This window comes from Microbacterium paludicola (assembly GCF_015235415.1).
Lineage (GTDB): Bacteria > Actinomycetota > Actinomycetes > Actinomycetales > Microbacteriaceae > Microbacterium > Microbacterium paludicola.
Genome location: NZ_JADGLL010000023.1, coordinates 1 through 46366, shown reverse-complemented (window position 1 = coordinate 46366; position 46366 = coordinate 1). Strand labels below are relative to the sequence as shown.

At 70.8% G+C, this 46366-nt stretch carries 45 protein-coding genes and 1 pseudogene; 40 read left to right on the top strand and 6 right to left on the bottom strand.

Translation table 11 applies throughout. The features are described 5' to 3' along the window. Positions 1-302 precede the first annotated feature (302 nt). The 13 genes and pseudogenes from IR155_RS10265 to IR155_RS16345 all read left to right on the top strand — a co-directional run bounded on the left by IR155_RS10265 (position 303) and on the right by IR155_RS16345 (position 12834). A complete protein-coding gene (locus IR155_RS10265) occupies positions 303-3044 on the top strand; it encodes an FtsK/SpoIIIE family DNA translocase (protein ID WP_135114737.1) in 2742 nt (913 codons plus the stop codon). A gap of 4 nt (positions 3045-3048) precedes the next feature. Beyond that, entirely contained in the window at positions 3049-3624 is a 576-nt protein-coding gene (pgsA, locus tag IR155_RS10260; RefSeq protein ID WP_135114736.1) for a CDP-diacylglycerol--glycerol-3-phosphate 3-phosphatidyltransferase, read from the top strand. Further along, positions 3621-4112, top strand: coding sequence for a CinA family protein (locus IR155_RS10255; protein ID WP_194210324.1), 492 nt, complete (start codon positions 3621-3623; stop codon positions 4110-4112). Before pgsA ends, IR155_RS10255 begins: the two co-directional genes overlap by 4 nt. 147 nt (positions 4113-4259) lie before the next feature. Further along, on the top strand, positions 4260-4568 hold the full coding sequence (locus tag IR155_RS10250; protein WP_135114734.1) for a helix-turn-helix domain-containing protein: 309 nt from the start codon (positions 4260-4262) through the stop codon (positions 4566-4568). After that, a complete protein-coding gene (locus IR155_RS10245; protein ID WP_135114733.1) occupies positions 4565-4783 on the top strand; it encodes a DUF3046 domain-containing protein in 219 nt (72 codons plus the stop codon). The genes IR155_RS10250 and IR155_RS10245 overlap by 4 nt, the downstream gene beginning before the upstream one ends. Before the next feature lie 252 nt (positions 4784-5035). Further along, positions 5036-6091: a recombinase RecA gene (gene recA, locus IR155_RS10240; RefSeq protein ID WP_135114732.1), complete on the top strand. Its 1056-nt coding sequence runs from the start codon at positions 5036-5038 to the stop codon at positions 6089-6091. Between the two features lie 33 nt (positions 6092-6124). Continuing rightward, positions 6125-6886, top strand: coding sequence for a regulatory protein RecX (locus tag IR155_RS10235; RefSeq protein WP_135114731.1), 762 nt, complete (start codon positions 6125-6127; stop codon positions 6884-6886). A gap of 60 nt (positions 6887-6946) precedes the next feature. After that, on the top strand, positions 6947-8491 hold the full coding sequence (gene miaB / locus IR155_RS10230) for a tRNA (N6-isopentenyl adenosine(37)-C2)-methylthiotransferase MiaB (protein WP_135114730.1): 1545 nt from the start codon (positions 6947-6949) through the stop codon (positions 8489-8491). Positions 8492-8513: 22 nt separating this feature from the next. Then, complete coding sequence (miaA, locus tag IR155_RS10225) at positions 8514-9443, top strand: tRNA (adenosine(37)-N6)-dimethylallyltransferase MiaA (protein ID WP_233441175.1); 930 nt, start codon at positions 8514-8516, stop codon at positions 9441-9443. Positions 9444-9491: 48 nt separating this feature from the next. Next, positions 9492-9914, top strand: coding sequence for a GNAT family acetyltransferase (locus IR155_RS10220; protein WP_135114728.1), 423 nt, complete (start codon positions 9492-9494; stop codon positions 9912-9914). 29 nt (positions 9915-9943) lie between these two features. Then, positions 9944-10822: a diaminopimelate epimerase gene (gene dapF / locus IR155_RS10215; RefSeq protein ID WP_135114727.1), complete on the top strand. Its 879-nt coding sequence runs from the start codon at positions 9944-9946 to the stop codon at positions 10820-10822. Between the two features lie 3 nt (positions 10823-10825). Next, a complete protein-coding gene (gene mobA / locus IR155_RS10210) occupies positions 10826-11401 on the top strand; it encodes a molybdenum cofactor guanylyltransferase (RefSeq protein ID WP_135114726.1) in 576 nt (191 codons plus the stop codon). 67 nt (positions 11402-11468) lie between these two features. After that, positions 11469-12834, top strand: a pseudogene (locus IR155_RS16345) (APC family permease). 19 nt (positions 12835-12853) lie between these two features. Here IR155_RS16345 and IR155_RS10200 read toward each other — a convergent pair. Beyond that, positions 12854-13498, bottom strand: a complete 645-nt coding sequence (locus tag IR155_RS10200; RefSeq protein ID WP_135114725.1) for a class I SAM-dependent methyltransferase — start codon at positions 13496-13498, stop codon at positions 12854-12856. Positions 13499-13657: 159 nt separating this feature from the next. Here IR155_RS10200 and hflX point away from each other — a divergent pair, with 159 nt between their 5' ends. After that, positions 13658-15214 (top strand): GTPase HflX, encoded by a 1557-nt coding sequence (hflX, locus tag IR155_RS10195; protein WP_135114724.1) that lies wholly within the window; start codon positions 13658-13660, stop codon positions 15212-15214. Next, entirely contained in the window at positions 15211-15810 is a 600-nt protein-coding gene (locus tag IR155_RS10190) for a GNAT family N-acetyltransferase (RefSeq protein WP_135114723.1), read from the top strand. Before hflX ends, IR155_RS10190 begins: the two co-directional genes overlap by 4 nt. Before the next feature lie 162 nt (positions 15811-15972). Here the strand turns inward: IR155_RS10190 and IR155_RS10185 are convergent, their stop codons facing one another. Together IR155_RS10185 and lexA are read right to left on the bottom strand one after the other, a co-directional pair. Beyond that, on the bottom strand, positions 15973-17934 hold the full coding sequence (locus tag IR155_RS10185) for an alpha/beta hydrolase family protein (protein WP_135114722.1): 1962 nt from the start codon (positions 17932-17934) through the stop codon (positions 15973-15975). Positions 17935-17987: 53 nt separating this feature from the next. Beyond that, on the bottom strand, positions 17988-18695 hold the full coding sequence (gene lexA, locus IR155_RS10180; RefSeq protein WP_135114721.1) for a transcriptional repressor LexA: 708 nt from the start codon (positions 18693-18695) through the stop codon (positions 17988-17990). Positions 18696-18950: 255 nt separating this feature from the next. On the opposite strand from lexA, the gene IR155_RS10175 reads away from it, so the two are divergent. The 6 genes from IR155_RS10175 to IR155_RS10150 all read left to right on the top strand — a co-directional run bounded on the left by IR155_RS10175 (position 18951) and on the right by IR155_RS10150 (position 23389). Then, entirely contained in the window at positions 18951-19352 is a 402-nt protein-coding gene (locus tag IR155_RS10175) for a LysM peptidoglycan-binding domain-containing protein (protein ID WP_135114720.1), read from the top strand. Positions 19353-19388: 36 nt separating this feature from the next. Beyond that, positions 19389-20480: a histidinol-phosphate transaminase gene (locus IR155_RS10170; RefSeq protein WP_194210323.1), complete on the top strand. Its 1092-nt coding sequence runs from the start codon at positions 19389-19391 to the stop codon at positions 20478-20480. Positions 20481-20532: 52 nt separating this feature from the next. Then, positions 20533-21138, top strand: a complete 606-nt coding sequence (hisB, locus tag IR155_RS10165; RefSeq protein ID WP_135114718.1) for an imidazoleglycerol-phosphate dehydratase HisB — start codon at positions 20533-20535, stop codon at positions 21136-21138. Continuing rightward, positions 21135-21821, top strand: coding sequence for an imidazole glycerol phosphate synthase subunit HisH (hisH, locus tag IR155_RS10160; RefSeq protein WP_135114717.1), 687 nt, complete (start codon positions 21135-21137; stop codon positions 21819-21821). Before hisB ends, hisH begins: the two co-directional genes overlap by 4 nt. A 73-nt stretch (positions 21822-21894) precedes the next feature. Continuing rightward, positions 21895-22641: a bifunctional 1-(5-phosphoribosyl)-5-((5-phosphoribosylamino)methylideneamino)imidazole-4-carboxamide isomerase/phosphoribosylanthranilate isomerase PriA gene (priA, locus tag IR155_RS10155; RefSeq protein WP_135114716.1), complete on the top strand. Its 747-nt coding sequence runs from the start codon at positions 21895-21897 to the stop codon at positions 22639-22641. Next, on the top strand, positions 22625-23389 hold the full coding sequence (locus IR155_RS10150; protein WP_135114715.1) for an SseB family protein: 765 nt from the start codon (positions 22625-22627) through the stop codon (positions 23387-23389). Before priA ends, IR155_RS10150 begins: the two co-directional genes overlap by 17 nt. Before the next feature lie 166 nt (positions 23390-23555). Here the strand turns inward: IR155_RS10150 and IR155_RS10145 are convergent, their stop codons facing one another. Then, positions 23556-23990 carry a DUF1844 domain-containing protein gene (locus IR155_RS10145; RefSeq protein WP_135114714.1) on the bottom strand — a complete coding sequence of 145 codons (435 nt, stop codon included), beginning with the start codon at positions 23988-23990 and terminating at the stop codon, positions 23556-23558. Positions 23991-24299: 309 nt separating this feature from the next. Here IR155_RS10145 and infC point away from each other — a divergent pair, with 309 nt between their 5' ends. From infC to pheT, 10 genes are all read left to right on the top strand, one after another. After that, positions 24300-24881, top strand: a complete 582-nt coding sequence (infC, locus tag IR155_RS10140; protein ID WP_233441174.1) for a translation initiation factor IF-3 — start codon at positions 24300-24302, stop codon at positions 24879-24881. Between the two features lie 72 nt (positions 24882-24953). After that, positions 24954-25148: a 50S ribosomal protein L35 gene (gene rpmI, locus IR155_RS10135; protein WP_135114713.1), complete on the top strand. Its 195-nt coding sequence runs from the start codon at positions 24954-24956 to the stop codon at positions 25146-25148. Between the two features lie 27 nt (positions 25149-25175). Then, positions 25176-25562 carry a 50S ribosomal protein L20 gene (rplT, locus tag IR155_RS10130; RefSeq protein WP_135114712.1) on the top strand — a complete coding sequence of 129 codons (387 nt, stop codon included), beginning with the start codon at positions 25176-25178 and terminating at the stop codon, positions 25560-25562. A 134-nt stretch (positions 25563-25696) separates the two neighbouring features. Continuing rightward, complete coding sequence (locus tag IR155_RS10125; protein ID WP_135114711.1) at positions 25697-26497, top strand: TrmH family RNA methyltransferase; 801 nt, start codon at positions 25697-25699, stop codon at positions 26495-26497. Positions 26498-26635: 138 nt separating this feature from the next. Next, on the top strand, positions 26636-27376 hold the full coding sequence (locus tag IR155_RS10120; RefSeq protein WP_135114710.1) for an amino acid ABC transporter ATP-binding protein: 741 nt from the start codon (positions 26636-26638) through the stop codon (positions 27374-27376). 85 nt (positions 27377-27461) lie between these two features. After that, complete coding sequence (locus IR155_RS10115; protein WP_194210322.1) at positions 27462-28367, top strand: glutamate ABC transporter substrate-binding protein; 906 nt, start codon at positions 27462-27464, stop codon at positions 28365-28367. A gap of 77 nt (positions 28368-28444) precedes the next feature. Beyond that, positions 28445-29101 (top strand): amino acid ABC transporter permease, encoded by a 657-nt coding sequence (locus tag IR155_RS10110; protein WP_135114709.1) that lies wholly within the window; start codon positions 28445-28447, stop codon positions 29099-29101. Next, the gene (locus tag IR155_RS10105; RefSeq protein WP_135114708.1) at positions 29098-30114 is read left to right on the top strand and encodes an amino acid ABC transporter permease; all 1017 of its coding nucleotides are present in this window, start codon (positions 29098-29100) and stop codon (positions 30112-30114) included. The genes IR155_RS10110 and IR155_RS10105 overlap by 4 nt, the downstream gene beginning before the upstream one ends. Positions 30115-30156: 42 nt before the next feature. Beyond that, entirely contained in the window at positions 30157-31197 is a 1041-nt protein-coding gene (gene pheS / locus IR155_RS10100) for a phenylalanine--tRNA ligase subunit alpha (RefSeq protein WP_135114707.1), read from the top strand. After that, entirely contained in the window at positions 31197-33689 is a 2493-nt protein-coding gene (gene pheT / locus IR155_RS10095) for a phenylalanine--tRNA ligase subunit beta (RefSeq protein ID WP_135114706.1), read from the top strand. The genes pheS and pheT overlap by 1 nt, the downstream gene beginning before the upstream one ends. A 118-nt stretch (positions 33690-33807) precedes the next feature. Here pheT and IR155_RS10090 read toward each other — a convergent pair whose 3' ends face one another. Further along, positions 33808-34782: a hypothetical protein gene (locus tag IR155_RS10090; RefSeq protein WP_135114705.1), complete on the bottom strand. Its 975-nt coding sequence runs from the start codon at positions 34780-34782 to the stop codon at positions 33808-33810. Between the two features lie 230 nt (positions 34783-35012). Next, positions 35013-35666 carry a protein-L-isoaspartate(D-aspartate) O-methyltransferase gene (locus tag IR155_RS10085; protein WP_135114704.1) on the bottom strand — a complete coding sequence of 218 codons (654 nt, stop codon included), beginning with the start codon at positions 35664-35666 and terminating at the stop codon, positions 35013-35015. A gap of 232 nt (positions 35667-35898) precedes the next feature. On the opposite strand from IR155_RS10085, the gene argC reads away from it, so the two are divergent. The 9 genes from argC (at position 35899) to tyrS (ending at position 45983) form a co-directional block, all read left to right on the top strand. Then, positions 35899-36945 (top strand): N-acetyl-gamma-glutamyl-phosphate reductase, encoded by a 1047-nt coding sequence (gene argC / locus IR155_RS10080; RefSeq protein ID WP_135114703.1) that lies wholly within the window; start codon positions 35899-35901, stop codon positions 36943-36945. After that, positions 36942-38099, top strand: coding sequence for a bifunctional glutamate N-acetyltransferase/amino-acid acetyltransferase ArgJ (gene argJ, locus IR155_RS10075; protein ID WP_135114702.1), 1158 nt, complete (start codon positions 36942-36944; stop codon positions 38097-38099). The genes argC and argJ overlap by 4 nt, the downstream gene beginning before the upstream one ends. Further along, entirely contained in the window at positions 38096-39019 is a 924-nt protein-coding gene (argB, locus tag IR155_RS10070) for an acetylglutamate kinase (RefSeq protein ID WP_135114701.1), read from the top strand. The genes argJ and argB overlap by 4 nt, the downstream gene beginning before the upstream one ends. A gap of 37 nt (positions 39020-39056) precedes the next feature. After that, complete coding sequence (locus IR155_RS10065; RefSeq protein ID WP_267899515.1) at positions 39057-40301, top strand: acetylornithine transaminase; 1245 nt, start codon at positions 39057-39059, stop codon at positions 40299-40301. Beyond that, positions 40298-41221: an ornithine carbamoyltransferase gene (argF, locus tag IR155_RS10060; protein WP_135114700.1), complete on the top strand. Its 924-nt coding sequence runs from the start codon at positions 40298-40300 to the stop codon at positions 41219-41221. The genes IR155_RS10065 and argF overlap by 4 nt, the downstream gene beginning before the upstream one ends. Then, the gene (locus tag IR155_RS10055) at positions 41200-42345 is read left to right on the top strand and encodes a heparan-alpha-glucosaminide N-acetyltransferase domain-containing protein (RefSeq protein ID WP_233441173.1); all 1146 of its coding nucleotides are present in this window, start codon (positions 41200-41202) and stop codon (positions 42343-42345) included. Before argF ends, IR155_RS10055 begins: the two co-directional genes overlap by 22 nt. A 10-nt stretch (positions 42346-42355) precedes the next feature. Further along, the gene (gene argH / locus IR155_RS10050) at positions 42356-43798 is read left to right on the top strand and encodes an argininosuccinate lyase (protein WP_135114699.1); all 1443 of its coding nucleotides are present in this window, start codon (positions 42356-42358) and stop codon (positions 43796-43798) included. 86 nt (positions 43799-43884) lie between these two features. Further along, complete coding sequence (locus IR155_RS10045; RefSeq protein ID WP_135114698.1) at positions 43885-44652, top strand: hypothetical protein; 768 nt, start codon at positions 43885-43887, stop codon at positions 44650-44652. A gap of 35 nt (positions 44653-44687) precedes the next feature. Then, on the top strand, positions 44688-45983 hold the full coding sequence (tyrS, locus tag IR155_RS10040) for a tyrosine--tRNA ligase (protein ID WP_135114697.1): 1296 nt from the start codon (positions 44688-44690) through the stop codon (positions 45981-45983). Positions 45984-46366: the final 383 nt, after the last annotated feature.

Here is a 46366-nt window from a genome sequence, read left to right as displayed (position 1 = left end):
GGTCATGTCCGCCTGGCCGGCCACATGGAGGACACCCCGCCCGGGCCGACGGATCAGCCGGTAGACATCGCGTCAGTCGCTGGCAGGGTCAGACCCGAGCGGGGCGTTATCAGTATCAACGTCGCTGACGCTCCATCCGGGGCGCGCTGGTGGGCCGCTCCGCGACACGCTCGCTTTGCTCGCAGGTGGGCAGTGCCGGCCCCGGCCTGACGGATGTGGCGCGCCGGCCTTCAGGGCCCCGATCCGCGGCAGTTCCGGCGTCGCTCCCGCGGGATGTCGGTGGTCCGACGTACCGTGGAGGCATGCCACGCACGCCCGCCGCGTCCAAGAACCAGGCCGCGAGCAAGAGTCGGGCGGCCTCGAAGCCCGAGGCCGCCAGCGGCTCGCGCGCGCGCAAGAAGCCGGAGCCGGCCGCCAAGCCGTACTTCGAGGCGACTGACCGGCCGCCGCTCGCCGTGCGCGCGTGGAACGGTCTCGGCCACGCGGTCGGCGGCATCTTCCGGGCCTTCGGTCCCGAGGCGCTCGAGAAGGACGACCGGCGCGACGGCTTCCCGCTGCTGCTGGTGATGCTCGCGATCGCCGGCGCGGTCACCGAGTGGTTCTTCATCGGCAACGAGGTCGCCACCAACATCAGCGCCTACACGTTCGGCTTCCTCATCGGCCGGACGGCGTTCGTCTTCCCGGTGGCGCTCCTGCTGCTCGCCGGCTGGCTGTTCCGCCATCCCTCGTCGGTGCACGACAACGGCCGCATCGGCATCGGGTTCGGCCTCCTGGCGATCACGGTCGCCGGCTTCTGCCATATCGCGGGCGGGCGCCCCCAGCCGTCCGTCGGCCCGCAGGCCCTCAGCGAGGCGGGCGGTCTGTTCGGCTGGATGGTGGGCGAGCCCACCGCGATGCTGCTGAGCGAGATCGGCGCGTACGTGCTGCTCTCGCTCGTCGCGGCGCTCAGCGTCCTGATCATCACCAAGACGCCGCCCAACCGCATCGGGCGTCGCCTCGGCGAGCTGTACGCCTGGATGTTCGGGGCCGAGCGTCCCGACGAGGCGGCGAAGAACGAGACCGCGCCGACGGAGGTGCTCGACCCGTCCGCCGACGACGAGCACGTGCCGTGGTGGCGGCGCAACAAGTCGGGCCGCGAAGAGGACCCGGATGTCGTCGACTCGCCCCAGGACCTGACCGAGCTGCTGTCGGAGCAGTCGGACGGCGGCTACGACAAGGCGATCGTCGTCGCAGAGCCGGATGAGGATCCGCGCGACTCGGCAACACAGGTGCTGAGCTCCATCAGCGGCGTCACGGGCGCGCTCGCCGAGCGCGGCTCCACGGGCCTCGTCGGCGACGGCGACGACTCGGACACCGGCGAGCTCCCCGGCATGCTGGGCTTCGGTACCGACGGTCCCGGTGCCCGGGGTCCGCAGCCTCCGGTGGCCCCGTACGTGCTTCCCTCGCCTGCCTCGCTCTCCGCGGGCCCTCCCTCGGTGGCGCGCAGCGAGGCGAACGACCGCGTGGTCGCGCAGCTCACGCGCGTGCTCGAGGAGTTCAAGGTCGACGCGAAGGTCACCGGCTTCTCGCGCGGTCCGACGGTCACGCAGTACGAGATCGAGCTCGCCCCGGGCGTGCGCGTCGAGCGCATCACGCAGCTGCAGAGCAACATCTCCTACGCCGTGGCGTCCAACGACGTCCGGATCCTCGCGCCCATCCCGGGCAAGAGCGCGATCGGCATCGAGATCCCGAACACCGATCGCGAGACGGTTGCGCTCGGCGACGTGCTGCGTTCGACGGCGGCACAGAAGTCGGCGCATCCGCTGACGGTCGGCGTCGGCAAGGACGTCGGCGGCGGCTTCGTCGTGGCGAACCTCGCGAAGATGCCCCACCTTCTGGTCGCGGGCTCCACCGGATCGGGTAAGTCGAGCTTCATCAACTCGATGATCACGAGCATCCTGATGCGCGCGAAGCCGAGCGAGGTCCGGATGGTGCTCGTCGACCCGAAGCGCGTGGAGCTCACGAACTACGCGGGCGTCCCGCACCTGATCACGCCCATCATCACGAACCCCAAGAAGGCGGCCGAGGCGCTGCAGTGGGTCGTGAAGGAGATGGACATGCGGTACGACGACCTCGCGTCGTTCGGCTTCCGTCACGTCGACGACTTCAACGCCGCCCTGGCGAAGGGCGAGGTCGAGCTTCCCGCCGGCAGCGAGCGCGTGCTCAAGCCGTACCCGTACCTGCTCGTTGTGGTCGACGAGCTCGCCGACCTCATGATGGTGGCGCCGCGCGACGTCGAGGACTCGATCGTCCGGATCACCCAGCTCGCGCGAGCGGCGGGCATCCATCTCGTGCTCGCGACGCAGCGCCCGTCGGTCAACGTCGTCACCGGCCTGATCAAGGCGAACGTCCCGTCGCGTCTCGCCTTCGCGGTGACGAGTGTCACCGACAGCCGCGTCATCCTCGACGAGGGCGGCGCCGACAAGCTGATCGGCCAGGGCGACGCGCTCTTCTCGCCCATGGGCTCGTCCAAGGCGCTGCGCGTCCAGGGCGCGTGGGTCACCGAGGAGGAGATCGACCGGGTCGTCAAGCACGTCACCGGCCAGGCTCGGCCCGAGTACCGCTCGGATGTCGCCGAGGCGATCGAGGCCAAGAAGAAGGAGATCGACGAGGACATCGGCGACGACCTCGAGGTGCTCCTCGCGGCCGCCGAGCTCGTCGTGACCAGTCAGTTCGGCTCCACGTCTATGCTGCAGCGCAAGCTGCGCGTCGGCTTCGCCAAGGCCGGCCGGCTCATGGACCTCCTCGAATCGCGCGAGATCGTCGGCCCCTCCGAGGGATCCAAGGCGCGCGACGTGCTCGTCACGCCCGAGCAGCTGCCCGAGGTCCTCGCCCGCATCAAGGGGGAGGAGCCGCCGGCACGCGCGACCGCAGCCCCGGCCGAGGCCGCTGGCGGGGATGACGATCGCTACGGCGACGACCCGATCGAGGCGCAGTTCCGTGGGCGCCCGGTCGAGGACGACGAGGGCGACGAAGACGCCTGGCAGCTGACCGGGCGGGACTGACACCATGGCGATTCCCCGGCAGCTGCCGAACGCGATCACGATCGCCCGCATCCCGCTCGCGATCGTGTTCTTCATCCTGCTGCTGCTCGGCGGCATGCTCGGGTCGGCGGATCTCGCCCTGCGCTGGGCCGCCGCGATCATCTTCGTCGTGGGCATCTCCACCGACTGGGTGGACGGCTACCTCGCGCGCCGCTACGACATCGTCAGCGACTTCGGCAAGCTGTGGGATCCGATCGCCGACAAGCTGCTCACGGGAGCGGGGTTCGTCGGTCTCGCGATCCTCGGCGAGGCGCAGTGGTGGATGGTCGTGATCATCCTGATCCGCGAGTGGGGGATCACGATCCACCGCCTGATGATCGCGAACGAGCACGTCGTCGCCGCGGCCTGGATGGGCAAGGTCAAGACCGTCGTGCAGGGCGTCACCCTGTCGTGGGCGCTTCTGCCGTTCTGGCTGCTGATCGGCGAGCAGGCGTTCACGCTCGTGACGCTCGTGCTGATGTGGGCAGTCGTGCTGCTGACTGTCGCGAGCGGCATCGACTACGTCGCGGCACAGCTGCGCGGCGCTCGTCGGGCGCGGTGACCGAGCCGTCGACCGCCGCCGGGCTTCTGGCGCGGCTGCGTCTGCGCGGGTGGTCCGTGGCGGTGGCCGAGTCGCTCACCGGCGGTCTCGTGGTGTCGTCGCTCGTGGGCGTCCCGGGGGCATCCGCGAGCCTGCGCGGGGGAGTTGTCGCCTACGACACCGCGATCAAACAGTCGGTGCTCGGCGTGGACGCCGCGCTGCTCGGACAGCACGGCCCGGTGCATCCCGAGGTGGCGCGGCAGATGGCCGAGGGGGTGCGCCGCGCGCTGTCGGTGGCCGGCCGATCCGCCGACGTGGGCATCGCGACAACCGGCATCGCCGGGCCCGAGTCTCCGGACGGCCAGCCCGTCGGAACCGTGCACGTCGGCATCGCGACCCCGGACCGGTCGAGCGTGGCGTCGTTCCTGTTCGATGGCGACCGCGCCCGGATCCGGGAAGCAGCGTGCGAGGCCGCGCTCAGGGCCGCGCTGGACGCGATTTCTGAGTGATCCGGGAGTGATCCGGGACGAGAAGTGTTTCGATGCGAGGAAACATGGCCGATTCTCACCCTGCGCATATCCGAGCGGGATTAAATTGACTCCATCGGTGTTGTACTCTGGTGCACCCGTTGGGAACGCAGTGAGGAGGGGGCCGCAATGATCCTGGTTCGTCAAGAGATCGGCGATGTTCTGCGCGACATGCGTCAGCAGAAGGGCCAGACCCTCCGTCAAGTCGCCAGCAGGGCGAGCGTCGCGCTCGGTTACCTCAGCGAGGTGGAGCGCGGCCAGAAGGAGGCGTCGAGCGAGATCCTGGCATCGGTGGCGGAAGCCCTCGATGTGCCGATCTCGTCGATCATGCGAGAGGTGGGCGACCGCATCGCCGTCCTGGAGGGCGTCCAGCCCTTCCCCGACGTCGTGCCCGACGACCTCGTCGCCGAGGTCGGCCCCGAGCTGTCGCTGCGTTGAGACGGAGCGAGTTCCTTCGCGCGGTCGACGACGAGTTCGGCGCGCGCGCGGTGACGCTGATGAGCGATCTCGTGCTGCCCGGCATCGGGCTGACTCCGCAGGATGCGCTCGACACCGGTGTGCCGCCGCGCGAGATCTGGCTCGAGCTGTGCGCCGAGACCGACGTGCCCCCTGGCCGGCGCTACGGCGTCGGACGCCTCGAGCCACGTCGCTGAATCGCTTCGAATCCCGCTCGCGCCGCACCGGCGTGTCATCGAAGATGCGTTCGATCTCGGCGTAGTGTCGTCCACAGGTGGCGAATGCCGCTCATCTGCTCCCGTCAGGGGAGTCGCCGCATCCGATGTCGGTGGCCCTCCCTAGCGTGACAGGTGGCACATCAGCCACGCGCCTTGTCGCAGACCCCGGCACTTCCGCCATGGCCGCGACAGCCTACAGGCGACGGATACACGAGTGAGAAGGAGCAGGTCATGGCATCAGCAGCCGATCGCGAGAAGGCCCTCGACGCGGCCCTCGCCCAGATCGACAAGCAGTTCGGCAAGGGCTCGGTCATGCGACTGGGCAGCGACGAGCGCGCGCCCGTCGAGGTCATCCCCACCGGTTCGATCGCGCTGGACGTCGCCCTCGGCGTCGGCGGCCTGCCCCGCGGGCGCATCATCGAGATCTACGGCCCCGAGTCGTCGGGTAAGACGACTCTGACGCTCCACGCGATCGCCAACGTGCAGCGTGCCGGCGGCATCGCGGCATTCGTCGATGCCGAGCACGCTCTCGACCCCGAGTACGCGAAGAAGCTCGGCGTCGACATCGACCAGCTTCTCGTGTCGCAGCCCGACACCGGTGAGCAGGCCCTCGAGATCGCCGACATGCTGATCCGCTCGGGCGCGATCGACCTCGTCGTCATCGACTCCGTGGCGGCGCTCGTTCCCCGCGCCGAGATCGAGGGCGAGATGGGTGACTCGCACGTCGGTCTCCAGGCCCGCCTCATGTCGCAGGCGCTGCGAAAGATCACCGGTGGTCTGAACCAGACCAAGACCAGCGCGATCTTCATCAACCAGCTGCGCGAGAAGATCGGTGTGTTCTTCGGCTCTCCTGAGACCACCGCCGGTGGCAAGGCGCTGAAGTTCTACGCGTCGGTCCGCCTCGACATCCGTCGCATCGAGACGCTGAAGGACGGCGCCGAGGCGGTCGGCAACCGCACCCGCGTCAAGGTCGTCAAGAACAAGATGGCCCCGCCCTTCAAGCAGGCCGAGTTCGACATCCTGTACGGCACGGGCATCTCGCGCGAGGGCAGCCTGATCGACTTCGGTGTCGACCACGGCATCGTGAAGAAGTCCGGCTCCTGGTACACGTACGACGGCGACCAGCTCGGTCAGGGCAAGGAGAACGCCCGCAACTTCCTCATCACCAACGCCGACATCGCTCTCGACATCGAGAACAAGATCAAGGAGAAGCTCGGCATCGGCCAGCGTCCGACGCCCGCGGCGGAGGCCCCGGCCGAGGCCGTCACGGCGCGCCGCACCGCGTGATGGCGCGCCAGAGCTCGATGACCGGGGTGAGCGATGTCGACTGACGGGGGCGAGGACGAGCGCCTCGCCCCCGTCATCCCGCTCTTCGGCGGCGCGGCGACGCAGGGCGCCTCAGAGCGCTCCGACGCCGCGCCGGCCGAGGACGACGCCGAGGTGCAGGACTGGCACACCACCTGGCGCGATCTCGGATCGCGACCGGATGATCGTCGCCCCACCGCGGTGAAGCCTCTGCAGGTGACGCCGTCGCCGGACGGTCCGCGCTTCGTCGAGCTTCCCGAGGACGACGGCGACGAGACCGATGCCGACGAACTGCGGGAGCAGGCCGAGGCCCGTCTGGTCAAGGCGCTGCGCCGACGCTCGCTGTCCGTGTCCGAGGCGCGCGCCCAGCTCCGGGAGAGCGAGCTCGACGCTGCGGTGATCGACGAGATGGTCGATCGCCTCGTGCGCCTCGGCGCCCTCGACGACGACGCGCTCGCGGATCAGCTCGTCTACGCGGGCGTGGAGCGCAAGAATCAGGGCCGTCGCGCGATCGCCCAGGCGCTGTCGGCGCGCGGCATCGATCGGGAGGCGATCGAGCGCGCCCTCGCCGAGCTTCCGGACGACGACTTCGAGCGCGCGCTCGAGTACGCGCGCGGCAAGGCGACATCCCTGCTGCGCTACGACGACCAGACGGCCCTGCGCCGCCTCAGCGGCCAGCTCGCCCGGCGCGGGTACGGCGGCGGGCTCGCGATGTCGGCCGCACGTGCGGCTCTCGACGAGGCCCGTCGACCGCGCTCGGGCGTCCGGTTCGACTGATTCGGCGGCGATCCGCCGCTCGGGGCCCCCACGGGAACCGAAACGTAGAATGAGCACGCCATGACTACGCCATCCAGCGCCCCCACCCTCATCGAGCCGTCGCCCGCCGCGTTCACCGCCGACGGCCGCCCGCGCTCGTACGAGGTGCGCACCTTCGGCTGCCAGATGAACGTCCACGACTCCGAGCGTCTGTCGGGCTCGCTCGAGAGCGCGGGCTACGTCCGCGCCGAGGCGGGCACCGACGCCGACGTCGTCATCATCAACACGTGCGCGGTGCGCGACAACGCCGCCGGCAAGCTCTACGGCACGCTCGGTCACCTCAAGTCCCGCAAGGACAAGCACGAGGACATGCAGATCGCCGTCGGCGGCTGCCTCGCCCAGATGGACAAGGAGGCCGTGCAGACGAAGGCCCCGTGGGTCGATGTCGTCTTCGGCACGCACAACATGGGTTCGCTCCCGAGCCTCCTCGAGCGCGCCCGCCACAACGGCGAGGCCGAACTCGAGATCCTCGAGTCGCTCGAGACGTTCCCGTCGACGCTTCCGACAAAGCGCGACTCCGTCTACAGCGGCTGGGTGTCGATCTCCGTCGGCTGCAACAACACCTGCACGTTCTGCATCGTCCCGAGCCTGCGCGGCAAGGAGAAGGACCGCCGGCCCGGTGACATCCTGAACGAGCTGCGCCTGCTCGTCGACGACGGCGCGATCGAGGTCACGCTGCTCGGACAGAACGTCAACTCGTACGGCGTCGAGTTCGGCGACCGTCAGGCGTTCGGCAAGCTGCTGCGCGCCGCAGGCGAGATCGACGGCCTCGAGCGCATCCGCTTCACCAGCCCGCACCCCGCCGCCTTCACCGACGACGTCATCGACGCGATGGCCGAGACGCCCGCCGTCATGCCTCAGCTGCACATGCCGCTGCAGTCGGGCAGCGACCGGATCCTGCGCGAGATGCGCCGCTCGTACCGCAGCGCGAAGTTCCTCGGCATCCTCGATCGGGTGCGCGAGCGCATCCCGCACGCCGCGATCTCCACCGACATCATCGTCGGCTTCCCCGGCGAGACCGACGAGGACTTCGAGGACACGCTGCGCGTGGTGGAGCAGGCCCGCTTCGCGAGCGCCTTCACGTTCCAGTACTCGATCCGCGAGGGAACGCCCGCCGCGACGATGCCGAACCAGGTGCCGAAGGAGGTCGTCCAGGAGCGCTACGAGCGGCTGGTCGCCCTGCAGCAGCGCATCACCCTCGAGGAGAACCAGAAGCAGCTCGGTCGCTCGCTCGAGGTCCTGGTGTCCACCGGCGAGGGCAAGAAGGACGCCGCGACCCACCGCCTGACCGGTCGCGCCGAGGACAACCGTCTCGTCCACTTCGAGGTGCCGGAAGGATCGCCGATCCCGCGCCCCGGCGACGTGGTCACCGTCACGGTCACTCACGCCGCGCCGTCGCACCTGCTCGCCGACTCGGCCGATGGCGCGCCCCTGCGCATCCGCCGCACCCGGGCCGGCGACGCGTGGGATCGCTCCCAGGCCGAGTCCTGCGCCGTGCCCACCCCCGGTGCCGCGGCCGGTGGTGCGGTGAAGCTCGGCCTGCCGACGCTCCGCGTGAGCGTGTGATGTGTCGCCCTCGGCGACCACGGTGAGCGAACGAGACGAGACGACGCCCGCGCTGTTCGCGATCGTCGGCGCCACCGGCACGGGCAAGAGCGACCTCTCGCTCGATCTCGCCGACGCGCTCGCGTCCCGCGGAACCGCCGCCGAGGTCGTGAACGCCGACGCCATGCAGCTGTACTGCGGCATGGACATCGGCACGGCGAAAGTCCCCGTCGGTGAGCGGCGAGGCATCTCTCACCACCTCTTCGACGTGCTCGATGTGACCGAGGACGCGGCCGTCGCCCGCTATCAGCAGGACGCACGGGCGGCGATCGAGGACATCCACGCCCGCGGACGGCACGCGATCCTCGTCGGCGGATCCGGGCTGTACGTGTCGAGCGTGCTGTTCGACTTCCGCTTCCCGCCCCGCGACGAAGCGCTGCGCGCCGAGCTGGAAGCCGAGCTCGCGGACCACGGCGCCGCCGCGCTGTACGCCCGGCTCGAGCGGGAGGACCCGGCCACCGCGGCCCGCGTCGATCCGCAGAACGGCCGGCGGATCGTCCGTGCCCTCGAGATCCTCGCCCTGGGCCAGGCGACCCACGGCGCCGCGCTGCCCGACGAGCCGGTGTGGTGGCGCCCCGCGACCGTGATCGGCCTGCGGATGGAGCGTCCCGCGCTCATCGAGCGCCTTGACCGCCGCGTCGAGCGCATGTGGCACGAGGGGATGCTCGACGAGACGGCCCGCCTTCGCGAACAGGGGCTGGAGCGGGGAAAGACGGCCTCCCGGGCCATCGGGTACGCGCAGGCACTGGCGCAGCTGAAGGGCGAGCTGACCCAAGCCGAGGCGATCGCCGAGACGCAGGCCCTCACCCGCCGCTACGCACGGCGCCAGGTGTCCTGGTTCAAGCGCTACGCGGACGTCTCCTGGTTCGAAGCCGGCACGGCGGATCCCGCGGCTCTCGCGGCGCGCGCCTGAGCAGGCCGGGATGTCGGCGGTAGCCGAAGCGGCTGGCAGACTCGATCAGTGACCGTCTCCATCCGAACGTACGAGCCCGCCGACGAGACGCAGGTCATCGCACTGTGGCAGGACGCGGGCCTGACCCGACCGTGGAACGACCCGCACAAAGACATCGCGCGGGCGCGCGCCGTCTGGCCCGACCTCCTGCTCGTCGCCGAGGAGCACCAAGAGGTCGTCGGCTCCGTCATGGCCGGCTACGACGGCCACCGCGGCTGGCTCTACTACCTCGCGACCGCCGGACACCGGCGCGGCGAGGGGATCGGACGCGCGCTCGTGGCGGAGGCGGAGGCCCTCCTCGAGGCTCTGGGCTGTCCGAAGGTGATGCTCATGGTGCGCGCCGACAACGACGCGGTGCTCGAGTACTACGACGCCCTCGGATATCAGCGGGAGACGACGCGGGTGACCGGGCGCCGGTTGATCCCCGACTGACGGGCGTCTTCCCCGAATAGACTGGCGGGATGACCGAGATCGCCTTCACCAAGGGACAGGGCACGGGGAACGACTTCGTGATCGTCGCCGATCCCGAGGGCGAGCTCGACCTCACCGACGAGCAGATCGCGGCACTGTGCGACCGCCGGTTCGGAATCGGCGCCGACGGGCTCCTGCGGGTCGTGCGATCCGCGCGCCTGCCGGAGGGCGCGGCATCCCTCGGTGAGGAGCCCGACGCCGAGTGGTTCATGGACTACCGCAACGCCGACGGCTCCAAGGCTGAGATGTGCGGCAACGGCATCCGCGTCTTCGTCCACTACCTGCTCGAGTCGGGCCTCGCAGAGCTCCCGGCAGGGTCCACCCTGCCGATCGGCACGCGCGCGGGCGTCCGCGACGTCATGCGCAGCGAGACCGGCTACCAGGTCGACCTCGGCCGCTGGCGCGCCGAGCCCGGCGACCCGCTCGTGACGGCCCGCGGCCTCAGCGTCCCCCGGCCCGGTCTCGGCATCGACGTCGGCAATCCGCACGTCGTCGTCGCCCTCGCCTCCGAGGACGAGCTGGACGGCCTCGAGTTGTCCGCGAAGCCCCACGTCGATCCCGTTCCGCCGCACGGGGCGAACGTCGAGTTCGTGGTGCCGCACGAGCCGCTCGTGAAGGACGGGGTGGGGCGCGTGCGCATGCGCGTGTTCGAGCGCGGCGTGGGAGAGACCCTGAGCTGCGGCACCGGGGTGGCCGCGACGGCGCTCGCGGTGCGCGACTGGGCGGGGCGGGGCGCCCCGGACCACTGGCGCGTCGAGGTGCCCGGCGGTGTCCTGGGGGTGCGGATGTTCCCCGCCGAGGATGGCGAGCACGTCGCGCTGTCCGGACCGGCCGTGCTCGTGTACTCCGGCACCGTCTCGCTGGCCTGAGTCGTGAGCGGCCCGCTGCGCGCCATCGTGCTCGCGGGAGGGCGCTCGTCGCGCATGGCGGGACGGCACAAGCCCGCCATCCCGGTCGGCGGCGTGCCCATCGTGGCGCGGGGGATCGCTGCGCTCCGGCTCATCGGCGCGGAGCCGCTCGTCGTGGGCGAGGCCGACGGCGTGCCGGCGGGGACCCCTGTGATCCGCGAGGATCCGCCGTTCTCGGGCCCGCTCGCGGCCGTCGCCGCGGGACTGCGGGCGCTGGAGGCGCGCGCGGGCGGCGTCATCCTGCTCCTCGGCGGGGACATGCCCTTCGTCTCGCCAGCGACCCTGCGCAGGCTCGCCGAGAGCGCGAGCGCTGCGCGTCCGGCGCTTGCGGTCGACCCCGACGGACGCGCCCAGCCCCTCTGCGCGGCATGGGACGAAGCCGCGCTCCGTGAGCGCCTCGCGACGATCGGCGACCCCGTGAACCGCCCGCTGCGTCTCCTGCTGGGCGAGTCGCTCGCGCCGGTGCACATCCCCGTACTCGCGCCCGAACTGCTCGACGTCGACACTCCGGATGATCTGCGCGAGGCCGAGGACCTCTGACTACAGCGTCGGTCCGCGGCGGCGCAAGCGCCTTGCAATCCGCGGGCGGACCGACTGAAGCGAAGCGATGAGCAACGCCACCGCCATCCGGCCGGTCGACGATCACTCGAGCCTGCGGCGCGCCATCGGCACGCCCCTGCTGTTCGCGTTCATCGTGGGGGACACCCTCGGGGCCGGCATCTACACGCTCGTCGGCACGATGGCGACGGACGTCGGCGGCGTCATCTGGCTGCCGTTGCTCATCGCCCTGGTCGTGGCGCTGCTGACCGCGGGCACCTACGCCGAGCTCATCACGAAGTACCCGCACGCGGGTGGCGCCGCGCGATACGCGGACAAGGCGTTCGGCAAGCCGTTCCTGTCGTTCATCGTCGGCTTCCTCATGATGGCGTCCGGGGTCACGACCGCGGCGGCGCTCGCGAACGCGTTCGCCGGCGACTACTTCTCGGCGCTGTTCGATGTGCCCGCCGTGCCCGTCGCGATCGGCTTCATCCTCATCCTGACGCTCATCAACCTGCGCGGCGTGAAGGAGTCGATGACCACCAACTTCGTCGCCTCGATGATCGAGGTCAGCGGCCTCGTGATCGTCATCGTCATCGCGGCCATGGTGTTCGGCAGCGGCGGCGGGGAACCCGCGCGCATCTTCGAGTTCGCTCCCGACGTGCCCCCGTTGCAGGGCGCGTTCTCGGCATCCATCGTCGCGTTCTTCTCGTTCCTCGGCTTCGAGGCGGCCGCGAACATGGCCGAGGAGGTCAAGGACCCGTCGATGTCGTACCCCCGTGCGCTGTTCGGCGCGATCAGCACGGCGGCCGTCGTCTACCTGCTCATCGCCATCGGAGCCGTCATCGTCGTCGAGCCGACGATCCTGGCCGAGTCGACGGGGGCCGCTGCTCGAGGTCGTCACCGCCAGCGGCTTCGCCCTGCCGTCGTGGCTGTTCAGCCTGATCGCCCTTGTCGCAATCGCCAACGGGGCGCTGCTGTTCATGGTGATGGCGAGCCGCGCGGCCTACGGCCTTGCCGAGGCGGGTCTGCTGCCGCACGCGTTCGGCCGTGTCCTGCCGAAGCGCCGCACCCCGTGGGTGTCGATCGTCGTCGTGTCCGGCGCCACCATGCTGCTCAGCATCGTCGGCGACATCGGGATGCTCGCGGAGACGACGGTGCTCCTGCTGCTTCTCGTGTTCCTCACGGCGAATGTCAGCGTGCTCGTCCTCAAGAAGGACGGCGTCGAGCACAAGCACTTCTCGGTGCCGCGGATCGTCCCGATCCTGGCGATCATCGCCTCGATCGTGCTGCTCACGCAGCAGACCGGCGCGGTGTGGCTCGGCACGGCCGGCTACATCGTCGTCGGCACGATCCTGTTCTTCATCGCGCGCGCGGGACGCAAGCGCGGCGACCAGAAGATCGCGGAGCAGTCGGGCACGACCGACACGGTGTGATTGTGCGCGCCGTGGAGGCTCAGAACCCCGGGATCGCGAGCGGTTCCGTGGGCGGCGAGCCGTGGCGGCGGACCTTCAGCACGCGGTAGCCCTTGCCCGTCGCTGTGCGGTAGACGCTGAAGCCATCGGCGAACGTCGTGCCCAGCCACCGCTGGAGCGAGTCGGAGCCGAGGTCGCGCTTGACGACGAGGTACGCGTCGCTGCGCTCGGCGAGGCGCGGGATCCACGTCTCCATGAGCTCGTGGAGCACCGACTTCCCGACGCGGATCGGCGGGTTCGACCGGATCGTGCGGAACGTCAGGCTCTCGGGAACATCGTCGGGCAGCACCGCGTTGACATTGGAGAGGCCGAGGGACTCGGCGTTGCGGCGCACGAGGTCGAGGGCGCGCTCGTTCACGTCGACGGCCCAGACACGGGCGTGCGGAGACATCATGGCCATGCTCAGCGCGATCGGACCCCAGCCGCAGCCGAGGTCGAGGAAATCGCCGCCGGAGGGCGGTTCGGGTGTGTTCGCGAGCAGGACCGATGTGCCGACGTCGAGGCGCTCGGGGCTGAACACCCCGGCGGCCGTCGTGAGCTCCACGGTGCGTCCGACCAGGGGCACTCGGATGCGGCGGTGGTTCTCGGGACTGGTGGGACTCGCGGAGAAGTAGTGGTCCACCATAGGGGGCCAGCGTACCGGAGCAGGCCGCCCGACGGCGAGGGGAGGACGCCCCTCGTCAGGCTCCGATCGGGCCCCGTAGCCGCAGAACCCCCGGAAGAATAAGCTGAAGAGCTCGATGCACGCGGATCACCGCGCAACGCATCGGAACGAAAGGCATGGATGACTGACACCACCACACCCGATCCCGCCGCGAACAGCGTCGAAGACGACCTGGAGCGCGAGGCGGGAGCACCCGATCTGGTGGACCGCGTGCTGTCGCGCGCAGAGTCCCGCACCGGAGCACGGGTGTTCGGGGCCGCTCAGGCGCTGCAGGACAGGACGACCACGGGCGACGGATCCGCGGACGGCGACCAGTGGGACCGCGAGGAGCGTGCGGCCCTCCGCCGCGTCGGCGGGCTGTCGACCGAGCTCGAGGACGTCACCGAGGTCGAATACCGGCAGCTGCGGCTCGAGAACGTCGTGCTCGTCGGCGTGTACTCGCAGGGCTCGCAGACCGACGCGGAGAACTCGCTGCGCGAGCTCGCCGCGCTCGCCGAGACCGCCGGCGCGGTCGTGCTCGACGGCGTGCTGCAGCGTCGTCCGCACCCCGACCCCGCGACGTACATCGGCCGCGGCAAGGCGGCCGAGCTGAAGGACATCGTCGCCGCCGTCGGCGCCGACACCGTGATCGCCGACACCGAGCTCGCGCCCAGCCAGCGACGCGCGCTCGAGGACGTCGTCAAGGTGAAGGTCATCGACCGGACGACCGTGATCCTCGACATCTTCAGCCAGCACGCGAAGAGCCGCGAGGGCAAGGCGCAGGTCGAGCTGGCGCAGCTCGAGTACCTGCTGCCGCGTCTGCGTGGTTGGGGTGAGTCGATGAGCCGCCAGGCCGGTGGCCAGGTCGGCGCGGGCGGCGCGGGAATGGGCTCGCGCGGTCCCGGTGAGACGAAGATCGAGCTCGACCGTCGCCGCATCCGCACGAAGATGGCCCAGCTGCGTCGTCAGATCCGCGACTTCGCGCCGGCGCGGGAGGCCAAGCGCGGTGAGCGCAAGCGCAACACGATCCCCTCGGTCGCGATCGCCGGCTACACGAACGCGGGCAAGTCGAGCCTGCTGAACCGCCTGACGAGCGCGGGAGTGCTCGTCGAGAACGCGCTGTTCGCGACCCTGGACGCCACCGTGCGCCGCTCGGAGACGTCTGATGGGCGCGTGTACACGCTCGCCGACACGGTCGGCTTCGTGCGCAACCTGCCGCACCAGCTCGTCGAGGCGTTCCGCTCGACGCTGGAGGAGGTCGCCGACGCGGATGTCATCCTGCACGTCGTCGACGCGCATCATCCGGATCCGGCCGGTCAGATCCAGACGGTCCGCGACGTGATGGGCGATGTCGGCGCACGCGACATCCACGAGATCGTCGTGTTCAACAAGGCCGACCTGGTCGACGAGGACACGAAGATGGTGCTGCGCGGCCTCGAGCCGAAGGCGGTGTTCGTGTCCTCTCGCACCGGCGAGGGGATCGACGAGCTGCGCACGGTGATCGAGGCGGCCCTGCCGCTGCCCGACATCGAGCTGCGCGCCCTCGTGCCGTACGAGCGCGGCGATCTGATCTCGGCGATCCACGAGCAGGGGCACCTGCTCGAGCGCTCGCACGAGGAGGGCGGCACGCTGGTGCACGCGCATGTCTCGGAGCGCCTGGCCGCGGCGCTCGAGCCGTACCGCGTGGCCGGACGATGAGGATCAGGCAGTATCAGCCGGCCGATCGAGACGCGGTCGCCGAGATCTGCCTGCGCACCGCCGACAACGGATCGGGTGCCACCGGGGTCTTCGAGGACGACACGCTGTGGGCCGAGGTGTTCGCGCTTCCGTACCTGACGCGGCATCCCGACCTCGCGTTCGTCGTCGAGGCCGAGGACGGCAGGGTCGTGGGCTACGTGATCGGCACGGACGACACGGACCGGTTCGAGGAGTGGTTCCGCGACGAGTGGTGGCCGCGCGTCGCTGCGCGTCATCCGCAGCCCGAGGTCGAGCGCACGCGTCAGGACGGCACGCTCATCTACGCGTACGGGCGTCGCCCGGGCGCCGAGCCGTACGCCGGCCTCGGCTACCCGGCGCACCTGCACATCGACCTGCTGCCCGAGGCGCAGGGTCGGGGTCTCGGGCGCCGCCTGATCGAGACGCTCTTGGACGAGCTGCGCCGTCGCGGTGTGCCGGGGCTTCACCTCGTCGCCTCCGACAAGAACACCGGGGCGCTGGCGTTCTACGACCGCCTCGGCCTCACGCGCCTGGAGTCCCACCCGGGCGTGCAGGCCTTCGGCGTCCAGCTCGGCTGAGCGGATGATCGTCGGCGGCTGACCGCCGCGGTGGCCGCATCCAGGCTCAGCGAGCCTGCGGCAGGCTCACCCGCACCGGCAGGCGACTCCCGCCCCATCCGGCCTGTATCCGGGCGCTCCGGTCGCCAGAGCGCGCGCTGGTCAGAGCCGGGCTCGCGTGTTTCAGTCGAGCTCGATCGGCGGGATGCCGGGCGTCTCGAAGCCGAGGAGGCGGCCGAGGAAGGCGAGCTCGGTCTCGAAGGCGCGCTCGAGGGTGGCGGCCTGGCGGAAGCCGTGCGACTCGCCCTCGAACAGTACGTACTTGTGCGGCACGCCGTTGGCCGCGAGCGCGTCGCGCAGCGCCTCCGACTGCGACGGGGGCACGACCGGGTCGTCGGCGCCCTGCAGGATGAGCAGCGGCGTCCGGAGCGTCTCCGGGCGCGACAGCGGCGAGCGGCTGACGTAGAGCGGCTCGGCCTGGGGGAGCGGCCCCACCAGCCCGTCGAGGTAACGCGCCTCGAAGTCGTGGGTGTCCTCCGCGAGGCGGCGGAGGTCGGCGACGCCGTAGCGGCTGATGCCCGCGGCGAACACGTCCGTGTCGGCGACCGCGCACAGCACCGTCCATCCGCCCGCCGAGCCGCCCTTGATGGCGATCCGCGCCGGATCCGCGAGTCCGGCTCCGGCGAGGCCGCGCGCGGCCGCAGCGGTGTCCGCCACGTCGGCGATGCCCCAGCGTCCCCGCAGCCGCTCGCGGTACGCGCGACCGTACCCGGTGGAACCGCCGTAGTTGACGTCGAGCACGCCGATGCCGCGGCTCGTGAAGTACGCCACGGCGAGCGACAGCTCACCGGATGAGTGCGCGGTGGGGCCGCCGTGGACGAGCACCAGGTACGGCGGCAGCTCACCCGACGGAGCCTCGACGTCCGGATTCGTCGGCGAGTACGCGAAGGCGTGCACGTCGCCGTCGGGGCCCTCGAACGTGAGCGCCCGCGACGGAGGCAGCCAGCCCGGATCGAGCGCCGCGACGCCCCCGCGGATCGCCTCGAGCGTGCGTGCATCCACGTCGAGCAGCCACAGACCGCCCGGCACCTGGGTTCCCGCACCTGTCAGAAGCACCTTCTCGCCGCGGGCGTCGCGCATCAGGATGCCGCTCGATAATGGGGTCTCGAGCGTTTCCACGCCGCCGCGGGTCGGATCGAGCAGGATGAGCCCGTCGGTGCCGTGCGTGTGCACCGCGACGACCCGGCCATCGTCGAGCGGCGCATACCAGCGTGCGCCGAGGTTCCACAGCGGGCCGCCCGTGTCGGCGTCGACGGGGTAGAGCGGCTCGGGGCCGGTCGCCACCAGCCCGTCGAAGCGCACCCAGCGCAGGTTCCAGCGCCCACCGCCCGGCCCGTCGCCTGCCGGATCCGCGCTGAACATCAGCTCGTGATCGCCGGTCCACTCCGGCTGCAGCGCGGCGACCGGACCCTCGGGCGTGCGGCCGCCCGCCACCACGACGTGCTCGACGACCGTGCCGTCGGAGCCCAGGCGCCCGACGCGGAGCTCCGCCGCGTCCCAGGGCATGTCGGGGTGATCCCACGCGATCCAGGCGAGTCGGTCGCCGCGCGGAGCGGGGTAGGCGAGGAAGTCGGATCCGGCGACGACGCTCAGGATCGCGGACGCATCGTCGGACGCCGAGCCGTCGAGCGGGATCACCACGATGTCGCGCGAGGGCACAGGGTCTTCGCCCCGCGTCTCACGCACGGCCCAGAGTCGGCCGTCGACGTACGTCAGGTCGCCGAACGCCATGCCCAGGTCGCCGGGAGTCAGCGGTACCGGGTCGCCGCCGACGGCCATCCGGTGCACGCGCTGGTCGGAGCCCTCGACGAACAGCAGGTCGCCCTCGTCCGTGGTCGTCCAGGCGCCGCCGCCGTACTCGTGGACACGCGACCGCGCGCTCCACGGTGCCGGTAGCACGACATCGGGATCGTCGTCGCCCTGCCGTACAACGGCGGTGCGGCCCTTCTCAGCCGGGATCGTCTCGCTCCACCAGATCTCCCCATCGAGCCCGACGAAGCGCGCGCCGTCGAGGCGCGGCGACCCTCCGGCGATGTCGGACGCCGAGATGGGCGACGGCCAGGATCCATGGGGGAGCGTGGGCATGGCTCCACGCTATCGGGAGGCTCCGACGTGCTGCCGGGCCCCCTCAGTGAGGATCAGACCGCGCGCATCACCGCGACGATCTTGCCGAGCACGACGGCCTCGTCGCCGAGGATCGGCTCGAACGCCGAGTTTCGCGGCAGCAGCCAGGTGTGGCCGTCGCGCTGGCGGAACACCTTGACGGTCGCCTCGCCGTCGAGCATCGCCGCCACGATGTCGCCGTTCTCGGCCGTGTTCTGGACGCGCACGACAACCCAGTCGCCGTCGCAGATGGCGGCGTCGATCATCGACTCCCCGCTGACCTTCAGCATGAACAGCTCGCCCTTGCCGACGAGCTGGCGGGGCAGCGGGAAGATCTCCTCGACCTGCTGGTCGGCGGTGATCGGCACACCCGCGGCGATGCGGCCCACGAGCGGGACCATCGCGGCGTCGCCGACCGAGGGCACGCCGGCGTCGAGGTTCTCGCCCGACTGGCCCGGCAGGTCGATCAGCACCTCCATCGCGCGCGTCTTACCGGGGTCACGTCGGAGGTAGCCGCTGAGCTCGAGCTGACCGAGCTGGTGGGTCACGCTCGACAGCGACTTCAGGCCGACGGCGTCGCCGATCTCGCGCATCGTGGGCGGGTAGCCCTTCGACTGGATGGAGCGCTGGATGACCTCGAGGATGGCCAGCTGCTTCTCGCTGAGGCTCTTGCGCCGGCGCGTGCGGCGCTTCTCGTCGCTCTCGGCGATCGACTCCGTGGCGGGCGTCGTGACGGCGCTCATCTGACCGGCTCCTTCTCCTCCGACGTGAATGTCGGTGGCCCGTGGTGGGGTGTGTCTCGTCATCGAAACCGTATCCGAACGGCGCCGTGATTCGGAAGATCTGTTCGAGCGTGTCGCGGATCGGATCGGATCGGTTTTCGAAGAACAGATTGACACATTCGAAGATTCGAAGATAGATTCGGAACAGAGCTTCGCATCCGGCCCTCCCGGCCGAGGTGCCGGATGCGAAGCCTCTCCGAACACGAAGGAGCACCGATGAGCACGGTCAGCATCACCGCATTCGAGGTCCCGGCCCGCACGCGAGTGAGCGGCACCGCCCGCACCGCGGCGCCGGCCACGCGCCTGCGTCTGACGCGTCGTGGACGCCGTGTGCTCGCCGCGATGGCGGCGACGCCGATCGCGATCGCCCTGGGGCTCGCGATCGTCTCCGGCGGCAGTGCGCTCGCCTCGCGCGAGGACGGCGCTCCCGCCGGCACGTTCGACACGGTGACCGTGCTGCCCGGCGAGTCGCTCTGGGCGATCGCCGAGGAGGTCGCGCCGAACTCCGACCCGCGCGACGTCGTCGACGCCATCATCAGCCTCAACCAGCTCTCGTCGTCGGCCGTCATGGCCGGCGAGCGCCTGTCGATCCCCGCCGAGTACTCGAGCGCTGGCTGACCGCACGCGGGAGCGGGTGTCGCACTCGCCCCTAGCATGGAGGGCGTGACGGTCTCTCTCGACGACTTGCCGATCCGCGCCGATCTGCGCGGCCAGAAGCCCTACGGGGCGCCCCAGGCGCCGCTTCCGGTGGCCCTCAACGTCAACGAGAACACGCATCCCGTGCCGGAGGACGTCGCGAACGACATCTCCGACGCCATCGCCCAGGCCCTGCGGGATGTGAACCGCTACCCCGACCGCGAGTTCACCGAGCTGCGCGAGTCCTTCGCCCAGTACCTCGGGCACGGGGTCGACTCGTCGCAGATCTGGGCGGGCAACGGCTCGAACGAGGTGCTGCAGCACGTGCTGCAGGCGTTCGCCGGTCCCGGTCGCACCGCGTTCGGCTTCGAGCCGACGTACTCGATGTACCGGCTGCTGTCGCGGGGCGTCGGGGCCGAGTGGCTCGCCGGCACGCGGGGTCACGACTACCGGATCGACCCGGAGGACGCCGCCCGCCAGGTGGCCGACGCCCACCCCGACGTCGTCTTCCTGTGCGCGCCGAACAACCCCACGGGCACGCCGCTCTCACTCGACGTCGTGGAGGCCGTGTACGACGCCACGGACGGCATCGTGGTCGTCGATGAGGCCTACCAGGAGTTCGCACCGAAGGACTCTCCGTCCGCCCTTACGCTGCTCGGCGGACGTCCGCGCCTCGCGGTCTCGCGCACAATGAGCAAGGCGTTCGCGTTCGCGGGCGCACGGGTGGGATACCTGGCGGCCGACCCGGCGCTGATCGACGCACTGCGTCTTGTGCGCCTGCCGTACCACCTCAGCGCCCTCACCCAGGCGGCCGCGACCGCCGCGCTGCGTCACGCCGACACGATGCTCGCGATGGTCGACGAGATCATCCTGCAGCGCGACCGGATGGGCGCGACGCTGGAGGCCCTCGGCTATCAGGCCCACGAGTCGTGGACGAACTTCATCCTGTTCGGCGGCGTCGCCGACCCCGCGGCCACGTGGCAGGCGCTCTACGAGCGCGGCGTGCTGATCCGCGACATCGGCATCCCCGGTCACCTGCGGGCGACCGCGGGCACCGAGGAGGAGACGACCGCGTTCCTCGAGGCTCTGTCCGAGGTCGGAGGGCGCTGAGGGGATCCTCGGTGCCGGACGGCCGTGGCCGCCTCACGACTAGGATCGAGGCATGACAACTGCCCGCATCGCGCGCCGCACCCGCTCCACCAGCGAGTCGACGGTGGAGCTTGAGCTGAACCTCGACGGCACGGGAAAGAGCTCGATCTCGACGAGCGTCCCGTTCTTCGACCACATGCTCACGGCGTTCGCGAAGCACTCGCTCACGGATCTGACCGTGACGGCGACCGGCGACACCCACATCGACGCCCACCACACGGTCGAGGACATCTCGATCGTGCTCGGGCATGCCATCCGTGAGGCGCTGGGCGACAAGTCGGGCATCTCGCGCTACGGCGACGCGCTCGTGCCACTGGACGAGGCACTCGCGCAGGCGGTCGTCGACATCTCGGGGCGCCCGTACCTGGTGCACGAGGGCGAGCCCGCGGGCTTCGAGCAGCACCTCATCGGCGGGCACTTCACCGGGTCGCTTGTGCGCCACACGTTCGAGGCGCTGGCGTTCAACGCCGGGCTGACGGTGCACGTCCGCGTGCTCTCGGGCCGCGACCCGCACCACATCGCCGAGGCCGAGTACAAGGCGTTCGCGCGGGCTTTCCGGCAGGCGAAGGCGCTTGACCCGCTCGTCGACGGCGTGCCATCCACCAAGGGAGCGCTGTGACCGACGCCGAGACGCAGGATGTCGTCGGGACCGGCGAGCGCCGTCCCGTCATCGCGGTGCTCGACTACGGATCCGGCAACATCCACTCCGCCGTCAAGGCGCTGCAGGCGGCGGGCGGGGATGTCCGCCTCACACGCGATCGCGGGCTGATCCAGGATGCCGATGGCCTCCTCGTGCCTGGCGTCGGCGCGTTCAAGGCGGTCATGGAGCAGCTCCGGACCGTGCGCGGCCCCGAGCTGATCGAGCGGCGCCTGGCGGGCGGCCTGCCGGTGCTCGGCATCTGCGTCGGCATGCAGGTGATGTTCGAGCGCGGCGTCGAGCGCGGCGTCGAGACCGAGGGCCTCGGCGAGTGGCCGGGCGTCGTCGAGGAGCTCAAGGCGCCGGTCGTGCCGCACATGGGCTGGAACACGGTCGAGCCCGGCGAGGGCTCGCGCCTGTTCCGCGGCCTCGAGGGAGAGCGCTTCTATTTCGTCCACTCCTTCGCCGCCCAGGACTGGACGCTCGAGGCGCACGGGCCCTTCGCGAAGCCGGTCGTCACCTGGGCCCAGCACGGCGGGCGCTTCCTCGCCGCCGTCGAGAACGGCCCGCTGTCGGCCACCCAGTTCCACCCCGAGAAGTCGGGCGAAGCGGGCATCCGGTTGCTGCGGAATTGGATCCAGAGCCTGCCCGGGGCTACCCTCTGAGATCGTGCCCGCGACGGGAGATCCCCGGCGCGCACCGTCCTCACCCGGGGCGGTCGAACCCACACCAGGAGCTATGAACGATTTCGCGTCCACGCCCGGACTGATCCTGCTTCCCGCCGTCGACGTCCAGGGCGGCAAGGCGGTGCGCCTCACGCAGGGCGCGGCCGGCACCGAGACCGATTACGGCGACCCGATCGAGGCCGCGGAGAACTGGGCCAAGCAGGGCGCGGAGTGGATCCACCTCGTCGACCTCGACGCGGCGTTCGGCCGCGGCAGCAACGCCGGCATCCTGCGCAAGGTCATCAAGCACATGCGCGGCATCAACGTCGAGCTGTCGGGCGGCATCCGCGACGACGCGTCGCTCGAGGCCGCCCTCGACAGCGGCGCGCAGCGCATCAACCTCGGCACGGCGGCCCTCGAGAACCCCGAGTGGACGGCATCGGTGATCGGCCGTTACGGCGAGTCCATCGCGGTCGGCCTCGACGTCCGCGGCACGACGCTCGCGGCCCGGGGCTGGACCCAGGAGGGCGGCGACCTCTGGGAGGTGCTCGAGCGCCTCGAGGAGGCCGGCTGCAGCCGGTACGTCGTGACCGACGTCACCAAGGACGGCACCCTCCGCGGCCCGAACCTCGACCTCCTTCGCGAGATCACCTCGCGCACCACGAAGCCGGTCGTCGCCTCGGGCGGCGTCTCGAGCCTCGACGACATCGCCGCGCTGCGTCGCCTCGTGCCGAACGGCGTCGAGGGCGCGATCGTCGGCAAGGCCCTCTACGCGGGTGCATTCACGCTCGCCGAGGCACTGGATGTCGCAGCCGACTGACGGCGATTCCGCGGGCGTCCCCTGGGAGGGGCGCCACTTCGAGTCGAACCCGCATTCGGGGGACGACGGATCGGCGGATCCCGCGCTGCTCGCGGCGCTCACGGCGTTCCGCGAGGGAACGGGCGACCAGGTCGCGGTGATCGACGCGCTGCGTCATGCGCGCGTGCTGATCCCGCTCGTCGCGGAGAAGGGCGACGAGGGCGCCGGTCCTCACGGCCTCGTCGTGGACAAGACCCAGGAGCTGTCGATCGTCACGGTCGCCGCGCCGGATGGCCGCAAGGTGCTGCCGGTGTTCAGCTCGGTCGGGGCGCTCGCCCGGTGGGACGCGAAGGCGCGGCCGATTCCCGTCGAGGCCGTGCGCGCCGCCCTTGCCGCGTCGGCCGAGCAGACCGATCTGATGGTGCTGGACCCGACCTCCGACACCGAGTTCGTGGTGCGCCGGCCGGCCGTGTGGGCGATCGCCCAGGGCGAGCCGTGGAGCCCGAGCTTCGCAGACCCGGATGTGTTCCTCGGCCTGCAGCAGAGCATCGCGGGCGAACTCGCCGTGCTCGATCTGACGGTCGAGCAGGGCGACCCGACCGCGCGCCTGCGCGGGCCGGAGCTCGTTGTGCGCCTCACCCTCATGTCGGGTCTTGACCGCAGCGAGCTGGATGCCGTGCTGGCGCGTCTCGCGCGGCGCTGGTCGGCGGATGACCGCGTCGCCACTCTCGTCGACAGCCTCTCCGTCAAGCTCACCGCCGCCGACTAAGACCGCCGCCGCGAAGCGGCGTCGGGCCCCTGGCGGTGACACGGATCAGGTGTCAGCGGAGGCGGAGGGGATTCCCGTGCCGCAGTAGGGGGTGAGCGAGGAACGAGCGATCCGGGCCCCCGCTGCGAAGCAGGATCCCGCAGTCCCGCGCGAAAGCGGGGAGGCCTCAGATCACCGGACCCGTGTACTTCTCGCCAGGTCCCTTGCCGGGCGCGTCGGGAATCGACGAGATCTCGCGGAAGCGCAGCTGCAGCGAGCGGAGGCCGTCGCGGATCGGGCGCGCGTGCATGTCGCTGATCTCCGGGGCCGCGGCGGTCACCAGACCGGCGAGGGCGTTGATGAGCTTGCGGGCCTCGTCGAGGTCGATGTCCGCCTCGGCCTCGGGGGTGTCGGCGAGGCCGAGCTTCACGGCCGCGGCGCTCATCAGGTGGACGCACGCGGTGCCGATGACCTCGACCGCGGCCACATCGGCGATGTCGCGGACGGCGGAGGTGTCCGATCCGGCGCGCTCCTGTTCCTCCCAGCGAGCCTCACGCTCGGGGTCGAACGCCCGGCCGCTACGGGCGTCGGGGGAGGGGGTGTGTGCCGGGTTGGTGCTCATGTGCCGCTCTCTGGTAGACTTTCCCGGGCTCCGGCGGTTCTCGTAGAGAATCCCGGACGAAAGAGGATTCACATCCCACCCGCGCTTGCCGTTACAAGGCTACCGGGTCATGCACTCCCTCGCGTTTCCCGCGGGTGTTCCAGATCGTGCGATGCACGGGCCTGGGTATGGGTGAGGTCGACGCGTGACGTCTGCCGGGTGGATGCTGATTCTTCTCCCGCCCGTGGCACGAAACCGCGTCACGGTGGCTCTCGAATCACCACCCAAGGAGTCCGCATCAGCGATCCCCGTACCAATGAGCGCATCCGCGTGCCCGAGGTCCGACTTGTCGGCCCCGCCGGCGAGCAGATCGGCGTCGTCCGCATCGAGGCCGCCCTGCGTCTTGCGCAGGAGGCCGATCTCGACCTTGTCGAGGTCGCCCCCAACTCGAAGCCTCCCGTCGTCAAGATCATGGACTACGGCAAGTTCAAGTACGAGGCAGCGCAGAAGGCCAAGGAGGCCCGTCGCAACCAGGCCAACACGGTCCTCAAGGAGGTCCGTTTCCGCCTGAAGATCGATGAGCACGACTACGAGACCAAGCGCAAGCGCGCTGAGGGCTTCCTGAAGTCGGGTGACAAGGTGAAGGCGATGATCCTCTTCCGCGGTCGCGAGCAGTCGCGCCCGGAGCAGGGTGTGCGCCTGCTGAAGAAGTTCGCGGAGGACGTGGCCGAGTTCGGCACCGTCGAGTCCAGCCCCAAGGTGGACGGCCGCAACATGGTGATGGTCGTCGCGCCGCACAAGAACAAGTCCGAGGTCAAGACCGAGCAGAACGCCCAGCGCGCGGCCAACAAGCAGGCCGCCCGCGAGGCGAAGAGCACGACCCCGGTCGAAGAGACCACGGCAGCGGAGTAACGCCGCCCCACAGACTCCCGCTCCGGCGGGTGGAACACGTCGCCCCCTGGGCGCATTACGAAGGAAGAGAAGATGCCGAAGCAGAAGACCCACTCGGGCAGCAAGAAGCGCTTCAAGATCACCGGCAGCGGCAAGATCAAGAAGCAGCAGGCCGGTATGCGCCACAACCTCGAGTCGAAGTCGAGCCACCGCAAGCGCCGCCTGAACGGCGACCAGGTCATCTCGGGCAACGACCTCAAGCAGGTCAAGAAGCTCCTCGGACGCTGACGCAGAACTCGTTAGGAAGATAAAGAAATGGCTAGAGTCAAGCGGGCTGTAAACGCCCACAAGAAGCGTCGCGTCATCCTCGAGCGCGCCTCGGGTTACCGTGGCCAGCGTTCGCGCCTGTACCGCAAGGCGAAGGAGCAGGTCACCCACTCGCTCGTCTACGCGTACCGCGACCGCCGCAAGCGCAAGGGCGACTTCCGTCGTCTGTGGATCCAGCGCATCAACGCCGCCGCGCGCCAGAACGGCGTCACCTACAACCGCTTCATCCAGGGCCTCGGCCTGGCGGGCGTGCAGGTCGACCGTCGCATCCTGGCCGAGCTCGCCGTGAACGAGCCCGCCACGTTCGCCTCGCTCGTCGCGACCGCGAAGGCCGCGCTGCCGGCCGACGTGAACGCGCCGAAGTCGGCTGCGTAAGCGCACCAGCTTTTCCGAAGAGGGCGTCCCCGTGAGGGGGCGCCCTCTTCTCTTCGTCTGCGCGTCTTCCGCGGTCTGTCGGTGCTTCATCCCGAGGTCATGTCGGTATGCCTGCGCGGCCATAGACTTGACGCGTGCTGGAGAACCCCCGATCACCGCGCGTGCGCGCCGTCGCCAAGCTGGCGAAGCGCAACGCCCGCAAGGAGACGGGGCTGTTCCTGCTCGAAGGCCCGCAGGCGGTGCGGGAGGCGCTGACCTTCCGCCCGGAGACGATCGTCGAGCTGTTCGCGACGCCGACCGCCCTCGAGCGGCATCAGGACGTCCGCACGCTGCTCGCGGATGAGCGCCTGGACGCCCAGTTCGTCTCGGAGGCGGTGCTCGAGGCGATGGCCGACACGGTCACGCCGCAGGGCTTCGTGGCGGTGGCGAGGCAGAACCCCACCGCGCTGAAGGACATCTTCGGTGCCGGGCCGCGGCTCATCGCGATCTGCGAGGAGGTGCGCGATCCGGGCAATCTCGGCACCATCATCCGGGCGGCCGACGCCGCCGGCGCGGACGCCGTCATCCTGACCGGCCGCACGGTCGATCCGTACAATCCGAAGGTCGTCCGGTCGACGACGGGCTCGCTCTTCCACCTGCCTGTCGCGGTCGGGGGAGAGCTCGAGGATGTCGTCGAGCGCGCGCATGCGGCCGGGATGACCATCCTGGCGGCGGATGTGAAGGGCGACGACCTGCTGGAGGCGCGCGCCGATGGCGTGCTCGCGCAGCCGACGGGCTGGCTCTTCGGCAACGAGGCGCACGGGCTCGACGACGGCTCCCTCGGGCTCGCCGATCACGTGCTGCGCCTGCCGATCTTCGGTCGCGCCGAGTCGCTCAACCTCGCGACCGCCGCGAGCGTGTGCCTGTACGAGAGCGCATTCGCGCAGCGCGCCTGAGGTCGGTGCCCGGGCGCAACACGCCCGGATGGCCCGGCCAGCGGGAGCATTGCGGCGCCGCTCCGCGCCTGTTACAACTCGGTAAAGCGGCCCGGGCGTTGCTGGTTCGCTCCCAGGGGACCCCATAGGGTGACATGCATGGCAGAGCCCCTCGTCGTCGTCCAGGACGTGCAGAAGCACTATGGCGACTTCCACGCATTGAAGGACGTCAACCTCACGGTCGACAAGGGTGAGGTCGTCGTCGTGATCGGCCCGTCCGGATCCGGCAAGTCCACCCTGTGCCGCACGATCAACCGACTCGAGACGATCACGAGCGGAACGATCATGATCGACGGCAAGGAGCTGCCCAAGGAGGGCAAGGGCCTCGCCGAGCTGCGTGCCGAGGTCGGCATGGTCTTCCAGTCCTTCAACCTCTTCGCCCACCTGACGATCCTCGAGAACGTCACCCTCGGGCCGATGAAGGTGCGGGGCATGAAGAAGGCCGACGCCGAGAAGGAGGCGCAGGCGCTGCTCGACCGCGTGGGCGTGGGCCACCAGGCATCGAAGCTTCCCGCGCAGCTCTCGGGCGGCCAGCAGCAGCGCGTCGCGATCGCTCGCGCGCTGGCGATGCACCCGAAGGTCATGCTCTTCGACGAGCCGACAAGCGCGCTCGACCCCGAGATGATCAACGAGGTCCTCGACGTCATGATCTCCCTCGCCAAGGAGGGGATGACGATGATCGTCGTCACCCACGAGATGGGCTTCGCCCGCAAGGCCGCGAACCGCGTTGTGTTTATGGCGGATGGGCAGATCGTCGAGGAGGCGACGCCCGAGGAGTTCTTCACCCACCCGAAGAGCGACCGCGCCAAGGACTTCCTCTCGAAGCTCATCACCCACTGACACGCGGATCGCGCACCGCGCGATCGCCGTCCCGGTGGCGCGACGAGGCGTCCCCGGACAGACCACCCCACCAAGGAGGAACCACATGTTCAGCATCAAGCGGACCTCGCGCGTCGCGGCCGGCGCAGGCCTCGGCCTCGCCGCGCTCCTGGCGCTCACGGCGTGCAACAGCGGCTCGCCGACCGACCCCGGCGCGAGCGGCGGCGCCGAGCCCGGCGAGGGCGCCCTCTGGGAGGTCGCCGAGGGCGTCGAGCTCGACAGCCCGACGTTCGAGCGGGCCACCGAGGCCGGCAAGATCGTCATCGGCGTCAAGGCCGACCAGCCCGGCCTCGGCTACGAGGACCCGGTGACGCAGGAGCGCACCGGCTTCGACGTCGACATCGCCCGCTGGGTCGCCGCGTCGCTCGGCTTCGACGAGGAGGAGATCGAGTTCAAGACGGTTCCCTCCGCCAACCGCGAGCAGGAGATCATCAACGGCGGCGTCGACTTCTACGTCGGCACCTACTCGATGACGGATGCGCGCGACGAGGTCATCGACTTCGCCGGCCCGTACTTCATCACCGGTCAGGGCCTGCTGGTCCGCGCCGATGACGAGGAGATCACCGGTCCCGACGACCTCGCCGACAAGGTGACGTGCTCGGTCACGGGCTCCACGCCGCTGCAGCGCATCCGCGAGGAGTACGACGGCGAGGTCACCGAGCGTCAGACGTACTCCGAGTGCGTCGAGCAGCTCAAGGCCGGCCAGGTCGACGCGATCACGACGGACGAGGCGATCCTCGCCGGCTACGTCGCGCTCGAGCCGGAGGAGCTCAAGCTCGCCGGTGAGCCCTTCAGCGAGGAGCGCTACGGCATCGGCATCACCGACGGCGACACGGCGCTGAAGGACCACATCAACACGCTCCTCACCGACGGCGGCGACGTGTGGACCGCGCTGTACGAGCAGTACCTCGAGCCGGCCGGCGTCAAGGCCGAGCAGCCGACGGTCGACTGACCCCCGCGCGCCCGGGGTGGCCTCAGGCCGCCCCGGGCGCGTTCCCCTCACTTTCCGGACGCGCGCGAAGGAGTCGCATGGGCGCCATCACCGACCACGCAGACCTGTGGGTCGAGGCACTGCTCGGCACCCTCAAGCTGTTCTTCGGCGGCGGGCTGCTGGCTCTCGTGCTCGGCACGATCGTCGGCGCGATGCGCGTCTCCCCGGTGCCCATCGCGCGCGCGGTCGGCACGTTCTACGTCAACACCATCCGGAACACGCCCCTGACGCTCGTGTTCTTCGGCTTCGCGTATGCGCTTCCGCCCTTGATCGGCGTCCGCGCCAGCGGCGGCAGGGAGGTGCTGTTCGCGATCGGCGCGCTCGGCGTCTACACCGCCACGTATGTGGCGGAGACGATCCGGTCGGGAATCAACACCGTGCCCGTCGGCCAGGCGGAGGCGGCCCGCGCGATCGGGCTCACGTTCGGCCAGGTGATGACGCTTGTTGTGCTTCCCCAGGCGTTCCGCTCGGTGATCCCGCCGATGATGAGCGTCTTCATCGCCCTGCTGAAGAACACCACTGTGGCGGCAGGCTTCGCGGTGTTCAATCTCGGCTCCATGCGCGACTGGCTCAGTGAGCAGGGAGAGAACCAGCTCGTCGTCATCCTGTGGATGCTCGTGATCTTCGTCGCCCTCGTGCTGCTGCTCTCGTGGGCGCAGCGAACGCTCGAGAACCGTTGGAGGGTGGCCCGATGAGCGGCAGCGTCCTGTATGACGTCCCCGGTCCCCGCGCGATCGCGCGCAACCGGGTCATCGGCGTCCTCACCATCCTGGTGGTGGCCGCGGTCGTCGGCTTCCTCGTCTGGCGCCTCGCCGTGACCGGCCAGTTCGTCGCCTCCAAGTGGGAGGCGTTCACCTACACGGCGATCTGGGTGCAGATCGCCCAGGGCGCCCTCAACACCGTCTCGGCCTTCGCGCTCGCGGCCGTCGGCGCGCTCGCTTTCGGCTTCATCCTGGCGATCGGGCGTCTGTCCGACCACGCCTGGGTGCGCTGGCCCGTCACGGCGATCACCGAGTTCCTGCGCGCCGTGCCCGTGCTGGTCATGATGTTCCTCCTCTACTACGGACTGCCGGTCATCGGCATCCGGATGCCGAGCTTCTGGGTCGTTGTGATCGCGCTCGTCGCGTACAACGGCTCGGTCCTGGCCGAGGTGATCCGCGCCGGCGTCGAGTCGCTGCCGCGCGGTCAGCGCGAGGCCGGCTACGCGATCGGCCTGCGCAAGGCGGGCGTGATGCGCCTCATCCTGCTTCCCCAGGCGATCCGGGCGATGATGCCCGTGATCCTGTCGCAGCTCGTCGTCACGCTGAAGGACACGGCGATCGGCTTCATCATCACCTACGAGGAGCTGCTGTTCTTCGCCAAGCGCCTCGGCTCGGCCGCGACGCTCGACTCGCCGATCATCCAGTCCACGATGATCGTCGGCATCATCTACATCGGCCTCTGCCTGATCCTCTCGAGCGCGGCACGCCTGGTCGAGAAGCGGATGCAGAAGTCGCCGCGCGTGCGTGCCGCCCAGGAGGCGATCGCGCCGCGCCTGCACGAGGGAACCAACACCGAGGTCATCGGCGTGCAGGACCTCGAGCACCTCGACGCGGTGCAGAAGGGTGACGCACTCGCCGCTCGCCGCGGGCTCGGGAAGTACGACGGCACGAACACCGGCGGTGGCTTCGGCGGCGCAGGCGGCGACGGCGGGACCAGCAGTACCTGACGCGACGCGGGCGGCATCCCACCGCGGATAGACTCGGTTCTCGTGTCTGACGTTCCCGAGATCACGCCCGAGGCGGTGGAGGCGGCGGTCGCGGACGCGCTCGCGGCGATCGCCTCCGCACCCGACACCGCGGCCCTGAAGGCCGCCCGATCCGCCCACGCGGGGGAGGGATCGACGCTCGCCGCGCTGAACGCGCAGATGCGTCACGTCCCGAACGACCGCAAGGCCGAGTTCGGCAAGCTCGTGGGCTCGGCCCGCGGGCGGGTGAACCAGGCACTCGCCGCGCGCGAGGCGGAGCTCGCCGAGGCCGAGACCGCTGCGCGTCTCGAGGCCGAGCGCATCGACATCACCGCCATCCCGTCGCGCACGCGCGTCGGCGCCCGCCACCCCATGAGCCTGCTGCAGGAGCAGATCAGCGACGTGTTCGTCGGCATGGGCTGGGAGATCGCGGAGGGCCCCGAGCTCGAGCACGAGTGGTTCAACTTCGACGCCCTGAACTTCGACGAGGACCACCCCGCGCGCCAGATGCAGGACACGTTCTTCGTCGATCCGGTGGCTCGCCACCTCGTGATGCGCACGCACACCAGCCCCGTGCAGGTGCGCTCGATGCTCGAGCGCGACCTGCCGATCTACATCCTCTGCCCCGGCCGCGTGTACCGCACCGATGAGTTCGACGCCACGCACCTGCCGGTGTTCACGCAGGCAGAGGGCCTCGTGGTCGACAAGGGCATCACGATGGCGCACCTCAAGGGCACGCTCGACCACATCGCCAAGGCGCTGTTCGGCGACGAGGCGAAGACGCGTCTGCGCACCAACTACTTCCCCTTCACCGAGCCGTCGGCCGAGTTCGACCTGTGGCACCCGACCTTCAAGGGCGGCGCGCGCTGGATCGAGTGGGGCGGCTGCGGCATGGTCAACCCCAACGTGCTGCGCGCCGCGGGCATCGACCCCGAGGTGTACTCGGGCTTCGCGTTCGGGATCGGGATCGAGCGGGCACTGATGTTCCGCAGCGACGTGCAGGACATGCGCGACATGGCCGAGGGCGATGTCCGCTTCAGCGAGCAGTTCGGGATGGTGGTGTGATGCGCGTCCCGCTGTCGTGGTTGCGTGAGTACGTGGATGTCCCCGGCGAGGCGACCCCCGAGGACGTCCTCGCGGCGCTCGTCTCGGTCGGCTTCGAGGAGGAGGACGTCTTCCGCTTCGAGCTGAGCGGCCCCGTTGTCGTCGGCGCGGTCCTATCGTTCGAGGCCGAGCCGCAGTCGAACGGCAAGACCATCCGCTGGTGCCAGGTCGACGTCGGAGAGGCCGAACCGCGTGGCATCGTCTGTGGCGCGTCCAACTTCTTCGAGGGCGACAAGGTCGTTGTGTCGCTTCCCGGTGCGGTCCTTCCCGGCCCGTTCCCCATCTCGGCGCGCAAGACGTATGGCCACGTGTCCGACGGCATGATCGCGTCGGCCCGCGAGCTCGGCCTCGGCGACGAGCACAACGGCATCCTCCGGCTCGTCGAGCTCGGGATCGACGCCGAGCCCGGCACGGATGCGATCGCCCTGCTCGGCCTTGACGATGTCGCGGTCGATGTGAACGTGACCCCGGATCGCGGCTACGCCCTGTCGATCCGCGGCATCGCACGCGAGTACGCGCATGCAACCGGTGCGACGTTCCGCGATCCCGCGTCGCTGCCCGAGATCGGATCCGGATCTGGATTCTCCGTGGTCGTCGACGACACCGCGCCGATCCGCGGCCGCAACGGCGTGACCGAGTTCGTCACCCGCGCGGTGCGCGGCGTCGACCCGGCGCGTCCGACCCCGCCGTGGATGATCGCGCGCCTCACGCTCGCGGGCATCCGGTCGATCTCGCTGCTCGTCGACATCACGAACTACGTGATGCTCGAGCTCGGAGGGCCGATCCACGGCTACGACCTGGACAAGCTCACAGGCGGCATCACCGTCCGTCGCGCGACCGAGGGCGAGACGCTCGAGACTCTCGACGGCCAGGTGCGCAAGCTCTCCACCGAGGACCTGCTGATCACGGACGAGTCGGGCCCCATCGGCCTGGCCGGTGTGATGGGCGGCGCGCGCACCGAGATCGGCGAGACCACGACGGATGTCCTGATCGAGGCCGCCGTGTTCGACACGGTCTCGATCGCCCGCACCGCCCGGCGGCACAAGCTGCCGAGCGAGGCCTCGCGTCGCTTCGAGCGCGGCGTCGACCCGCTGCTGCCGGCCGCGTCCGCGCAGCGCGTCGTCGACCTGATGGTGCAGCTGGGCGGCGGCACGGCCGACGCGCTCGGCAGCGCGCTCGGCGTCGACTACTCGCGTGCGTCGATCGCCCTGCCCGCCGGTTTTGTGCAGGGCCTCGTGGGCGTGGACTACACGGCCGCGCGCATCGCCGAGACGCTCACGCTGATCGGGTGCGAGGTCGTGGAGACCGTGGACGGCTGGGCGGTCACGCCGCCGTCGTGGCGTCCCGACCTGACGGACAAGTGGACGCTGGCCGAGGAGGTCGCGCGCATCGACGGGGTCGACAAGATCCCGTCCGTGCTGCCGACGCCGCCCTCGGGCCGCGGCCTGACTCCCGCCCAGCAGGGGCGCCGCCGGGTCGCGAACGCGCTTGCCGCCGCGGGTTTCGTCGAGACCCCGTCGTTCCCGTTCACGTCCGAGGAGCAGAACGACCTGCACGGCTCCGCGACGGGCGATCACCTGCCGAGCGTGCGCCTCGCGAATGCGCTCGACGGCCAGACGCCGTTCCTGCGTCGGTCGCTCATCCCGGCCCTCCTGCAGACCGCGCACCGCAACGTGGCGCGCGGCCACACCGACCTCGCGCTATTCGAGGTCGGCACCGTGTTCCTGCCGAAGCCGGGCGTCGAGTACGGCACCACGACCATCCCGCCGATGGCGGTGCGTCCGGATGCCGAGACGCTCGCGCGCCTGGATGCGTCCATCCCGCCGCAGCCGCGTCACGTCGCGCTGCTTCTCGCGGGGGCGGTCGCGCCGAAGCAGCCCGGCCGCGAGGCCGAGGCCGCCGGGCTCGAGGTCGCCCTCGACGCGGTGCGCGTGATCGCCGCTGCCGCGGGCGTGGAGATCGCCGTCGCGCAGGGACAGCGTGCCGCGCTTCACCCGGGCCGCACGGGCGTGCTCACCGTCGACGGCGCCGAGGTCGGCTACGTCGGCGAGCTGCTGCCCGCCGTGGCCGCCGACGCGGATCTGCCCGGTCGCGTGACCGTGGCGGAGCTCGACCTGGACGCGATCCTGGCCATGGCGGGGGAGCGCGTGACCGTCGCGTCGCTGTCGACCTTCCCGGCCGCGACGCAGGATGTCTCGCTCGTCGTGGACGCCGCACTGCCGGCCGCCGCGCTGCGCGCCGCGCTCGTCGAGGGCGCGGGCGACCTGCTCGAGAGCGTGCGCCTTGTCGACGACTACCGCGGCCAGGGAGTGCCGGCGGGCTCAAAGAGCCTGACGTTCGCGCTGCGCTTCCGCGCCCCCGACCGCACCCTCACGGCCGCTGAGGCGACGGAGGCGAAGCTCGCCGGCGTCGCCCTCGCGACCGAGCGCCACGGCGCCACCCTCCGCGAGTAGCGCCCGGGCTGCGGCCCGCCCAGCCTCGAGGCCGTGAGACAGCGTGTCCGCCGCTGACACTTCACCGCCCGGCTGAGACTGCATGTGACAACCGCAGTCTCAGCCGGGCGGCGCTGTCTCATTCGGGCGGTGCGGTTCGGCGACGTCCGAGCGCGTCGGGGAGGGAGCGGAGCGGACCGTGCTGGGGGAGGCGCACCGGGCGCAGAGATGCCGCGCGGAGGATCTCGTCCAGTTTCGGAGGATCCGCGGTTTCGTCCCACCCCCACCGGCCGAAGCCGCCGCGGCCGCGGCGGAGGGCGTCCTCGCGGCGCTTCTCCTCCCAGAGCACCGTCGCGTCGCCCGATCGGTACTTGACCCGCCCGTCCGCCTCACCGATGACATCCGCCGTCCGCCAGTACGCGTCGACGCGGCTGAGGGTGCCATCCGGCAGCCGGAACTCGACCTGCAGCTCCGGCAGCTCGTAGCCGAGCCATTCGATCACCGCTCGGCTCACGGACTCGATGGCGGTCTCGGCGAGAGACGTCGCACGCGACAGAGACCATTGCGCCCGTCCGCGGCCGCGCTTGCTGAGGCGGGCCTCGTTCAGCGCCAGGAGCGTTGTGGGATCCAGGGAGCGGTCGACGCGGAGCGCCCCGTCCGCCACCGCGAGGGCGATCGCGGGGTGCCGCGCCCTCGCGATGTCGACCGCGGTCTCCGCGGGCGCGGTGAAGGCGACGCCGTCGAGACGGACGATCTCGCGCACATCGGCGGAGACATGGGTCCGGACGTCGCCGATCCGTCGCGCCGTGCCCGAGGCTTGCAGGACGTGAACATCCTCCGGCTCGCGGAAGACGGGCATCCCCGACAGAGCGGCCGCAGACTCCAGCATGAATACCGCGTCGGGGTTCGCGAGCGCGTACGCATGGACCCGTGCGAGGTAGCGATCCCACGGGGTGAGCTGCATCCATCGGTCCTTCGGGGCGTACACGCCATGCCGCACGCGATGCAGCTCGCCCCGCCGCTCCGCGGCGTCGAGGCGGAAGCCGGTCGCCCACGGACGCAACAGGGGCACCGGGGAGGCGGCGATGGTGAAGGCGCTTGTCGGCGTGCTCATGCCGACACGCTTGCCGGATCCGGCACCCCGTGCGGCCGTCACGGCGCCCGCGGAGTGAAGTCGGGATGCCCGCCCGGCCTGTGGACGAGCGGCCGGGCGTCGGGTGAGAGAGCGCGCGGCCGCCGAGAGCGCAGTCCGGCCGTGAGACTGCGCGTGCCCGCGGCAGTCTCACGCGCCGAACGCAGGCTCAACCGTGCGGTGCCGCCACCGCGCCCGCGACCACCCGCGCCTCAGCGCAGGCCGTGCTCGCCGCGGAGCGGGACGAAGCGCACAGCGCCGAGGTCGTCGAGCGCCGTGTCGTCGCCGTGGCGCGTGACGCGCACGAGCTGCTGCCATCCGGCGTGGCGCTCCAGCGGCATCACGATGCGGCCGCCGTCGGCGAGCTGGTCGATCCACGGGGCCGGGATGTCCGGACCCGCGGCCGCGGCCAGGATCGCGTCGAACGGGGCGTGCTCGGGCAGGCCGAGCGTCCCGTCGCCCGTCACGACGTGCACCGCCGGGATGTCGCGCAGCGCCTGGCGCGCCTGCTCGGCGAGCTCGGGGACGAACTCGATCGACCAGACCTCCGCGCCCATCGCCGCGTACACGGCGGCGGCATAGCCGGATCCGGTTCCGACGTCGAGCACCCGGTCCCCGGGCTGGAGCCGCCCGGCCTCGGCGGTGAGCGCCACGATGTACGGCTGCGAGATCGTCTGGCCGTGCCCGATCGGCAGCGGCGAGTCGGCGTACGCGTCGGCCGCCACCGTCGCAGGCAGAAACTGCTCGCGCGGCACGGCGCGCATCGCGTCGAGCACGCGCGCATCGCGGATCCCGCGCGCGCGGATATGCCACTCGAGCATCACCTCGCGCTCGGCGACCCGATCCGAACCGGACGAAGCGGCCATCGCCCCACCGTACGTCGGCCCCGCCGCTTCTGCTACGCTCGCCGCATGCCGACCGGCCAGACGACCCTCCACCCGATCCCGGGTGGCGTCGTCGCGCGCCGACGTCCGCGTGGCCGCCGAATCTCGGCGACGCCGCGAAGCTCTCGCGCCTGAGCGCGATCGAGCGGGCCCATCCGGGCCGAGCGGTGTCGCCGTCTCCGGCCCCCGCTCACGGACAATTAAGGTGGAAGCCATGACCTATTCGGTCGCCGTCTCCGGCGCATCTGGCTATGCAGGAGGCGAGTTGCTGCGGCTGCTCGCCGACCATCCCGACGTCGAGATCCGCACCGTCACGGCGCACTCGAACGCCGGTCAGCCCCTCATCGCGCACCAGCCGCACCTGCGCTCGCTCGCGCATCTGACCCTGCAGGAGACGACGCCGGAGATCCTCTCCGGCCACGACATCGTGTTCCTCGCGCTGCCGCACGGGCAGTCCGGCCAGTACACCGATGCCCTCACGGACGTGAAGCTCGTCATCGACTGCGGGGCCGATCACCGGCTCACCGGCAAGGACGACTGGGACGCGTTCTACGGCGGCGACTTCCACGAGGCGTGGTCGTACGGAGTGCCCGAGCTGCCGGTCGGCGCGAAGAAGCAGCGCGACCTCCTCGTCGGCGCCGATCGCATCGCGGCCCCCGGGTGCAACGCGTCGACGGTGAGCCTCAGCCTCGCACCGGGCGTCGCGGCCGGCGTGATCGACCCGTCCGACATCGTCAGCGTGCTGGCGGTCGGACCCTCGGGCGCGGGCAAGAGCCTGAAGCCGAACCTGCTGGCCAGCGAGATCCTCGGATCCGCGAACCCCTACGCGGTGGGCGGATCGCACCGCCACATCCCCGAGATCAGCCAGGCGCTGCGCGCCGCGGGGGCGACCGGCGACATCCGGCTCTCCTTCACGCCGGTGCTCGTCCCCATGGCGCGCGGCATCCTCGCGACCAGCACCGCGCGGATCGTCGGCGACGTCACCGACGCGCAGATCCGGGCAGCGTGGGAGGACGCGTACGGCGACGAGACCTTCGTGCAGCTGCTTCCCGAGGGGCAGATGCCGCGCACGGCCGACGTGATCGGCGCGAACACGGCGCTCATGGGCCTCGCCGTCGATCGGGCCGCGGGACGCGTGGTCGTCGTGACCGCCCTGGACAACCTGACGAAGGGCACGGCCGGCGCCGCGATCCAGTCGATGAACATCGCGCTCGGCCTCCCCGAGGGTCGCGCGCTCAGCGTGAACGGAGTTGCCCCGTGAGTGTGACCGCAGCCAAGGGCTTCGAGGCGGCCGGTGTCGCCGCGGGACTCAAGTCGACCGGCGCGAAGGACGTCGCCGTCGTCGTGAACCGCGGTCCCCTCAAGGCGGCCGCCGCGGTGTTCACGAGCAACCGTGCGAAGGCGAACCCGATCCTGTGGTCGCAGCAGGCGATCGCGGACGGCGTCGTCGAGGCGATCGTCCTCAACTCGGGCGGCGCGAACTGCTTCACCGGCGACTTCGGCTTCCAGACCACGCACCAGACCGCCGAGAAGGCGGCCGAGCTGCTCGGCATCAGCGCGGGTGACGTGCTCGTGTGCTCGACGGGCCTCATCGGCTTCGGCGACGAGGTGTTCCGCGCGAAGGTGCTGGACGGCACCGAGAAGGGTGTGGCAGGCCTGAGTGCCGAGGGCGGCGAGGACGCGGCGGCGGCCATCATGACGACCGACACCGTCGCCAAGACGGCCGTGCGCCAGGCGGACGGCTGGACGCTCGGCGGCATGGCGAAGGGCGCGGGCATGCTCGCTCCGGGCCTGGCGACGATGCTCGTCGTCATCACCACGGACGCCGTGCTCGACGCGGGCCGGCTCGACGCGCATCTGCGGGCCGCGACGCGCGTGACCTTCGACCGTCTGGACTCGGACGGCTGCATGTCGACGAACGACCAGGTCACCCTGCTCGCCAGCGGCGCAAGCGGCATCGAGCCGGATGAGGACGCGTTCCGCACCGCGCTGATCGAGGTCTGCAACGAGCTCGCCGCCAAGCTGCAGGATGACGCGGAGGGCGCCAGCCACGCCATCACGATCGAGGTCGTCGGCGCGGCGAGCGAGGACGACGCGGTCGAGGTGGGCCGCTCGGTCGCCCGCAACAACCTCTTCAAGGCGGCGATCTTCGGAAGCGACCCGAACTGGGGACGCGTGCTCGCGGCGATCGGCACGACCGAGGCCGAGTTCGACCCGTACGACGTCGACGTGTCGATGAACGGCGTGCGCGTGTGCACCAAGGGCGGCCCCGACCGGCCGCGCGAGGAGATCGACCTGACTCCGCGCGCGACGCACGTCCTGATCGATCTGCGCGCGGGCGACGCGACGGCGACGATCCTGACCAACGACCTGACCCACGATTACGTGCACGAGAACAGCGCCTATTCCTCATGAGCAGCCACCAGGACATCCCGGCCGTCGACCTGCAGGACACGAGTCCCGAGGAGGCCGCCGCCAAGGCGGGCACGCTCATCGAGTCGCTGCCGTGGGTGAAGCGCTACCGCGACCAGATCGTGGTGGTGAAGTACGGCGGCAACGCGATGATCAGCGAGGAGCTGCAGGATGCGTTCGCCCAGGACATCGCGTACCTGCGGTACGTGGGCGTCCGGCCGGTCGTCGTCCACGGCGGCGGACCGCAGATCTCGAGCATGCTCGACCGCCTCGCCATCCCGAGCGAGTTCAAGGGCGGCTACCGCGTCACGAGCACCGAGGCCATCAGCGTGGTCCGGATGGTCCTGACGGGCCACATCAACCCGCAGCTCGTGGCGAAGATCAACTCGCACGGCCCGCTCGCGACGGGCCTCAGCGGCGAGGACGCCGGGCTGTTCGGCGGGCGCAAGCGCGGCGTCGTGATCGACGGCGTCGAGGAGAGCCTGGGCCGCGTCGGCGACGTCGTGAAGGTCGATCCGTCCGCCGTGCTCGATCACCTCGACGCCGGGCGCATCCCCGTCGTCTCGAGCATCGCGCCCGACCTCGACCACCCCGGCCAGTCGCTCAACGTGAACGCCGATGCCGCGGCCGCGGCGCTCGCGATCGCGCTGAAGGCGCGCAAGCTCGTGGTGCTGACGGACGTCGCCGGGCTGTACGCCGACTGGCCGAACCGCGACTCGCTCGTCTCGCACCTCACGGCCGACGAGCTGCGCGAGATGATGCCGCGCCTGGAGTCGGGGATGATCCCCAAGATGCAGGCCTGCCTCGACGCCGTCGAGGGCGGCGTCGGCGCGGCGGCGATCATCGACGGCCGCGTGCAGCATTCGGTGCTCGTGGAGCTCTTCACGAGCAAGGGGATCGGGACGCAGGTGACCGCATCATGACGGGCCACGAGGCGACGACGGCGATCGAGGGAGCGAAGTGACCGGAACGACGCAGGATCAGCAGAGCTGGCAGGATCTCGCGGCTCGCGACCTCATGAGCCTCGGGGGGCGCCTCGCGCTGCTCACCCGCGGCGAGGGATCGCACGTGTGGGACGCCGAGGGCACGCGGTACCTCGACTTCCTCGGCGGCATCGCGGTGAACGCGCTCGGGCACGCGCACCCGGTGTTCGCCGAGACGGTGGCGCGCCAGGCGGCGACGCTGTCGCACGTGTCGAACTACTTCGCGACGCCGCAGCAGCTCGAGCTCGCCGCGCGCCTCAAGGAGCTCGCCGGCACGGGGGAGCGGGGCCGCGTGTTCCTCGCGAACTCGGGCACCGAGGCGAACGAGACCGCGATCAAGCTCGCTCGCCTTCACGCTCGGAAGCAGGGATGGGCCGAGGGCCTGATCGTCAGCCTCGAGGGCGCGTTCCACGGCCGCTCGACCGGTGCGCTCGCGCTCACCCCGAAGGCCGCCTACCAGGATCCGTTCCGCCCGCTGCTGCCGGGCGTGACGCACATCGCCCCCACGCTCGAGGCGCTGGAGGAGCTGTTCGCCGGCGGAGAGCGGATCTCGGCGCTGGTCGTCGAGCCGATCCAGGGCGAGGCGGGGGTGCTGCCGCTTCCGGAGGGATATCTCCGCCGCGCCCGCGAGCTCACGACCGCCCACGGCGCCCTGCTCATCCTCGACGAGGTGCAGACGGGCATGGGTCGCACGGGCCGCTGGTTCGCCTTCCAGGCCGAGGGGATCGTCCCGGACGCGATCACGCTCGCGAAGGGGATCGCCGCGGGCTTCCCGCTGGGCGCCCTCGTCACCTTCGGCGACGCGAGCGACCTGTTCTACCCCGGCACCCACAACTCGACGTTCGGCGGCAATCCGCTCGCGAGCGCCGTCGCGAACGCGGTGATCCAGGAGATCCAGGATCGGGATCTGCTCGCGAACGTCGCCGAGCGCGGCGCGCAGCTGCGTGAGGCCGTCGAGCGGATGCCCCTCGTCGCGGGCACGCGCGGCGCGGGCCTGCTGATCGGCATCGCGCTGACCAAGCCGGTCGCGGCCGAGGTCCGCGCCGCGGCGCACGCGCGCGGGCTCATCGTCAACGCGCCCACGGACGACGCGATCCGCATCGCGCCGGCCTACACGATCGGCGACGACGAGGTCGCGGAATTCACGTCCACCTTCGCGGTCGCGCTCGACGAGGTCGCCTCCCGCCACGCCGCTCCCACAACCGAGGGGATCCCCGCATGACCCGCCACTTCCTGCGCGACGACGACATCACGCCCGCCGAGCAGGCGGAGATCCTGGATCTCGCCGCAGAGCTGAAGAAGGACCGCTGGGCCGACAAGAGCCTCGCCGGTCCGCAGACCGTCGCGGTGATCTTCGACAAGTCGTCGACCCGCACGCGCGTCTCCTTCGCCGTCGGCATCGCCGACCTCGGCGGCTCGCCGCTGATCATCTCGACGGCGAACAGCCAGCTCGGCGGCAAGGAGACCCCCGCCGACACGGCGCGCGTGCTCGAGCGCCAGGTGGCGGCGATCGTGTGGCGCACCTACGCGCAGGCGGGCCTCGAGGAGATGGCGCGGGACACCGTGGTGCCCGTCGTCAACGCGCTGAGCGACGACTTCCACCCGTGCCAGCTGCTCGCCGACCTGCTGACGATCCGCGAGCACAAGGGCGACCTCGCCGGGCTGACGCTGTCGTTCTTCGGCGACGGCCGCAGCAACATGGCGCACTCGTACGTTCTCGCCGGCGTCACCGCGGGCATGCACGTGCGCGTCGCGTCGCCCGAGGACTACGCGCCGCGCGAGGACGTGATCGCGGACGCCGACCGGATCGCGGCTGAGACGGGCGGATCGGTGACGCTGCTCACCGACCCGCTCGAGGCCGCCGCCGGCGCCGATGTGGTCGTCACCGACACCTGGGTGTCGATGGGCAAGGAGGAGGAGAAGCTCGCTCGCCTTCGCGACCTCGGTGCCTACAAGGTGACGCAGGAGACGATGTCGGTCGCCGACTCCGAGGCGATCTTCATCCACTGCCTTCCCGCCGATCGCGGATACGAGGTCGACGCGGAGGTCATCGACGGCCCGCAGAGCGTGATCTGGGACGAGGCCGAGAACCGGCTGCACGCGCAGAAGGCCCTGCTGGTGTGGCTGCTGCGCCAGCCCTGACCGACTGGGTCTCCTCCCGCTGGGCACGCCTCGACGGGCGTGACCGCCAGCCGGGAATCGACCTCGCGCGCGGCATCGCCGTGATCGGCATGTTCGCTGCGCACCTGCTCGCTACCACCTCGTTCGAGTGGGACGACCCCGAGACGTGGACGGATCTCGTCAACGGGCGATCGTCCATCCTGTTCGCGACCCTGGCGGGCGTCTCGCTCGCACTGGTCACGGGCGGCGTGCGCCCCTTCGACGAGCGCCGGATGACGTATGCGCGGGCGCGCATCGCCCTGCGCGCGGCGTGCATCTGGCTGCTCGGACTGCTGCTGGTGGGATTGGAAACCCCGGTCCTCGTCATCCTGCCGGCCTACGCCATCCTGTTCCTGCTGGCCCTGCCTCTGCTGCGCGTGCGGCCGGCGTGGCTGTTCGGTGCGGCCGGGGCGATCGCCGTCACGATGCCGTTCGTGGTGTTCCCGATCGACTCCTGGCCGGGGTGGGACCGGGAGCCCGGCCAGACGATCCTGCACGCGATCGGATGGAGCTACCCCTTCCTGCTGTGGGCGGCGTTCGTCATCGCCGGCATCGGGATCGGGCGGATCGCCTTCTCGCGGCCGCCCGTGGCGGCACTGCTTGCGGCGATCGGGGTCCTTCTCGCCGTCGTCGGCTACGGCGTGATCGGCAGCTGGGCCGTGCTGGCGCCGGCCGATTCCCTGTGGGGAGTGGTGCTTTCGAGCGACGCGCACTCGAGTGGCATCGGAGAGGCGATCGGATCGGGCGGGGTCGCGATCCTCGTGATTGCGCTGTGCGCACTGCTCTGCGCCACCCCCGTGCGGTGGATCGTGCTGCCGTTGCGCGCCGTCGGCGCGATGCCGCTGACGGCATACACGGCGCAGCTCGTGGCGTGGGCGCTGCTGCAGCCGCCCATCGGCGACCACGGGTCGGAGCTGGTCGCGTTCCGCGCCCTCGAGCCGTTCTGGCCGATGACCATCGCCACGATCATCGGCTGCACCCTGTGGACCCTGCTCGTCGGCCGCGGTCCGCTGGAACGGCTGATCGGCTGGGTGGCGACGGTCGGTCCCCGCGACGACGCGGCGGCGAGTGCCGGCGCGTCCGGATCGCCCGAGGCCCGTCGATAGGCTGGAGACCATGAGCGATGCAGACCAGCAGGGGACGGCCGGCAAGACGGGAGAGGGCGCCCTGTGGGGCGCGCGCTTCGCAAGCGGACCGTCGCCCGAGCTGCAGGAGCTGAGCCGCTCGACGCACTTCGACTGGCGACTCGCCCTCTACGACATCGCGGGCTCGCACGCGCACGCCAAGGCGCTCGCCGCAGCCGGCTACCTAGAGGCCGACGAGGAGCAGGCGATGCACGAGGGCCTGGATGTGCTCGCGCGCGGCATCCAGGACGGCTCGCTGCAGGCGCGTCCCGGCGACGAGGACGTGCACGGCGCGCTCGAAGCGGCGCTCATCGAGGTGGTCGGTGCCGAGCTGGGTGGGCGTCTCCGCGCCGGACGGAGCCGCAACGACCAGATCGCGACGCTGGTGCGGATGTACCTGCTCGACCACTCGCGCGTGATCGCCAAGGACGTGCTCGCCCTGATCGACGCGCTCGTGGCGCAGGCCGACGCGCACGAGGGCGTCATCCTGCCCGGCCGCACCCACCTGCAGCACGCGCAGCCGGTGCTGCTAGCGCATCACCTCCAGGCCCACGCCTGGCCGCTGGTGCGCGACCTCGAGCGGCTGCGTGACTGGCGCTCCCGCGCCGCGGTCTCGCCGTACGGCGGCGGTGCGCTCGCCGGATCGACGCTCGGCCTCGACCCGCAGCTCGTGGCGCGCGAGCTCGGGCTCGACCGCCCCGCCGAGAACTCGCTCGACGGCACGGCGGCCCGCGACGTCGTCGCGGAGTTCGCGTTCATCACGGCGCAGATCGGCATCGACCTGTCGCGCTTCGCCGAGGAGATCATCCTCTGGAACACGCGCGAGTTCGGCTTCGTGACCCTCGACGACGGGTACTCGACCGGGTCGAGCATCATGCCGCAGAAGAAGAACCCCGACATCGCCGAGCTCGCGCGCGGCAAGGCGGGCCGCCTCGTCGGCAACCTCACGGGGCTGCTGACCACGCTCAAGGGGCTGCCGCTCGCCTACAACCGCGACCTGCAGGAGGACAAAGAGCCGGTGTTCGACTCGGTCGACACGCTCGAGGTCGTGCTGCCGGCCTTCACCGGGATGGTCGCCACGCTGCGCTTCGACGCGGCCCGGATGGCCGAGCTCGCGCCGCAGGGATTCTCGCTCGCCACGGATGTGGCCGAGTGGCTCGTGAAGCACCGCGTTCCCTTCCGCGAGGCGCACGAGATCTCCGGTGCGCTCGTGCGCGCCTGCGAGGACAGCGGCATCGGGCTCGAGGACGCCTCGGACGAGCTGCTCGCCTCCGTCTCCGCCCACCTCACCCCGGAGGTGCGCGAGGTGCTGACGATCGAGGGCTCGGTCGGCAGCCGCACCGGCGCCGGCGGCACCGCGCCCGAGCGGGTCGCGGAGCAGCGGGCCGAGCTCGTCGCGCGCGCGCAGGCGGCTGTCCACGCTCTCGGGCTGTAGCCCGCACCGCCCGCGGGTCGCCGCCGGGATGTCGGCGGCCCTCGGCAGGATGGACCCATGGAGCGGATGAGCAGCGGAGGCCGCGCATGATCGTCGCGGGGCTGATGCTGCTCGCCGTGGGCGGGGCCGCGCTCGTGCGCTCGGTGTTCCGCCGTGCCGAGCGCGGCATCCGCCTCGCCGCGTTCGGGGTGGTGGGCGCCGCAATCCTGGCGATCGGGCTGCTCGCCGGCGCGCCGCTCGCCGCGGTCGCCGGCCTCGGCGCCGCCGCGCTGTGGCTCTGGCTGATGCCCGATCGCGGCAGCTCGCCCGCCTCGATCTGGCCGGCCGCGGGGCTCGGGGCGCTGAGCGCCCTGGCGGTCGTGGTGGTCCCGGCCGGCTACGGCGTCGGCGCGTTCGGGCGGGTCGAGATCGACTCTCCGCTCGGAGTCCTGTCGCTTCCCGCCGTCATCCTGATGCTCGGCACGCTGTCGTACCTGCTCGAAGCTGCGAACGTCGTCGTGCGCGCGGCGCTGGAGCGAGAGAACATCGCCCCGGATGCCGAGCCGGGGGAGACCCAGACGGTCGTGGGGCCGGAGGGCCCGACCGTGATGCCCAAGCTCGGGCCCGGTCAGGTGATGAAGGGCGGGCGCCTGATCGGCCCCCTCGAGCGCGCGATCGTGTTCGGGCTGACGCTCGCCGCCGCCTACCCGCTGCTCGCGGCGTTCATCGCCGCCAAGGGGATCGTGCGCTTCCCCGAGATCTCCCGCGACGGCGACGGCGGCGACCGCGCCGAGTACTTCCTCGTGGGAAGCATGGTGAGCTGGGTGCAGGCACTGTCGGCCGCGTTCCTCGTCTGGTGGGGGCTGCGGTCCTGACATCGGCCGCCCCGTGACGCCATAGGCTAGATCACGTGACCGCTGAGACCGTTGCCGCACCGGCGATCGACCCCACGTTCGACACCATCTGGGACGAGCTCGTCTGGCGCGGGCTGATCCACGTGTCGACCGACCAGGATGCGCTCCGAGAACTGCTCGCGGGGCCCCCGATCGTCTACTACTGCGGCTTCGACCCGACGGCTCCGAGCCTGCACCTGGGCAACCTCGTCCAGCTGCTCACGATGCGCCGCCTGCAGCTCGCGGGCCACCGGCCGCTCGGCCTCGTCGGGGGGTCGACGGGCCTGATCGGCGACCCGCGCCCCACGGCGGAGCGGACCCTCAACACTCCGGAGACCGTCGCCGAGTGGGTGATGAAGCTCCGCGCGCAGGTGGAGCGGTTCCTCGACTTCGAGGGCGACAACGCCGCGCGGATCGTCAACAACCTCGACTGGACGGCTCCGCTCAGCGCCATCGACTTCCTGCGGGAGATCGGCAAGCACTTCCGCGTCGGCACGATGCTGAAGAAGGACGCGGTCAGCGCCCGCCTCAACTCCGACGCGGGCATCAGCTACACGGAGTTCAGCTACCAGATCCTGCAGGGGCTCGACTACCTCGAGCTCTACCGCCAGTACGGCTGCCTCCTGCAGACCGGTGGCAGCGATCAGTGGGGGAACCTCACGAGCGGGGTCGATCTGATCCACCGCGTCGAGGGTGTGTCCGCGCACGCGATCGGCACCCCGCTGATCACCAACAGCGACGGCACGAAGTTCGGCAAGAGCGAGGGCAACGCCATCTGGCTCGACGCCGAGATGTGCAGCCCCTACGCGATGTACCAGTTCTGGCTCAACACCGACGATGCCGACGTGATCGCGCGCCTGAAGGTGTTCACGTTCCTCGGCCGAGCCGAGATCGAGGAGTACGAACGACTCGTCGCCGCCGAGCCCTTCCGACGCGCGGCGCAGAAGCGGCTCGCGCTCGAGGTCACCACGACGGTGCACGGGCCCGAGGCGACGGCCGCGGCGATCGATGCGTCCGAGGCGCTGTTCGGCAAGGGCGACCTGGCATCTCTGGATGCCGAGACGCTCGCCGCAGCGCTCCGCGAGCTGCCGCACGCGTCGGTCGCCGCCGGCACGCCGGTGGTGCAGGCGCTGGTCGAGACCGGTCTCGTCTCCTCGGCGTCCGAGGCGCGGCGCGCGATCTCACAGGGCGGCGTGACGCTCGATGGCGACAAGGTCGGATCGGACGAGGCGACCGTCGCCGGCACGCTTCCCGGGGGAGTGTCCGTGCTCCGCCGCGGAAAGAAGGCGCTGGCCGGGCTGTTCGTCGCCTGAGCGCCGCCCGGCGGCGGGCGCGACACGCCCGGGAGGGGCGGTGGTTTGCCGGTGGTGCGGGATCTGCGTAATGTATTCCCTTGTCGCCGCCAAGCGGTGAGGTTGAGCCGGAAGGCTCCCACCCCAGGTCGGCGACAACAACCCCACTCAGGAAGCAGTCAGGTTCTGATCTGTTGAATGGTGAGGTTGCTTGCTGCGAGCTTTGCAGTCAGCGAGACGCCACGGCGTGTCGATTTGACAGCGGATGAGCGAGCGGTAAGATAGAGAAGTTGCCCCGGAGGGCTGCGGCGGGAGTCGCAGGGCTGGGAGCATCCGATCCTTGAGAACTCAACAGCGTGCACTTGTCAAATGCCAAATAACCTCGTCGGCTGACTCTTTTTGAG

Excerpts from the sequence above, each read along its gene's own strand:
- IR155_RS10265 (WP_135114737.1), top strand. The coding sequence starts at position 303 with ATGCCACGCACGCCCGCCGCGTCCAAGAACCAGGCCGCGAGCAAGAGT.
- pgsA (WP_135114736.1), top strand. The coding sequence starts at position 3,049 with ATGGCGATTCCCCGGCAGCTGCCGAACGCGATCACGATCGCCCGCATC.
- IR155_RS10250 (WP_135114734.1), top strand. The coding sequence starts at position 4,260 with ATGATCCTGGTTCGTCAAGAGATCGGCGATGTTCTGCGCGACATGCGT.
- recA (WP_135114732.1), top strand. The coding sequence starts at position 5,036 with ATGGCATCAGCAGCCGATCGCGAGAAGGCCCTCGACGCGGCCCTCGCC.
- IR155_RS10235 (WP_135114731.1), top strand. The coding sequence starts at position 6,125 with ATGTCGACTGACGGGGGCGAGGACGAGCGCCTCGCCCCCGTCATCCCG.
- miaB (WP_135114730.1), top strand. The coding sequence starts at position 6,947 with ATGACTACGCCATCCAGCGCCCCCACCCTCATCGAGCCGTCGCCCGCC.
- dapF (WP_135114727.1), top strand. The coding sequence starts at position 9,944 with ATGACCGAGATCGCCTTCACCAAGGGACAGGGCACGGGGAACGACTTC.
- IR155_RS10200 (WP_135114725.1), bottom strand. The coding sequence starts at position 13,498 with ATGGTGGACCACTACTTCTCCGCGAGTCCCACCAGTCCCGAGAACCAC.
- hflX (WP_135114724.1), top strand. The coding sequence starts at position 13,658 with ATGACTGACACCACCACACCCGATCCCGCCGCGAACAGCGTCGAAGAC.
- IR155_RS10190 (WP_135114723.1), top strand. The coding sequence starts at position 15,211 with ATGAGGATCAGGCAGTATCAGCCGGCCGATCGAGACGCGGTCGCCGAG.
- IR155_RS10185 (WP_135114722.1), bottom strand. The coding sequence starts at position 17,934 with ATGCCCACGCTCCCCCATGGATCCTGGCCGTCGCCCATCTCGGCGTCC.
- lexA (WP_135114721.1), bottom strand. The coding sequence starts at position 18,695 with ATGAGCGCCGTCACGACGCCCGCCACGGAGTCGATCGCCGAGAGCGAC.
- IR155_RS10175 (WP_135114720.1), top strand. The coding sequence starts at position 18,951 with ATGAGCACGGTCAGCATCACCGCATTCGAGGTCCCGGCCCGCACGCGA.
- IR155_RS10170 (WP_194210323.1), top strand. The coding sequence starts at position 19,389 with ATGGAGGGCGTGACGGTCTCTCTCGACGACTTGCCGATCCGCGCCGAT.
- hisB (WP_135114718.1), top strand. The coding sequence starts at position 20,533 with ATGACAACTGCCCGCATCGCGCGCCGCACCCGCTCCACCAGCGAGTCG.
- priA (WP_135114716.1), top strand. The coding sequence starts at position 21,895 with ATGAACGATTTCGCGTCCACGCCCGGACTGATCCTGCTTCCCGCCGTC.
- IR155_RS10150 (WP_135114715.1), top strand. The coding sequence starts at position 22,625 with ATGTCGCAGCCGACTGACGGCGATTCCGCGGGCGTCCCCTGGGAGGGG.
- IR155_RS10145 (WP_135114714.1), bottom strand. The coding sequence starts at position 23,990 with ATGAGCACCAACCCGGCACACACCCCCTCCCCCGACGCCCGTAGCGGC.
- rpmI (WP_135114713.1), top strand. The coding sequence starts at position 24,954 with ATGCCGAAGCAGAAGACCCACTCGGGCAGCAAGAAGCGCTTCAAGATC.
- rplT (WP_135114712.1), top strand. The coding sequence starts at position 25,176 with ATGGCTAGAGTCAAGCGGGCTGTAAACGCCCACAAGAAGCGTCGCGTC.
- IR155_RS10120 (WP_135114710.1), top strand. The coding sequence starts at position 26,636 with ATGGCAGAGCCCCTCGTCGTCGTCCAGGACGTGCAGAAGCACTATGGC.
- IR155_RS10115 (WP_194210322.1), top strand. The coding sequence starts at position 27,462 with ATGTTCAGCATCAAGCGGACCTCGCGCGTCGCGGCCGGCGCAGGCCTC.
- IR155_RS10110 (WP_135114709.1), top strand. The coding sequence starts at position 28,445 with ATGGGCGCCATCACCGACCACGCAGACCTGTGGGTCGAGGCACTGCTC.
- IR155_RS10105 (WP_135114708.1), top strand. The coding sequence starts at position 29,098 with ATGAGCGGCAGCGTCCTGTATGACGTCCCCGGTCCCCGCGCGATCGCG.
- pheT (WP_135114706.1), top strand. The coding sequence starts at position 31,197 with ATGCGCGTCCCGCTGTCGTGGTTGCGTGAGTACGTGGATGTCCCCGGC.
- IR155_RS10090 (WP_135114705.1), bottom strand. The coding sequence starts at position 34,782 with ATGAGCACGCCGACAAGCGCCTTCACCATCGCCGCCTCCCCGGTGCCC.
- IR155_RS10085 (WP_135114704.1), bottom strand. The coding sequence starts at position 35,666 with ATGGCCGCTTCGTCCGGTTCGGATCGGGTCGCCGAGCGCGAGGTGATG.
- argC (WP_135114703.1), top strand. The coding sequence starts at position 35,899 with ATGACCTATTCGGTCGCCGTCTCCGGCGCATCTGGCTATGCAGGAGGC.
- argB (WP_135114701.1), top strand. The coding sequence starts at position 38,096 with ATGAGCAGCCACCAGGACATCCCGGCCGTCGACCTGCAGGACACGAGT.
- argF (WP_135114700.1), top strand. The coding sequence starts at position 40,298 with ATGACCCGCCACTTCCTGCGCGACGACGACATCACGCCCGCCGAGCAG.
- argH (WP_135114699.1), top strand. The coding sequence starts at position 42,356 with ATGAGCGATGCAGACCAGCAGGGGACGGCCGGCAAGACGGGAGAGGGC.
- IR155_RS10045 (WP_135114698.1), top strand. The coding sequence starts at position 43,885 with ATGATCGTCGCGGGGCTGATGCTGCTCGCCGTGGGCGGGGCCGCGCTC.